Raw genomic sequence first — 46634 nt, 5'->3', positions numbered from 1 at the left:
ACAATTAACAAACGTGCAATTTCGACATCATAACGCATCTGGGCGCGCCTGCGAAGGGGCGCGCGCCGCGCCGCGCGCACGATTGCGCGCGGGCGCAGAAAACGCTATAGTGCGAACGCACGAGAAATTTCAAATCAGACAAGTATTCGCCGCGCCGGCTCCGGCCGCGGCGGCGCTCGCGCGCCCCCTTTCCCGTTAGTGAATCGAGAACCACAGGTATGGCTTTTCCCGCAGCGAAGCATCTGTCCTTCCTCAGCCGCCATCTGATCCGCCGCAACCCGTTCGCCCGGGCCCGGGCCCAGGCGTTGATCGCGCGCGAACGGCTGCCCGCGGCCGCACTGGAGGCGCGCCAGCACACGCTGCTGCACGCCACCATCGCCGCCGCGCGCGCCCGTTTGCCCGCCTACGCGGCGCTGCCGGCGCTGGCGCCCGATGGCGACGCGCGCCAGTGGTTGCGCCAGCATTGCCAGGTGATCAGCAAGACCGACTTGCTGGCCGGACGCCAGCGCTATTATCCGCACCAGGGCGTGCGCCGCCCATGGTGGCCGCCAGGCATGACCAGCGGCACCTCGGGCACCCCGCTGGAAGTGTTCCGCAGCCTGTCGTCCATCATCTGGGAAGAGGCGTTCCACCTGCAATACTGGCACTGGGCCGGCTACCGCCCCGGCCAGCCGCAGGCCGTGCTGCGCGGCGACCAGGTGACCGAGATCACGCGGCGCCAGCCGCCCTACTGGCTGTGGGACCGGTACGGCAAACAACTGTTCCTGTCGACGCGCCACCTGGCCGCCGAGACGGCGCCGGCCATGCTGGCCCAGCTGGCCGCCAGCGGGGCCGGCATGCTGCGCGCCTATCCGTCGGCCGCCTATGTGCTGGCGCGCCAGGCGCAGGCGCAAGGCCAGGCGCCGCGCCTGCAGGCCGTCGTGTGCGGCTCGGAGCCGGTGTTCCCGTTCCAGCGCGAGCAGATCGAGGCCAGCTTCGGCTGCCGGCTGTTCGATTTTTATGGCATGGCCGAACGGATCGCGTTCGCCGGCCAGTGCGAGCACGGCTTCTATCATCTGCACCCCGAGTATTCCTGGGTCGAGATCGTCGATGAACGGGACCAACCCACCACCGATTTCGGCTTCGTGGTCGGCACCACGCTGCACAACCACGTGATGCCGCTGCTGCGCTACCGCATCAACGACCGCGCCCGCTGGCTGCCCGGCGCCTGCCCGTGCGGGCGCCATTACCCGCGCATCGAACTGGCCTCGGGCAAGGTCGAGGACCAGTTGTACGACCGCGACGGCAATCCCGTGAGCGCCAGCATCATCACCTTCGCGCTCAAGTCGGCCGCCCATATCCGCCAGACCCAGGTGGCGCAGACGGGGCCCGGACGATGGCTGATACGGGTGGTGCCCGACGCCGGCTACACCGAGGCCCACTCGCGCGGCCTGTGCGACAATTTCCACCACTATGTCAGCACACGGGTCGACGTCAGCGTACAACTGGTCGATCACATCGCGCTGCAGGCCAGCGGCAAGTTCAAGTGGGTGAGCCAGGAATGGCCAGGCGCGGCGGCGCTGGGCGGCACGCCGGCGGAGCGCCCATGAACATCCTGTTCTGCGGCCCCATCGCGGGTCCGGCCGCGGCGCCCGCCGGCGGCTACGAGGCATGCAACCGGCGCACCATCGACGCGCTGCGCGCACAAGGCGCCCAGGTGCGGGAATTGCCTTACCCGCAACCGGACGGCGGCAAGCTGGCCAAGCTGCGCGGCTATGTGGGCGGCTTCCTGGCGCTGCGGCGCCAGATCGGCCGCGGCGCCGGCCAGGTGTTTCATTTGACGGGCCTGTACAAGCAATTCGTGCCGGCCGAGCTGCTGTTGCTGCTGCGCGCGCGCCGGCGCGGCTGGCGCACCGTCTACGACGTCCGCGCCGGCTCCATGCACCTGCACTACGCCCGGCTCGGCCCCGTGTACCGCCTGCTGTTCCGCCTGCTGCTGCGCAGCGCCGACCAGGTCATGATCGAGGGCATGGACTATGCGCCGTTCGTGCAACAGGTGACGGGACGCCCGGCCTTCTATCTGCCCAACCATATCAAGATGACGGACATCCCGGCGCGCACGGCGGCGGCCGACGGCGTGCTGCGCCTGATCTACGTGGGCCGGGTCAACCTGGAAAAAGGCGTGGCCACGGCGCTCGAGACGGCGCAACGGCTGCAAGAGCAAGGCCAGCGCTGCGAGCTGGTGGTGGCCGGCCCCGCCGAGCCGCGCTTGCTGGCCCGGCTGCAGGCCGATTATCCGCGCAGTCCGGTCCAATGGCTGGGCTCGCTCACCCCGGCCCAGGTGCTCGGCGAACTGGGCAAGGCCCATGTGTTCCTGTTCCCCACCCGCCACAGCGGCGAGGGGCACTCGAACGCGCTCACCGAAGCGATGGCCATGGGCTGCGTGCCGCTGGCCAGCGACAACGGCTTTAACCGCTCCGTGATCGGCGACACGGGACGCGTGCTGCCCATGCAGGCGACGCCGGCGCAATACGCCGAGGCCGCCATGGCGCTGTGGCGCAGTGACGCCTGGCCCGCCCTGTCGCAGGCCGCACGGGCGCGCGCGGCCACCCTGTTCTCGACCGAGCAGGCCGTCAGCCGCCTACAAGGGGCCTACCAGCAGTTACTGAAAGCACCAGCATGAACCTGTTATTTGCGGGCGACCTGGCATGGCCAGGCCCTGACAGCATCGATTTCGACGCGCTGCGCCAGCTGTGCGCGTCCGCGCGCCTGGTGGCCAATCTGGAAGGCGGCATCCTCGACGGCGAGGCCGGCGCGCTGGCCGTGCACAACGCCTATAAATTCAATTTGTATTGCCACGCGTCCGTGCGCACGCCGCTCGAACAATTGCGGGTGATCGCCTGCGGCCTGGCCAACAACCACATTTCCGATTATCCGGGCGCGCTCGACAGCAGCAAGGCCGCGCTGGCGGCGCAACAGATCGCCGTGTTCGGCACGCGCGCGCAGCCGTGGTGCCAGCTCACGCTGGGCGGGCGCGACTATGTGCTGTATGGCGCCTGTTCGCCGCTGCCGGAACCGCGGCGCGAAGCCGGCCACGACCACGCGCTGCCGTTCGCGCCGGCCGCCGCGCTGGCGGCGCTGGGCCAGCTGCGGCGCCAGTTTCCGCAGGCGACCCTGGTGGCGTATCTGCACTGGGGTTACGAACTGGCCAGCTATCCGCAGCCGGCCGACCGCGAGTGGGCGCGCCAGGCCATCGACGCCGGCGTCGACCTGGTGATCGGCCATCACCCGCACGTGGTACAGGGACTGGAAGTGCACGGCCGCGGACTGATCGCCTATTCGCTGGGCAATCTGCTGCTGCCGCAGACCCAATACCGTGGCCGCCGCCTCCATTACCACGCGGCGGCCGTGTGCGAACAACTGGTGCTCGAGGTGGGCGGCGACACGCCGCAGGCGCACTGGCTGCACTACGACGTGGCCGGCGCCCGCATCGTGCGCGGCGACAGCGGCGCGGCGGCCAGCGACGCGCGGCTGCGCGCGCGCACCCCGTTCGCCGGCATGGACGACGCCCAGTACCGCGCGTGGTTCGCCCGCATGGGCCAGGCTGGCAAGGGCGGCGGCCCCGTGTTGTGGAGCTACCGCGGCTGGCGGCGCGCCGACACGGCCGGCAAGTTCGCCTATCTGCGGGCCAGGGCGGCCGTGCGCAAGCTGGCCATCGCCAGCGGCCTGCACCGGCCTTACAACTGGTAACCGGAGGACGGCAGTGGCCGAAAAAAAACCCGGCGCCTCGCGGCCACCGGGTTTTTTTGCGTGCGGGCCAGCGGCCCGCCCATTATTTCGGCAGGTTGACGGGCACGCCACCGACGGTCAGCGTGCGCCCGCTCAGGGTGGAGCTCAGCGTGATGGTCGGATTCTTGCACCCCACATCGAGCACGATCAGGAACTCGCCGGTGGTGGCCCGCGGCAGCACGTAGGCGGCATGGTCTTCCACCGTGCCCGCCTTGGGCGCCGGCGCCGAGCGCTTGACATAGGTCAGCCCCTGGGTCACGGGCCGGATGCAGACGGAGCGGTCGACATTGAGCACCTTCACCACATTGCTGGCGTCGGCCGTCATCAGCACCGGCGTATGCATATTCCACTCGAAGGCATGGGCCACCGGCGCGGCCAGCTTGTCGAGCACCACCACGGCGTCCTGGCCGCGCAGATACCACAGCGAGCGGCGGGCCAGGCTCAGCACGCCATTGTAGGCGGCCGTCGCGTCACCCTCGACATAATCGAGCGCGGACGAGGTGCCGAACGCGGTGATCTTGCCGTTGCGGGTCAGCTGCACGTTGTAGGTGTCGACCGGCTGGCCCAGACCGCCATCGTAGGTGATGGCGTTGTGCGCCTTGGTCTGGCGGTACCAGTCGTGCCACAGGGGCGAGCCATACCAGTCATAGTAGCCGGACTCGATCAGCAACAGGCGGCCGCCACTGTTGAGCACCAGGCTGTTCTGGTCGGCGTGGCTGTGGTTGTACGAACCATACTGGCTGGACTTGAAGTAGATCGAGGTGCGCAGCGGATTGGTGATATCGCTGTGCAGCGCGGCCCAGCCGATGCTGCTGTACAGCGCGCTGTTGGGCGGCGGCGTGGCCGTCGTCACCGATGCCACCGGCAGCGGATAAGGCGCCTGCAGCACCGTCAGCGGATCCTCGGTGCCGGGCAGGCTGCGCACATACCAGGCCGCCTCGGGGGTGGCGAAGCGCGAAGCATAACCCTTCAGTTCGGTGTACACGGGGGCGGCCTCATGTTCGTCGCCGAACGTGTGGCGCAGCGAGCCGGGCGGCTGGAAATGCATGAACGACTTCATGAAACCGAGCGCCCACGGCTTTTTGAACATGTTGACGCCGGTGGCGGACATGATCGGCTGCCACAGCGACAAGGCCGCCAGCGCCGAATGCTGGCCATACGAGGTGCCGTTGGCGAAACCGCCCTCGGCGCCGCTCCACGGCGACGTCGAATTGACATAGGCGCGGAAGGTGAAATCGAACCAGGCGCTGGCCTCGGGAATCTCGCCCAGCGCCAGCGTGGCGATCACGGCCAGATAGCCCTGGGCCACGGCGCCGTGCGAATCGAAGGGGAATTCGTCCAGGCCACCGTCGGGCGTGTTGAAGGCATTGTAGATGTCCGTGGTGCGCGCCTTGACCGCGGCGAGCCAGACGGCCTTGGTGGCCGGCGCGAGCGCCGGGCCCAAGAGGTCGACGGCCTTCATCAGGGACAGGTCGATCATGCGGTCGTCCAGGTCATCCTCGACGTAGGCGGTGGGCGACAACTTGACGTGGGTCGGATCATACGTCGGATTGAGGGCGGCCAGCTCATTGCCGCGGCGCACGGCCTCGTTCAGGAACTGGCTATCCTTGGTCAGCACCCACAGCAGCGCGGACGCCTCGAGCTGCCGGGTCACGTCCAGCATGGCCCAGCGGATGGCGTTGAGCTGGGAAGCGCCGGCCGAGGTCAGCGGCTGGATCGAGGTGTCGATCGGCCAGTTGGCGTCGGTGTAGGTGGGCACCGAGGTCATGCGCTTTTGCACCCCGCCGATCAAGTCCAGCATGCCCTGGCCGCGGTCGTTGATCATGGGCGTGGTCCAGGCGCTGCGCGGCAGGAAGCCGTCGGGCAGCGAGCGCGGACGGGGGCGCGCGACGATGTAATTCTTGAGCGTGGTGTTATCGGGCACCACGAACGGTTGCGAGGTGGAATTGATGACGAAGGAACGCGACGCACTCCAGTCGACCACGGCCGCCGGACGCACGCGCCACGAATAGCTGCCCGGCGCCAGCGTGGACGCGGGCAGGAACCACAGGCGGTTGACGGTGAAGGTCTGCACCACCGGCGTGGTGCCGTTCAAGGTCAACTCGAGCACGTAGCTGGCCGTGTTGGTCAGGCCCGGATACATCGGCCACGTGAAGGCAGGTGGATTCTGAGCCTGGACCTGGCCACTGGTGGGCATGGCACGCACCACATAGGCCTGGGGCGAAACGGACCAATCCGCGCCGTAACTGGGCAGCGTGGCCGCGGCGCCCAGCACCAGCAGGCCACGCAGCAGGGAAACAGTTCCGAATTTCATGACTCACCTCTTAGAAAAGATGCAAATGGCACAGCCGATGCAGAAGGGGGGGGGGCGGTGCTGACGCGCACGGACGATGAACAGGCCTGGCCCGCGTGCGCCACCGCCCTCATCTTACGCTTGTTTTTCGATAACGCTATCGATCAGCAATACCCATATGTTGCAACCATATATTGTTAACCACGCGTGGCCACCACTGCCGTCACTGCCGGCGGCGCGCCTGCCTCGCACGCTTGCGCGTCCTGATCGCCACCGCGCCGGGCGCCAATGGCACATACGGGAATTTTATCGCAGCCCCAAAAAATGTCCAGTAAGAAATTAGTATTAATTGCGCTCAGCGAATAAAACAACGGAATAACTTTGAACGAACGACAATAATACCTGCCAAAAATTCACATTTTCATCCAGTAAATCAAATAATATTATCGTTTGAGAATTTTCCTTCATACAATATCCGGTCGGAAATGCGCTGCCCCGGGTCGCCGGGCGGACGCACAAAGCCGCGCACGGCGCCCACGGCAAACAGATGCCAGGCCAGTATCCCCAGCGCCCCCTCGCGCACGCTGCGCTTGCGCCGGGCCAGCACCAGGCCCACGGCCAGCCACAGCCCCAGCCAAGCGCCGGCCACGGCGGCCGGCCACGGCGCCCCGCCCGCCATGGCCAGCAGCGCCAGCAGCAAGGCCGCCGCGTGCACGGCCGGCGCGGCGAACACGAACCAGCACGCGCGCAGCGCCCGCCCCAGCCATGGGTGGCCGACGGCGGCCCGCAGGAAGGCACCGCTGGCGTCGATGCGGCCGTTGCGCCACAGGCGACGCAACATCTGGCCGCTCGTTTCGTTGTGGCCGCTATGGCCGACGGCCGGCTGCGGCAGGCGCACCAGCCGGTAGCCGGCCGCGCCCAGGCGCGCGCCCAGCTCGGCCTCCTCGAACGCGGGCAACCAGCGGTTCGACAGATAAGCGACGCGCTCGATCGCGTCGCGCCGGTACAGCCCGCCCCCGCCCAGCAACGCCACCTGCTGTTCGGCCCGCAGCTGGTCGTAATAGTCGGCGCGCAAGCGGTCAGCCAGCGTGCGCTGCTGGCGGTCGATCAGGCGTCCGCCCACGCCGGCCACGTCGGGATGCTGGCGCAGATAAGCGAGCGCCGCGCGCAGGAAGCCCGGCTCGAGCGTCATGTCGCCATCGAGCACATAGACGAACTGGCCGCGCGCGTGCTGGTAGCCCAGTTGCAGCGCGGCGCCGCAATTGCGGTCGGCCACGGCCGTAAATTGCACCACCTTCACGCCCAGCCCGGCGGCGATGGCGACCGTGTTGTCGGCCGACAGCGAGTCGACCAGGATCACTTCGCCGCCCAGCCCGTCCAGTGCGGCCAGCGCCGACGCCAGGCAGGCGCCGATGTGGCGCTCCTCGTTGAGCGCCTTGACGATGATGGTGATCAGAATGGTGCCCGCTCCCGGGGCGCTGTCGTGTATTGGCATGAACGCCTGTTCCTCATCGTGGCGCCGCGCGCCGGGCGCGCGGCCATAGGGCGTCGCGGCTGGCGCGCCACATGGCGCGCGCGCCCGTGCGCCGGCCCTTGAGCGTGGCCAGCAGGCAATCGCGCAGCGTGCGCAGATGGCACAGCAGCAGCAACGCCGGCATGAATTTGCGGTACAGCTTGAAGCGCGAACTGTACATGGTGTAGATGGCGAACTCGCTGTCCTGATGTTCGCCGGTGGCGCTGCCGGCCTTGTGGTAGACGCGCGCGTCGGCCGCCAGCGCGTTACGGAACAGGCCTTCGCCGCGCAGCGCCCAGTCGATCTCCTCGTAATAGAGGAAATAGCGTTCCTCCATCTCCCCCACCCGCTCGAGGAAGGCGCGCGACACCAGCATCGAGGCGCCGCTGATCCAGTCGAGCCGGCGTTCGGCCGCGCGCCGCACGGCCGCCGTCACCTCGTCGGTGTGCAGGCGGAACGCGTGCAGCCCGGACTTGACGCGGTGGCGCGCGAAATAGCCGCCGCCCAGCGCTTGCACGCGCTCGGGCTCGCCATAGAAGCAGTTGACCGAGCCGGTGATGCCGATGGCCGGATCGCTGGCCGCGCGCGCCACCATGTGCGCCAGGCAGGCGGGCGGCACCACGGTATCGTTGTTGAGCAACCAGACAAAACGGCAGCGCGGATCGGCCAGCGCGATCCGGATGCCGACGTTGTTGCCGCCGGCGAAACCGAGATTGCCGCCGGTACGCACCAGCAGCAGGGCCGGATCGTCGGGCGCGGGCACATAACCGGCCGCATCGTCGATGATGTGATACGGCAGCGGCTTGCGCAGCGGCGGCCAGGTCAGCGACGCCAGCGGGCCGTCGGGCCGCTGGTAGGGCCGGCTGCCATCGGCCCAGGCCGCGATGGCCTCGACCGAGCCGTCGGCGGAGGCGTTGTCGCACACGATCACGCGCAATTGCGGATAGTCGAGGCGATAGACGCTCTCCAGGCATTCGACGGCATCGCGCCAGCCATTCCAGTTCACCAGTACCACCCACACCAGCGGCGCCGGCGCGGCGGCCACGTTCAGCGCGCTCATGGACGCCGCTCCGCCGGCAGCCCGGCCGGTCCGGCCGGTCCGGCCGGGCGCGCCGGCGCCGCCAGCGGCGTCTCGCCCAGCACGACGATGGCGGCAATCAGCACGTAACCGAGCGTGAAGCCGGACGCGATCGACAGCACGGTCTTGCAGCCGAGCAGGATGACGATGGAGATGGCCATGAAGCCGGCCGTCAGGCCGGCCGTGTCGTCGCGCTGGCGGTAGTACTTCAGCCCCAGCAGCGCGGCCAGCGCGAACACGGCGGCGAACGCCGCCAGGCCGGGCAGGCCGGCGTCGAGCGCCACGCCCAGCCAGTAGTTGTCGATGTTAAAACGCACGCCGTCGAAGAAGCCCAGCTTGACGGCGCCCATGCCGTTGCCATAGCCGAAGAAGGGGCTGGAGCGGATCAACGGTATGCCGCGCTGCAGCATCAGCACGCGCGACATGGTGCTGCTGGCCTCGCCGGCGCTGCGCCCGGCGATCAGGTGCGACACTTCCTGCAGGGCGAAATAGCCGGCCACCAGCAGCACCGGCAACAGGAAGATGGAGACGGCCAGCGACAGGCTGGCGCCGCTGTGGCGGGCGCGCGCGCCGCGCGGCAGCAACAGCAGCGCGCCCGTCAGCAGCACGGCAGCGAGCAGCACGGCGATGCCGACCCGGCTGCGCGAACTGAGGATGACGGCAAAGGCGAACGGCAGGAAGGCCACGCACAGCCAGCGCCACAGCCCCGTTTTGCGGCTGAGGAAAGGAATGGCCGCCAGCGGCGCGATCATGGCCATGAACTCGGCCAGCACCATCGGGTGTTCAAACGTGCCTTGCGCGCGGTAGTGGCCATCGCGGAATTTCTCGCGCAACATGTCCAGCACGGCCGCCGAATCCTCGGAACCGACGCTCACGAAACGGTCGAACAGCGTGTGCTTGACCACCGATTCGGCCGAGGCCAGCAAGGCTTGCACGATGGCGGCCGCCATCAGCACGGCCAGCAGGCGCTGCACGTCGCGCTCGTCGCGCAGCACGGCCAGCGCCGCGAAGAACAGCACGTAGTAGGTGATGATCTCCGAGCCCAGCGACAGCACTTGCCCGATAGGCTGATCGCCGGCGGCCGCGCTGATCACGCGCCAGCCCATCAGGAACAGCACGCTGCCGATCAGCCACGGGTGCGCGCGGCAACGGCGCGCCAGGCGCGCCAGCGGTTCCTCGCACAACATGATGCTGGCGGCGGCCAGCAGCAAAAAGCCCAGCCAGGCCAGTTTGGTCGGGTTGACCGAGGGCAGGCCGCCGACCCGGTAGACGACATAACCGGGCCACAGGTTGATTAACACCACCAGCGACAGCAGCGCCAGCTGCAGCAAGCCGTCCGGCGCCGCGCGCCGCTTGGGCAACATCCACATCACCACCGCCAGCATGATGGCGCCGGGCAAGGCCAGCAAACGGGCCAGGGTGCCCACCGGCACCACCGCCGCCATCAGGCCCAGCAGCAGGCACAGCGTCAGCATGCCCAGTCCCAGCAAGCCGGCCATCACCCAATGGTTGCCCCGGGGGGTACGGTACTGATTATGCATCACATCACTCCTTGTTCAATTCGCGTGGCGCCGGCCAGCCGGCCGCGCCGGTTGCACCACCACCAAAACACCGCTTGCGCGCACGGCACCCACAGCGCGTACACGCCCAGGCGCACATAGATAGCCCCATCGACGCCATAGCGGGGAATGGCCAGCGCGCTGCAGGCGACCACCACGGCACTGCTGACGATGGTCAGCCAGGTATTGAGCTTGAGCAAGCCGCGGCTGATCCACTGCGGCGTCATCAGCAGCGCCAGGCTGATGCCCAGCACGGTGGGCAGCAGCATGCGGAACATGGCCGCGCTGGGGGCGAAGGCGGGGCCGGCCACCAGCGCGATCATGGTCGGCGCCAGCGCCCAGGCCAGCAACGACAACCCGGCCAGGCCCGCCAGCAGCCGCTTGGCCAGCTGGCGCTGGCGCGGCCAGAACTGGTCCGGTCCGCTGCTGGCCAGGCCGCCGTAGATGATCATCAGCGCGCTTTGCGGCACGATCAGCAGCAAGCCCACCATCTGCTGGGCCAGCTGGTAATAGCCGACATCCTGCTTGCCCAGATAATTGTTAATCAACAGCACGCTGACCTGGTCGAGCAGGAAGGCGCTCACGGTGGTCAGGTGGATCACCGTGCCAGCCCCCAGCAGCGGCCGCACTTCGCGCCGGGCCCAGCGCAGCGAGCGGCCGGCCAGCCCCCACAGCGACCAGGCCACCATGGCCGCCACCAGCAGCTGTCCGAACAGCTGCGACAGCAGCGCCCCCGCCACGCCCCAGCCCAGCGCCATGACCAGCAGGAAAAACAGCAGGAAACCGGCGCTGCGGCCCCAATACTGGGCCCGGTTGAGCAAGCCCGTCTGGGCCGACGCGGCCAGCACATTGGACGCGTATTGCTCCCAGATCAGCAGTGGCACCGATGCCATGGCGATCACCAGCAGCGACGGGCGCAAGCCTTTGAACAGCGCGCCATGCGTCAGCAGATACAGGACGGTGGCCGCCGCCAGCGCCAGCGCCGACAACATGGCCGCCAGGCCGCCCAGCGTGCCCAGTTGTTCGGCCAGCGTGGGCCGCACGGCGGCGCTCTGCAGGCGGTGCTGCAAGGCCTGGCCCAGGCTCAGGTTGCACAGGGTGGCGAACAGCGCGGCCCAGGCCATGGCGGCCGCGAATTCACCGCGCCCCACGGGACCGAGCAGGCGCGCCGACACGAACAAGGTGCCCAGCGACAGCAGCACGCCATAGCCGCGCGCCAGGCTCATGGCGGCGATGCGCCGCAACTCGCTCATCGCACGCCCTCGGCCCGCACGGCGGGCACCCGTTCGGCCCGCGGCATGGCCACGAAACGTTGTTCAACCAGATGCCAGCTCAACCACGCGCACGGCAGCGTGGCCAGCGATGCCAGCGCGCACAGCACGAGCGGATCGCGCTGGGGCAGCAAGGCCAGCAAGGTCTGCTGCCAGGGAAACGCGAACAGGTAGATGCCGTACGACAGATCGCCCACGCGCGCCGTGTCGAGCGGCACGACCCAGCGGGGATGCAGGGCCAGCCACAGCGTGCCGTAGCTGATGGCCAGGCAGGCCGCCACCGGGAACCAGGGGGCGTCGCGCCAGGCGCCCACGGCCCACACCAGCAGCAACAGCGCGGCCAGCGCGCCGCGCAGCGGCAACCAGCGCCGGGCCAGCCGATAGCCGGCCCCCAGCATGAAATAGGGTACCAGCAAGGCCGCCCCTGAGCGCGTGCCATGCAGCACCAGCGCCCAGCCGGCCACGCAGGCCAGGCCCAACGCCGCCAGCGGCAGCGCCAGGTCGCGCGCGCGCCCGATCAGGCGCAACGCCGCCACGCCGCAACCGATGGCCAGGTACAGCGCGAACTCGATGGGCAGCGTCCACAGCGAACCGTTGACCGCCGCCCCGTACGGGTTGGCCGCGAACACGCCGGGCAGCTCATACTGCAAACGCCACAGGGTGAGGTTGCGCGCCACATAGGTCAGCACGGCCGGCGCGGCGAAGTACTCGGCGCCGGCCAGCGTCGTCATGACCGGTCCCAGCACCAGCGCGCACAGCAGCACCACCAGCGCCAGCGCGGGAAAGATGCGCCGTACGCGCGCGGCCAGGAAAGGGCGCAGGCCGGGACGGGCGTAGGCGCTGGCCGTGATCAGGTAGCCGCTGATGACGAAGAACACGCCCACGGCCAGCGTGCCCAGCGTCATCTTGCCGCCGGTGAGCGCCATCAGCGGTTCGCGCCCGCCCTGCCCCACCAGGTGGTAGCTGTGCGAGAACAGCACCAGCCAGGCAGCGACCAGCCGGATCACGTTGAAGTTGTTCAACGGAGCCTGCGCGCCAGGCGTCATGCTGCGTCCGGCCCGGCGTCGGCCAGGCTGCGCAGGTAAGCCTGTTCCACGGCCAGCAGGTCGCGCCGCCGTTCCTTGACCTTGCGCGCGGGCGTGCCCACGTACACGCCGAAGCTGTCGCAATCGGCGCGCACCAGCGACAGCGCGCCCACCACGGCGCCCTGCCCCAGCGTGACGTCCGGCAGGATCACGGCGCCAGCCCCGATGATCACATGGCGCCCCACCATGACCGGCCCGCCCGTGATGTTGGTGTAGGCCGGCGGCACGGTAGGCCCCGTCATCACGGCGCCGCTGTAATCGTCGTTGCTCGAATAGATGGCCACGCGCGAAGAGATGTTGGCGAAATCGGCCAGCGTGATCTTGCCCTTGCCGATCAGGCTGCTATACACGGCCACATGCACGTTGCGGCCGATCTCGATGCCGCCGGCACCGGCCGACAGCACGCAGAAATCGTCGATCCGGCAATGGTCGCCGATGCGGATGGCGCCCGGATTGTACAGCGAGGCCCGGCGCGAGATCTGCACGCCGCGGCCCACGTGGGCCAGCCCCAGCGCCGCCAACTCGTCCGGGTTCAGATAAGACATGCGCGTGCTCCCTTCAGCGGTGCGACCAGCGGCGCACGATGGCGCAGATGCGCTCCACGTCCTGCAGCGCCAGGTCCGGATAGATGGGCAGGCACAGCACGCGGTCGGCCACCTTGCGCGCCACCGGCAGGTTGTCCAGGCGCGCCGACGGCAAGCCCCGGTACATGGGGAAGTCGCTGATGAGCGGATAGAAATAGCGGCGCGTCATGATGTCCTCGCCCTGCAGCGCCGTGTACAGCGCGTCGCGCGACATCGGATAGTCGGCCTCCACGAACACGGGGAAATAGGAATTGTTCTGCAGCTCGGGATGGGGCACGGTGGGCACCGTGATGCCGGTGATGCCGGCCAGTTGCTCGCGGTAGCAGGCGGCGATGCGCGCGCGGCGCGCCAGCGCGTCGTCCACATGGCGCAGCTGCAGCAGGCCGAACGCGGCCTGCACCTCGTTCATCTTGCCGTTGATGCCAGGCGCCACGACGGTGACCTCGTCGGCGATGCCGAAGTTCTTCAAGTGGTCGATCCGCTGCTTGGTCTTGGCGTCCGGACAGATGATGGCGCCGCCCTCGAAGGTGTTGAACACCTTGGTGGCATGGAAGCTGAGCACCGACAGGTCGCCGTAGTTGAGCACGCTGGTGCCGTTGTGGCGCACGCCGAACGCGTGGGCCGCGTCGTAGATCACCTTCAAGCCATAGATGTCGGCGATGCGCTCGATCTCCTCGACGTCGCACGGCGTGCCATACACGTGCACGGGGAAGATGGCCGTGGTCTGCGGCGTGATGGCGGCCTCGATCCGGCGCGGATCGAGATTGAAGGTGCGCGGATCGATGTCGACGAACACGGGCTTGATGCCGTTCCACAGCAGCGAATGGGCGGTGGCCACGAACGAATAGGGCGTCGTGATCACCTCGCCGGAAATGCGCAGCGCCTGCAGCGCCGTCACCAGCGCGATGGTGGCGTTGGTAAACAGGGCCAGGTGCTGGACGCCCAGGTAGTCGGCCAGCTCGCGCTCGAGCCGCTGGTGGAACTGGCCACCGTTGGTGAGCCACTTGCTGTCCCAGATCTGTTGCAGATAAGGCAGGAATTCGTCCAGCGGCGGCATGGCCGGTTCGGTCACAAAGATTTTTTTGCTCATGAGATCAATTCCAGGAGAGGTTGCGGGCCATCGTCAGCTCTGCTTCTGATTGCGTTCGCGATAGTGTTTGAGTAAGCGCTCCGGCGCGCGCACGGCACGCACGCCCAGGAAGCGGATCTTGCGGAAGCGGTTCCAGTCGCCCGGCTCGTCATAGCGCCACGCCTGCATGTCCCACGGAATGGACTTGAGCCAGTGGTGGTAAAACACCGACGAGGTCGAGACAAAGTTGACGGCGAACCGGGGCGCCTCGTTCACATGCCATTCATCGGGCACGCGCTCATAATCGAACGGGTGCCAGATGATGTCGGCGCGGCTGGCACGCATCAGGGCCAGCAGCTTGCTGACGCGGTCGGGCGCGTGCTCGTCGTCGTCGTCGAGGTGGGTGATGAACTCGCCGCGCGCCAGCGACAGCGCGTGGTTGATGGCGGCCGTGCCAGCCACCATCCAGCGCCGCCGCGGCTCGCTCGGGTAATCGCCCCGCTGCGCCAGGTTGACGAACTCGATCCGCGGGTCACCGAGGGCGGCCACCCGCTGCGCCGTGTCGTCGGTGCAGCAGTCGCCCACCACCACGATCTGCAGCTTGCGGTAATCCTGGGCCAGCAGCGATTTGAGGCAGCGCTCGGTCAGCAGGGCACCGCGGTTGTAGGTGGCCACGCACACGGTCACCAGCGGCTCGGCCTGGTCATAGGCGGCCTGGTAGGCATGCGAACGGCGCGCGGCGCGGAACCGGCGACGGGCCGACCAGCCCAGATCGGACAGCGAGCGCCACGGTTCGCGCACGCGCGCCCACCACTGCAGCGCCTTGCTCTTCATTTCTTGCAATTTCAACAATTTCTCCCATTCATCGATGGCGGTGGGGGGGGGGCGCGCGCCGGCGGCGCGGCGCGCGCGCCGTCAGCGTGCCAGGCCGGCCAGCCGGCGCCGGCTGTCGGCGGGCAAGGCCGCCAGCAACTGGTTGACGAATGCCGTGTGGTGCGTGAACGCACCGGCGGCGTCGGTGTCGATCGACGAGACCCGGAACAGCAGGCCGTCCGGGATCTGGCCGCGCAGGCGGTAACGCATCTCGGCCATCTTCTTGTCGATGTTGCCCATCGCCACCGTGTCGCCCACCGTGGTCCAGTAGGTGACCGGTTCGTAGCGCTCGCCCGACAAATTGGTCTCCAGCCGCTTGACGGGGATCGCGCCCCACGGCGTGGCCAGCGTGCCGCGCTGCTTGTCCGTCACCTCGAAACCCTGGGCCGGATAGCAGATCTCGGGATAGTGCACTTGCAAGCCATCGCTCTGGTTGGCGCCGTAGGCCACCGACAGCATGATGCGGTAGCCGGCCCGGTTGACATAGGTGCGCGCCAGCGTCTCGGTGTAGATCTCCTTGAGCGCCTGCTCCACGCCGGGGTTGATCACGGCCGCCGACAGCGCCTGTTCCTCGCGCCATTCGCCGAACACGGCCGGCACCACCCGTTCGAACTTGCCAGCCGGACGGCTGTCGGCCAGATAATGGGTGGGCAACAGCAGCTTGCCGGCCGCGGCCGTGGCCACCATGAGCAGGCCCAGCACGACGCTGCTCAGTATCGCCTTATCAATGCGCATGGTGGCCTCCGTGGAGCGCGGCCGACGCGCGCGGCGCCAGCCATTGCAGCAGCGTGTCTATGCTGATGATCAACACCAGCGCACTGAGGAACAGCACCATGCCGGCGAAACCGTGCAGGAAGCCCTGGCCGGCCGCGTCGCCCAGATAATAGGTGATCAGGGTCAGCGCGCACACCCGGATCACGTTGGCGGAAAACGAGATCGGGATGATCAACAGGGCCAGGCCGATGTTGCGGAAGGCCGAGGTATGGCGCACCACGTTGAGGTAGAACAGGCCCAGCGATTCGAGCGTGAGCAGGGTCTGCAGGCCGGCGCAGGCGTCGGCCACCAGCAACTGGTATTGGCCGATCTGCAGGATCACGCCGGTGCGGGCGATCGGGTAGCCGGCCAGGAACAGCAGGTGTTCCGTCACATACGACACGGCCGTCTTCATCGGCAAGGTCAGCGTGCTGACCACGGTACCGGGCAAGGGCACCATGAACAACATGAAAAAGAAGGGGAACCACAGCACGCGCGCGGCCGGCCAGCCGAATTTGAGCAGCACGATGGCCGCCAGCAGCACGATCAGCGCGCAGATCTCGAACGACACGATCTGCTGGGTTCGCCCGAGCACATGCAGCGCCATGGCCAGCGCGAACAACAGCCAGCCGCAGCCGGTGGCGCCGGCGCTGGTGCGCGCCGCGGCCAGCACTTGCGGCCAGCCGCGCACGGCCAGCCACACGGACAGGGCCAGGATGATGGGGCCATGGGCCTGTTCCTCGGTGCTCCAGATGCCGCGCAGCAGATCATAGAAGGTGGGGCCGAACAGCACCACGAAGCCGGCCAGCAGCGGCAGCCATTCGGGCAGCAAGGCCTTCCAGCGCGGCGCGCGCGCGCTGGCGACCGGCTTGGCCACACTGTTCATCAGAACTCCACCATCACCGAGCCAACGATCTCCACCCCGCTCTGGGCCAGGCGCTGCTGCATCTCGGCCAGGTCGGCCAGCCGCGTATGGTTGCGCCGGCTCACCAGCAGCACCCCGCCCGTGCGGGCCGCGATGGCCAGCGCGTCCGAGCCGCTGGCGAACGCGGGCGCGTCATACAGCACCACGTCATAGCGCGCCGTCAGCTGCCCGTTCAAGTCGCCGAACGAGGAGCGGCTCAACAGTTCCTGCGGGTTGGGCGGCAAGGTGCCGGCCGTCAGCACGGACAGGTCGATGAAGGCGTCGACCTTGTTGATGGCGCCCAGGTCGGCGCGCCCGGCCAGCACGTCCGACAAGCCCTGGCGCGTCTTCTGGTCGAAGATCTCGTGCTGGCTGGGCTGGCGCAAATTGCCATCGACCAGCAGCGTCTGCTCGCCCAGCTGCGAGAACACCACGGCCAGGTTGGCCGTAAACAGGCTGGCGCCATCCCCGGCGCTGGCGCCCAGGATCACCAGCGACTTCTTGCCGCGCGCAAACCAGCGCAGCATCAGCTGGCTACGCACGGCGCGCAGCGCCTCGACCTGGGGACTGAACGGTTGATAGGCCGCCAGCAGGCGCGGCGAATAATTGCCCTGCCCGACCTGCAGATACGGATAGTCGAACTGGCGCGCCAGCACTTGCTGGATATCGGCCTCGGTGATCAGGCCCAGGCGCAGGGCCGCCTCGCCGAAGCGCACCCCCAGTTCCTTTTGCATGCGCAACACGCGCTCGGCGTTCTCCGGCGTGATCTTGCCCGACGCCAGCAGCAGGCCGCCGATGCTCGAGTCGCTACCGCGGGTCAGGGGCTGCGCCGCGGCGCCGGCCAGTGCAGATTGGGTCATACTGGTATCCATGGCTTAGTTGATGCGCAAACGGCGCAGGGTGAGGGAGTTCATCAGGCCGATGCGCTTGGGCGCGGCCGGACCGGTCCAGTCGACGCTGCCCAGCACGGGGATATGCAGCACCTCGCTCAGGTCGCTTTCGGAACGCACGCGGCGGTTGAGCATCTCGGCCAGCACGCTAAAGCCCAGGCCCAGCATGGTGCCCAGGAACAAGGACAACACGACGTTGAGCACGATTTTCGGGCTCGACGGCTTGATCGGCGCCACGGCCGGATTCAGCACGGAGATGTCGGACTGGTCGGACTGGCCTTCGATATTGGTCTGCGAAAAACGCTGGGCCGCCGCGTCATAGGCGCGCTGGGCGCTCTCGACGTCCTTGCTCAGCACATTCATCTCGTCGCGCGCGCGGTTCAGGGACAGCACCTTCTCCTTTTGCGCCTGCAGCGCGGCGCGGATCGAGCCCTCGCGCTGCTGCAGGATGGAGGCGTTGTTGCCGACGCTGTTGGAGGTGACCTTGAGCTGCTCGGCCAGGTCGGCGCGCAGCTTCTCCACCTCGGCCTTGGCGCTCTGGTATTGCGGGTGGTTGGGGCGCAGCCGCTGCGACACTTCGGCGAATTTCGACTCCGCGTTGCCGAGGTTGATCTTCAAGTTCTGGATCAGCGGGCTGGAGGCCACATCGGGCGACTCGGACGAACCGGTCTCGGCCATATGGCGGCGCGAGCTGGCCTCGGCCAGCTGGCCCTGCGCGGCCACCAGCTGGGCCGACAGGTCGTTGAGACGGTTGGTCTCCACGTCGAGCCGGTTGTCGACGCTGACGATGCCGTTTTCCTGCTGGTATTTCGACAGGCGGCTCTGGGCCACTTCCACGTTATCGCGCAGCAGCTTGGTCTGCTCGTTGAAGTAGTGCGACGCCTTCTTCATCGGCTCGACCTTGAGCTGGATGCTGATCTTCTGGTACTCGTCGGCGAAGGCGTTGGCCACGGCGGCCGCGAACTCCGGGTCGCTGCCCTTGAAACTGACGTCGACGACGCTGCTCTCGCGGGCCGGCACGATGTCGAGCTTGGCCAACAACAGCTCGGCCAGCCAGTCGCGCACCGTGCCCTTGCCATCGGTAGCCTCCCGGAACTGGGCCACCACGGCCGGGCTGTCGGCCAGGTGCAGCCGGTCCACCACGCGCAAGGCCACGTTCTTGCTGGTGATGATGTCGACCTGGGTCGCCATATAGCCGGGCAGCAGCTGGCCGGGCATGGTCAGGCCGGTGACCGGATCGACGCCTTTATAGTTGAGCAGCAGCGAACTGGTGGCCTTGTACGTCTTGGGCAGCAGCAGACTGACCACCAGCGTGACCGACACGGTCAACACGATGGTGGTGAAGAAGATCCAGCGGCGCGCTCTGAGGAGCAGCAGAAATTGTGAAAAACTCATGACTCATCTTTCAATGCGGATGACAAAATGGAAGCGTTCAGCCGCGCGCCACCGCGCGGCCCGGCTCAGAACCAGCTCTCCGTGATGTAGACCACGTCGTCGGGGCGCAACAGGTCGTCGTGCTTGGCCTCGATGATCTGCAGCTTGCCGGCCGCGTCACGCCGCTTGATGCGGATGCCGCGCTCGGTGCCGCGCTGGGTCAGCCCGCCGCCCACGGCCAGCGCCTGCAGCACCGTCATCGAGCGTTCGAGACGGAACGTACCGGGCCGCTGCACTTCGCCATAGATGTAGAAGCGCGGCGCCCGTTCCACGTAGATCACGTCGTCGGCCATCAGGTCCAGGTCCTTGCTCAAGTCGCTGCTGCGCACCATCTCGACGATGTCGATGGCTTGCTTGGTGGCGTTGCCATTGCGCTTGCGGATCAGGCTGATCTCGTCGCCGCCGTCGGCGCTCATCCCGCCGGCCAGGGCCAGCATGTCGAGCAAGGTGCGCTTGCTCTCGAGCGGATAGCGGCCGGGACGGTTGACTTGCCCCAGCACCGACACCTGCTGGCTCTGCAAGGCGGTGACGATGATGTTGACCTGCGCCTTGCGCAGGAAGCCGCCGCTCTCGAGCAGGCCGCCCAGCTTCTTCTCGGCCGCCGAGACGGCCAGCCCCCCCACGGCCACATTGCCCAGCAGGGGGAAGGTGATGGTGCCGTCATCGGCCACCCGCGTCTCCAGTCCCAGATCGGGGCTGCCATAGACGGAGATCTTGATCACGTCGCCGCCCCCCAAGGTGACGTCGGCAGCGCCGGCGTACGCCATCGCCAGCCCCAGGAACAGCGCCACCAGCCAGTTTGCCAGTCGTTTCATATTCATCCTCATCAAAGTCATCTTTTCAGTTGCGCGCCCCACGGGCTCACTTCAAACCGGCCACGCCGCGCTCGTTGGCGGTGGTGGCCGAGGCGGCGGCCGGCGCCGAGGCGGCCGGCGCCGAAGCGGCGCCCGGGGCCGGCTTGTCGGCCGGCGTCAGGTAGGTGATCTTGGCCGCCGCCCGCAAGCGCGCCAGCTCGGCGTCGGCCGCGTCCTTGTTCTTCTTCTTGAACAGGAATTCCTCGATCTGCGGTCCGGCCACCTCCAGCGTGACGGGACTGTCCTTGATCTCGCTGATGGTGATCAACATGCTGCGCTCACCTTCCTTGATGACGAATAACTGCCCTTTGGGCATCGCCAGCAACTTGGCCACCAGTTCCGATGGCAGGTCCGAGCTGGCGCGCGTGAGCTGCGTGCGGCCATACTTGACGTTGTGGCCGTCGAGCCAGGTGGCCACCTCGTCGAGCGACTTGGCACTGTCCATGGTGCTCTTGAGCGCATCGTTCATGTCGGCGCTGGCCACCACCAGTTCACGCATTTCCAACAGCTTGCGGTGGCTGAAAAATTCCGGATGGGCGTTGAAATAAGCCTCCACCTCGGCCTTGCCGGGCCGGGCCGGATTGCCGACCCGCTTTTGCATATAGGCTTGCGCCACGATCAGCGCCTTGGCCCGCTCGATCGCCTGCACCACTTTGGGGTCGCGGTCCAGCTTATCCTCGGCCGCCGCGTTCTGCAGCAACTGGCGGTCGATCAGCGCGTCCAGCAATTGCTTGCGCGCCATCTCCTGCTGCGCCGCCGGCACGCCCGAACGCTGCAACTCCTCGTTCAACTGCAACACCGTGATCTCCTCGCCGTTCACGCTGACCAGCGCCTGCCCGGCCTTTTTTTCCTTGTTGCCGCAGCCGGCCAGACCGGCGGCAAGCGCCAGCGCCAGCGTGGCCGACAACAGGCGGCGCGGCGTGCTGTGCCCGCGCGCGGCGCCGAACTGGGGATTGAATTGATTCAAAGTATTTCCTTCGCAGAGAATTGATGGGCCGGCCACGTCCGTCCGGCCCTACCGCGGGCCCGGACAGTCACACACGCATACCGCGCTGACAAGGCGCGCCATGTCGGAGGGGTTTTCACTGGGGAAGTATGCAACCGGGCGTCGAAATGGTCAATATGATAAAAACCGAAGGCGGCAAGCGCGGTGGCAACGATGGGCGGAAGCGGGCCGATTCAATGGAATTGAAACCTTGCATAAAAGTTCATAAGCTGGATTTTATAGCAACGCGTCGAGTTCGTCACGCACAAATGCAATCGTGCGCGCCCTGCCCTGCCGCGCCGGCGCCGCGCGCCTCAATGGGCATTATCGCGGCTCAGCACCACCTTCACGGTGCGCACGATGATCCACAAGTCCAGCCACAGCGACCAGTTGCGCAGATAGTCGAGGTCGTACCGGATGCGCGCCTCCATCTTGTCCAGCGTCTCCGTCTCGCCGCGCAAGCCATTGACCTGGGCCCAGCCCGTGATCCCCGGCTTGGCCTTATGGCGCAGCATGTAGCCCTTGATCAGCTTGCGGTATTGCTCGTTATGGGCCACGGCGTGCGGACGCGGCCCCACGATGCTCATCCGGCCTTGCAGCACGTTAATAAACTGGGGTAACTCGTCGAGCGAACTGCGGCGCAGGAACGCGCCCACCCGCGTGACGCGCTGGTCGTTCTTGGTCGCCTGTACCACGTGGGCGCCATCCTCGGCCACCGTCATCGAGCGGAACTTGTAGACGATGATCTCCTCGCCATACAGGCCATAGCGGCGCTGGCGGAAGATTACCGGGCCCGGCGAGCTGCACTTGACGGCCAGCGCGATCAGCGCCATCACCGGCAACAGCAACAACTGGATCAGCGCCGCCAGCACGATGTCGCTGCTGCGCTTGACGAGGCTGTTGATGCCCGTGAAGGGCGATTCGCAGATGGCGATCACGGGCATGCCGCCCACGTTGTCGAAGCGCGCCTGCATCAGGTCGAACACGTAGATGTCGGGCAGGAAATACACCGAGGCCGTCGTGTCCTGCAACTCGTCGAGCAGCTTGCGGATGCGCGGCTGGGCCGAGATGGGCTGGCTGATGAAGATCATCTTGACGTGGTTGGCCCGCACATAGGCCGCGATATCGGCCATGCGGCCCAGCATCGGCTGGCGCATGTCGGCCGGCCAGCGGTCCGCGGTGCGGTCATCGAAAAAGCCCAGCACGCTCATGAACAAATTGGGATGGCGCCCGATGGCGCCGGCAAACTTCAGCCCCACGTCATTGGCACCGACGATGATCACGGAACGCACTTCGCTGGCCTTGGCCGGATCGGACCCGATCACGCGCGCGGCCAGGTGACTGGCCAGCAACACGAACGGGGTGGCGATGAACCACGACAGCACCACCGTCTCATCGTAGTGATAGGCCAGCCCGCTGACGGAACCGAGAAACACCAGGATCAGCGCCGTCACCAGCCAGCCCACCACGATGTCGCGCGAGTAGGCCAGCATGTGGCCGCTGCGCCAGGTGCGGTAGGGATCGACGTGCTGGTACACCGACGAAGACACGAAGAACCCCAGCACCATCAGCACCAGCGAATAACCGGTGAACGGTTCGGCATAAAGCATGGAGACCAGGTACAGCGTCCCCATGATGATCAATGGGTCGAGTATGCGCTGAAAGAAAGAGATCAGGGGTATATCGTTGACGGTCATGGTTATGCTTTAGAACTGCCCCGTCGCGCTGATCGTCGCGCCTTTCGCAGTATAGGTGCCGGTGCCCACATACGCGCTGCCGGTGCGCGTCTCGCGGAACAGGCTCAAATTGAACTGGAGGCTCGACAGCGGCGTGTAGGTCAGGCCGGCCGTAGCGTAGTTGCCCGAATCGGTCGCCGGACCGGGCAGCACGATGGAATTGATCGTATTGAAATCGCGCCGCTCGTGGCGCACGGAAGCGTCGGCCCGCAGCTTGGCGCCCAGGTCGTAGCTGGCGGCCAGGCTGGTGCCCTTGTTCAGGCTGCTGCTGACGAGCGTGCTCTCGACGGCGGCGAACTCGCGCCAGCCGGCCAGCGTGAACTTGACCCGGCCCAGCGGTTGCCAGAACACGGTCACCCGGCCATTGGCGCCGCTGGCGTCGTGGTTGGTGAAGAAATTGTGCTCCCGCTTGGCCCAGCCGGCCAGCACCTGCACCTGGGTCACGCCGTTGGCGCGCCAGTACACATTGGCCTTGACTTCGTTCTGGCTGAAGCCGTTATCGATGAGCAGCGAGCCGAACGGTTGCTTGTTCGGATAATCGCCCCTGGTGTGGCGCGCCAGCATGCCGAACCGGCTGCCACTGGCGGCCAGGAAATCGAAGCCCACATCCTCGGCATCCTCGTCGCGGTCGAGGAAACGCTGGCTGGCCAGGTCATAGCTGAAATGGGTGTGCGAGACGCCGCCATGCACCTGCCAGCTGGGATGCAAGCGCCAGTTGCCATCGGCGTACACGCGCCGCGTGGTGCGCAGATTGCGTTCACTGCTGTGGTAATCCGTAAACGGCGTCAGCACTTCGGCATAGCTGGCGCCCAGGTGGCCGGAAAAATTGCGCAACACATACCACTGCCATTCGGCCGAGAAGTCCTTGCCATTGTAATTGAGCTGGTCGTAGTGACGGAACGCGACGCGCGACACCTTGGCCTGCGCCGTCAACAGCTGGCGCCCGATGGGCCGCTCGAACAGCAGCCCGGCCTGCACCTGGGTCAGGCTGTCGGAGCGGCTGCCGTCCGGCCCGGGCACGCCGTCGGGCAGGCGCAGCAGGTTGTCCTCGTAGCTGTAGGCCACCGAGACGAAGGGGTGGATGGTGTCGCTGATGGCGGCCTGCGCCGGCGCGCACAGGGCGGCGCCGATCAGGGTGGCCAGGCTCAGCGGGGCTGGGCGCGCACGGAAAAGGGAGGGCATGGTCAGGGAGCTCAACATGGGATGGCGTCTTCTTTTAAGATGTCAATCAGCTATTTTTCTATATTACCAGTAAGTCCAGTTACCAGTGGAAATTATCCATACGCCCAACAGGCCGTTCGTCACACTGTGGGCCAGGATGGGCGACCACAGGTCGCGGCTGCGCATGTAGAGCCAGCCGTAAATGGCGCCGGCCACGATGCCGGCGAGCCATAGTTCGTGCTCGAAGCCGAACAATACCACAGTGACAACAAAAGCGCGCGCACTGAGGCGCGCCGGATTCACGTTTTGAAAATCGCTCGATATCAGCCAGCGCGACAGGAAGGAACGCCAGAACAACTCCTCCATCACGGGCACCACCAGGGCCGCGCCCGCCAGGCGCAGCGCCGCCAGCAGCCAATCGACGCGGCCATCGCGCCGCGGGTCGAAGCCGGCCGACTGGCCGACCCGCATCCAGCCAGCGTCCAGGTGCAGCCACAGCCACAGCGTGAGCACGCCGGCCAGCGCCGACAGCGCCAGCGCCGCCAGCCCCGGCCAGCGCCGCGGCAGCTCCGTGTAATGGCGCCGGAACGTCCACAGCAGCGCGCCCACCACCGCGATCTTGACCGGATACAGCCAGCGCAATGTGGCGCCGTCCACCCCCGCCCGCTCCAGCACGTCGGCCACGGCGATGAAGGCCATGTAGGCAGCGAATGGCAGCACCCACGGCCACTGGCGCCGCTCAAACATGGCCAGCTCCGGCCGGCGCGGCGCGCGCGCGCGGCGCCGGGATCAAACGGGACGGTTCGGCGGTCATGAGCATGCGCTATCCGGTGTGGGGTGAAACAACAACACGGGTGGCCGCGACGGCGGCCCCAAGCATGCACATATTACAATACTTTGCGCCGCACAAGAAGCACCGCGCGCACCGTCAGCGACGCCTTAGCCGGCCGCGCCGGACTCGATCGCCTCCCAGCGCTCCAGTGCGGCCAGCAACTGGGCCTCGATCGCGTCCATGCGCGCGCTGACGCGGCGCGCCTCGGCCGCGTTCTTCTTGTAGAAGTCGGGGTCCGACAGCTGCTGCGCCAGCGCCGCCTGCTCATCTTCCAGGCTGGCGATCAGCTGGGGCAGTTCATCGAGCTCGCGCTGCTCCTTGAAGCTGAGCTTGCGGGGCTTGGCGGCGAGCGCCGCCAGCGGCGCCGGCGCAGCCGGCGCGGCCTTCGCTTCGGCCTTGGGCGCGCCCTTGGCCGGGGCCGGGGCCACGGCCCGCACCCGTTCCCAGTCCGTGTAGCCGCCCACGAATTCGCGCCAGCGGCCCGCCCCTTCGGCCACCACGACCTGGGTCACCACGTTGTCGAGGAAGGTACGGTCGTGGCTGACGAGGAACACGGTGCCCGTGTATTCCTCCAGCAATTCCTCGAGCAGCTCCAGGGTGTCGATGTCGAGGTCGTTGGTCGGTTCGTCCAGCACCAGGCAGTTGGCCGGCTTGGCGAACAGGCGCGCCAGCAGCAGGCGGTTGCGTTCGCCGCCGGACAGCGACTTGACGGGCGAACGGGCCCGTTCCGGCGCGAACAGGAAGTCGCCCAGATAGCTCATCACGTGCTTGCGCTGGCCGTTGATCTCGACCCAGTCACTGCCGGGGGCGATGGTTTCCATCAAGCTCGCTTCCTCGTTGAGCTGGGCCCGCATCTGGTCGAAGTAGGCCACCTGCAGCTTGGTGCCCAGGCGCACGGTGCCGGCGTCGGCCGTCTCCTCGCCCAGGATGATCTTGAGCAGCGTGGTCTTGCCGGCGCCGTTGGCGCCGATCAGGCCCACCTTGTCGCCGCGCAGGATGGTGGCGCTGAAGTCCTCGATGATGACCTTCTCGCCATAGGTCTTGGAAATATTTTCCAGTTCGGCCACGATCTTGCCCGACCGTTCGCCGGACGACACGTCGAGCTTGACCTGGCCCTGCTGTTCACGGCGCACGGCGCGCTGTTGGCGCAGCGCCTCCAGGCGGCGCACCCGGCCCTCGTCGCGCACCCGGCGCGCCTTGACACCCTTGCGTATCCACACTTCTTCCTGGGCCAGGAACTTGTCGAACTTGGCGTTCTCCACTTCCTCGATTTCCAGCTGCTCGGCCTTGCGTACCTGGTAGGCGCTGAAGTTGCCCGGATAGGACAGCAGGCGACCCCGGTCCAGCTCAATGATGCGGGTGGCCACGTTGTCGAGGAAGGAACGGTCGTGGGTGATGAACAGCACGCTGCCCTTGTAGTCGCGCAGCAAGCCTTCCAGCCACAGGATGGAGGTGAAGTCGAGGTGGTTGGTCGGTTCGTCGAGCAGCAGCACGTCCGGCGCCGACACCAGCGCGCGCGCCAGCGCCACCCGCTTTTGCATGCCGCCCGAGAGCGTCTTCATCAGCATGTCGGCCGGCAGGTTGAGCCGGCCCAGCGTCGTCTCCACCTTGTTGGGCAGGCTCCACGCGTCGGCCGCGTCGAGCTTGACCTGGATGTCATGCATGCGCTCCATCAGGGCCTCGTCATCGCCCTGGCCGAACTGGCCCGTCAGGGCGTCGTATTCCTTGAGCAAGTCCTGCAAATCGCCCATGCCGGAGGCGACGGCATCGAACACGGTCATGTCCGGGTCGAACACGGGTTCCTGTTCCACGTAGGCGATTTTCAAGCCCTGCTGCATCACCAGCAGGCCGTCGTCGAGCTTGAAGCGGCCCGAAATGATTTTCAACAAGGACGATTTGCCGGTGCCGTTGCGCCCGATCAAACCGACCCGCTCGCCCGTTTCCAGGGAAAATTCCGCATGGTCGAGAAGCGCGACGTGACCGAACGCCAATTGCGCCGAGGATAAGGAGATGACTGCCATTGTGAGTGTCGGGGTGCGCGCAAGGGCACCCGCCTAAGATGAATGAAACCAGCATTGTACCGGCTGCGGCGCCGGCTGCGGCAATCGCCGGCCGGAGGCGGCCGCGCCAGCGCTGGTATCGCCAACAGGAATCGAACCTGTATCTGATTCTTAGGAGGAACCTGTTCTATCCGTTGAACTATGGCGACACGCGGCAGGCAGCGGTATTGTACAGGCTATTAGCGGCGCGCGACAGGGTCGCGCCGCAACTTGGCGTGGCGCCCCGTGTCAGCCAGCCCGGCTCCGGCGGCGCGCCAGGCCGGCCAGCAGGCCTGCGCCGGCCAGCCACATCAGCATGGCCGTGGGCTCGGGCACCGCCGAGATGGTATACACCTGCATGGCGCCGTACGTGATGTTGGGGTGGGTGTACGGCGAACCATCGAGCACGCTGGCGTTGACGTTCGAGAGGCTGGGGTCGGCGTACGAATAGAGCACGGAATAGCCGCCATGGGTCAGGTCGCGCGGCACATACAGATCATTGCCCAGGCCAAAGGTCGGGCCGAAATTGGCGGCATTATAGGTCTGGTAGGAACCGATGGTATCGAGCGAGTAGGACTTGAGGATTTGCCGGTGGATGGCGCTGGTGGTCAGGTTGAACACGAAGCCGGTGCGCTGGGCGTCGTCCGGCGTCATATGGAAGCCGTCGCTGGAGGACCAGCTTTGCGGGTTGTAGCCGCCCACCAGCCAGGTCTGCCCCAGCTCATTGGTCGCCTCCATCACGGCGATCGTGCGTCCCTTGCCATCGGCAGCCTGGTGAAAGTTAAGCGAGGTGTCGCCGGACGCTTTGGTGTAAATGCTGGTGAACTTGACCGGTCCCTCGCCCAGCCAGGCCGCCAGCTGCCCTTCTTGCGCCGGGCTCAGCGAGACTGTGCCGGCATGGGCCGCGGCCGCGCCCGTGGCCAGTAAAGCAAACAAGCAGTTGGCCCGTACTTTCATCATGGTATCCATAAATCCCTCAACACAAGTTACTTACACTGATAAACCGATTCTCCCGATTATTAAATATAACATATTGTTGGTGAGATTACTTTCAAAATTGCCAATGCCTAACATTCGTTACATTTCGTCGACAACGGCCGTCACTTCGATCTCCAGCCGCGCGGCCGGCTCCATCAAGCCAGCCACCTGCACCGCCGTCATGGCCGGGTAGTGGGCGCCGATCAGCTCCCGGTACGCCTGGCCGATCTCCTTGAGCGCGGCCAGGTACTCGTGCTTGTCGAGCACGTACCACGTCATGCGCACGATATGCTCGGGCCGGGCGCCCGCCTCGGCCAGCACTTCAACGATATTCTGCAGCGCCTGCCGGGTCTGGCCGGCGAAATCGTCCGTGTGGAACACGCCCTGGCTGTCCCACCCTATCATGCCGCTCACGCACACGGTGGTGCCGCGCGCGGCCACCCCGTTGGCATAGCCGCGCGGGCGGACCCAGCCCGGCGGTTGCAGGATTTTTATGTGCTCGCTCATTTTTCCTCTTTTCCTTCATGATGGGCCGCGGCCGGCACGGCCCGCAGCAATTCGCGCGCGATGATCAATTGCTGCACTTCCGTCGCCCCCTCGTAGATGCGCAGGGCGCGGATTTCCCGGTACAGCCGTTCGACCGGCTGCTCGCTGACCACGCCCAGGCCGCCGAACAGCTGCAGCGCGCCGTCGATCACCTGCTGCGCCGTCTCGGTGGCCGTCAGCTTGGCCATGGCCGCCTCCTTCGTCACGTTGCGGCCCTGGTCGCGCTGCCAGGCGGCGCGGTAGGTCAACAGCGCGGCGGCGTCGATGCCGGTGGCCATCTGGGCCAGCCGGGCCTGGGTCAGCTGGAAGTCGGCCAGCTGCTGGCCGAACATGCGGCGCCCCGTGGCGCGCGCCAGCGCTTCGTCCAGCGCGCGGCGGGCAAAGCCCAGCGCGGCCGCCGCCACCGACGTGCGGAACACGTCCAGCGTGGCCATGGCCACCTTGAAGCCCTGCCCCGCCGCGCCGATGCGCTGCGATACGGGCACGCGGCAGCGGGCAAAGCGCAGCCGGGCCAGCGGATGGGGCGCGATCACGTTGATCCGTTCGGCGATTTCCAGGCCGGCCGTCGCGGCATCGACGATGAAGGCGCTGATGCCGCGCGCGCCCGGCTGCTCGCCGGTGCGCGCGAACACGATATAAAAGTCGGCGATGCCGCCGTTCGAGATCCACGTCTTCTCGCCGTCCAGCACGTAATGGTCGCCGTCGCGCACGGCCGCGCACTGCATGGCCGCCACGTCGGAGCCGGCCTGCGGCTCGGACAGGGCGAAGGCGGCGATGGCCGCGCCGCTGGCCACGCGCGGCAGGTAGGCTTCGCGCTGGGCCGCGCTGCCGAACAGGCTGATGGCGCCGGAGCCGAGGCCCTGCATGGCGAAGGCGAAATCGGCCAGGCCGCTGTGGCGCGCCAGCGTCTCGCGGATCAGGCACAGGGCGCGCGTGTCGATGGCCTCGTCATGCCCGCCCCAGGCCTTGCCGCCCACGGCGTGGCGCAGCCAGCCGGCCGCGCCCAGCTGCATGACGAGGCGGCGGCAGGCCGTGTCGACGTCGCCGTGGTGGCCGTCCGTGATGTTGGCGGTGGCCCAGGCATCCAGCGCCCGTTCCAGTGCGGCGTGGTGCGGCGCCAGGAAGGGCCAGTCCAGGTAGCTCTTGTCGGCCATGGCTCAGTCTCCCTCGAACAGCGGTTTTTGTTTGGCCACGAAGGCGTGGTAGGCGCGGTGGAAGTCGTTGGTGGCCATGCAGATGGCCTGGGCCTGGGCTTCCGCCTCGATCGCCTCGTCCACCCCCATGTTCCATTCCTGCTGCAGCATCTTCTTGGTCATGCCGTGGGCGAAGGTGGGACCGTCGGCCAGGCCCTGGGCCAACGCTTGCGCGGCGCCGGCCAGCGCGTCCGGTTCATGCAGGCTGTTGAAAAAGCCCCAGCGCTCCCCTTCCGCGCCCGACATGGAGCGGCCCGTGTACAGCAATTCGGCGGCGCGGCCCTGGCCGATCACGCGCGGCAGCAGCGCGCAGGCGCCCATGTCGCAGCCGGCCAGGCCGACCCGGGTGAACAGGAAGGCCGTCTTGCTGCGCGCCGTGGCCAGCCGGAGGTCCGAGGCCAGGGCCAGGATGGCGCCGGCGCCGGCGCAGATGCCGTCCACCGCCGCCACCACCGGCTGCGGGCAGGCCCGCATCGCCTTCACCAGGTCGCCCGTCATGCGGGTGAAGGCCAGCAGGCCGGGCATGTCCAGCTTGGTCAGCGGGCCGATGATGTCGTGCACGTCGCCGCCCGAGCAGAAGTTCTCGCCCGCGCCCGTGACGACGATGGCTTTCACGTCCTGCGCATAGGCCAGCGCGCGGAACAGGTCGCGCAGCTCGGCGTAGGACGCGAAGGTGAGCGGGTTCTTGCGCTCGGGCCGGTTCAGCGTGACGGTGGCCACGCCGCCGGCCACGGCGAACAGGAAGTGGCTGGCCTGGTGGCCGGCCAGGGTGGCGCGGTTGCCGGGCAGCTGCTGCGCCTGGCCGGGAAGGTATCGCATGGTTATCCTTGTTTGTCGTCGGAGGCGTTCAGGTGGTGCTTCATCTGCGACAGCAGCTCGATCAGCCGGCCCTTGTCGGTGCCGGAGATGTCCTGCAGCAGTTCGGCGATCCATTGTTCGTGCACGGCCGCCATGGTGGCGAAGGTGCGGCGGCCGGCGGCCGTCAGCTTGACGCTGTAGGCCCGGCCATCCTTGGGGTCGGGCACGCGCAGCACCAGCTTTTCCTGCTCCAGCTGGTCGGTGATGCCGGTGATGTTGCCGCCCGTGACCATCATGCGCTTGGACAGCTCGCCCATGCGCAAGCCCTGCGGATAGCGCTCCAGCTGCGCCATCAGGTCGAAGCGCGGCAGCGTGATGCCGAAGGTGGCGCGCAGCCGGCTGCGGATCTCGTTCTCGATGCGCACCGTGCACGAGAGCATGCGCAGCCACAGCTTGAGCGACTGGTGATGGTCGTCCGTGAGACGGCTGGCCAGGTCCAGCACGGGCGGGCTGTCCTCGCCCTCCTGCTGGTCCGGGATGGCGGGATGGGCGTTGTTCTCTGAGCGTGACATGGTGTTCCGTTTCTATCCGTTGTTACATGACTGCGTTACATGACTTCGCCGCCGGCGACGGCGATGGCCTGGCCCGTCATGGCGCCCGATTCGGGCAGGCATAGCCAGGCCACGGCGTTGGCCACTTGCTCCGGCTGCACCAGGCGCTGCTGGGGATTGCCGGCCGCCAGCCCGGCGCGCGCCTGCTGCTCGCTGCGCCCCGTCTTGGCCATGATGTTGGCGACCGCTTCCCGTACCAGGTCGGTCTCCGTGTAGCCGGGGCAGACGGCGTTGACGGTCACGCCGCGCGCGGCCACCTCCAGCGCCAGCGCGCGCGTCAGGCCCACCACGCCGTGCTTGGCCGCCACGTAGGCCGCCACGTAGCGGTAGCCCACCAGCCCCGCCGTCGAGGCCACGTTGACGATGCGCCCCCAGCCCGCCTCCAGCATGGCCGGCAGCGCGGCCTGGGTGCAGTGGAAGGTGCCCGTCAGGTTCACGTCCAGCATGCGCTGCCACAGGGCCGCGCCGGTCTTGCCGAACGGCGCCGACGCGGCCTGGCCGGCGTTGTTGACCAGGATGTCGATGCGCCCGGCGCAGCGGGCCGCCCGCGCGAAGCCGGCCAGCACGCTGGCCTCGTCGGTGACGTCGATGATCTCCGTCTCGACCCGCCCCAGCGTGTCGAGCTGTTCGGCCGCGTGGGCCAGCGCGGCGCCGTCGCGCCCGGCCAGGGTAACGCTGGCGCCGCGCAGCACCAGTTCGCGGGCGCAGGCGGCGCCAATGCCGCGCGCGCCGCCCGTGACCAGCGCGTGCCGTCCTTCCAGCGAGGATGCGATGGGATTCACGGTTCAGCCCTCCAGCAGGCGCGCGGCCAGTTGTTGCGGCGTGAGGCCGGCGCCGGCGGCGGCCAGCTGGCGCTCGCGCTCCAGGTTGCGCTCCAGCTGCTGCTTGCCGGCCAGGTACTGCCTAGGCCAGGGAGCGCCAGCGTAGCCTATCCTGGCCGCTTCCGCCAGCGTCCAGGCGGGATTGGCCAGGTGCGGCCGGCCCACGGCGCACAGGTCGGCGCGGCCGGCGGCGACGATGCCGTTGGCGTGGTCGGCCTCGAAGATGGAACCGACGGCGATGGCGCCGATGCCGGCCTCGTTGCGTACCCGGTCGGCGAACGGGGTCTGGAACATGCGCCCGTATTGCGGCTGTTCCAGCTTGCTGACCTGGCCCGACGAACAGTCGATCATGTCGGCGCCGGCCGCCTTGAACAGGCGCGCGATTTGCACCGCGTCGTCGGGCGTGATGCCGCCTTCGACCCAGTCGTGGGCCGAGATGCGCACGCTCATCGGCTTATGCTGCGGCCACACGGCCCGCACGGCGGCGAACACGCGCAGCGGGAAGCGGCAGCGGTTCTCCAGGCTGCCGCCGTATTCGTCGCCGCGCTCGTTGGTGAGCGGCGAGATGAACGACGACAGCAGATAGCCATGCGCGCAGTGCAGCTCCAGCCAGTCGAAGCCGGCCTCCCCGGCTGCCAGCGCGGCGCGCACGAAGTCGGCCTCGATGCGCGCCATGTCTTCTGTCGTGACGGCGCGCGCCGTCTGCGACACGCCGGCCAGGTACTGCTGGCGCGACGCCGACACCAGCGGCCAGTTGTCCCGCTCCAGCGGCAGGTCGATGCCGTCCCACATGGCGCGGGTGGAACCCTTGGCGCCCGCATGGCCGAGCTGCAGCGCGATCTTCACGTCGCTGTTGGCGTGGACGAAATCGACGATGCGCTGCCACGCCTGGGTGTGCTCGGGCGCGTACATGCCGGGGCAGAACGGGGTGATGCGGGCATCGGCCGACACGCACGTCATTTCCGCGCACACCAGCGCCGCGCCGCCCAGGGCGCGCGCGCCCAGGTGGGCCAGGTGGTAGTCGCCGACGGTGCCGTCGACGGCGCTGTACTGCGCCATCGGCGAGACGACGATGCGATTTTTAAGCGTGAGCCCGCGCACTTTCAGCGGCGTGAACATGGGCGGAATGGCCAGGCTGGGCGGGGCCGGCAATTGCGCCTGGGCGAAGGCACGCTGCGCAAACCAGGCCTCGAAGCCGGCCACGTAGCCGGCGTCGCGCAGGCGCAGGTTCTCGTGCGACAGGCGCTGGCTGCGCGTGAGCATGGAATAGGCGAACTGCGGCGCCTCCATGGCGCTGTAGCGCTCCACGTTCTCGAACCATTCCATCGAGTTGCGGGCCGCGCTCTGGATCTTCAGCACTTCCACCGCACGCACCTGCTGGTAGGCGGCCAACGCCGCCGCCGTGTCCCCGTGCTCGCCAAAGCAGCGCGCCAGCTCGATCGCGTCTTCCAGCGCCAGCTTGGTGCCGGAGCCGATCGAATAGTGGGCCGAGTGGGCCGCGTCGCCCATCAGCACCACCGGCACGCGGCCGGCCGGCGTGTCGTTCCAGTGCACCCACTGGGCGCACACGATGCGGGGGAACTTGATCCACACGCTCGAGCCGCGCAGGTGGGCCGCGTTCGACATCAGGGCGTGGCCGTCCAGCTGGTCGGCGAACAGCTGTTCGCACCAGGCGATGCTCTGCTCCTGGCTCATTTCCTCCAGCCCGGCGGCGCGCCACACCGTTTCCGGCGCCTCGACGATGAAGGTCGACGTGTCGCCGTCGTACTGGTAGATGTGGGCCTGGAACCAGCCGTGCGGCGTCTGCTTGAAGGCGAAGGTGAAGGCGTCGAACTTCTTCTTCGTGCCCAGCCACACGAAGCGGCACTGGCGCGCTTCGATCTGCGGCGCGAAGGTGGCGGCGTAGCGGGCGCGGATACGGGAATTGAGACCGTCGGCGGCGATCACCAGGTCGGCGCCGTAGCGGGCGGCGATTTCCTGGTCGTCCGCCACGTCGGTCTCGAACACCAGCCGCACGCCCAGTTCCTCGCAGCGCCGCTGCAGGATGTTGAGCAGGTGCTTGCGGCCGATGCCGCAGAAGCCGTGGCCGCCGGAACGCACCTTCTGGCCCTTGAAGTGGATGTCGATATCGTCCCAGTGGTTGAACGACTGCAGGACGGCGCGCGCCGTCGGTTCATCGGCCGCCGCCAGGTTGCCCAGCGTCTGGTCGGAAAACACCACGCCCCAGCCGAAGGTGTCGTACGGCCGGTTGCGTTCGACGACGGTGATGGTGTGGGCCGGGTCCTGCTTTTTCATCAGCAGGCCGAAATACAGCCCGGCCGGGCCGCCGCCTATGCATACGATATTCATGGAGTGCTTTCGATTCAGATGCTGGTCAGTTGTTGCCGTCGGCGCGCAGCTTGAAGCGCTGCAGCTTGCCCGTCTCCGTGCGCGGCAGCGACTGCCGGAAGCACACCGCGCGCGGATATTTGTACGGCGCGATCTGCCGCTTGACGAATTCCTGCAGTTCGGCCACCAGGGCGTCACCGGGCGCGTGACCGGGCTTGAGCACCACATGGGCCTCGACGATCTGGCCCCGCTCGGCGTCGGGGCGGCCCACCACGCCGCATTCGGCCACGGCCGGGTGGCGCAGCAGCGCGTCCTCCACTTCCGGCCCGGCGATGTTGTAGCCGGCCGAGATGATCATGTCGTCGGTGCGCGAACGGTAGTGGAAATAGCCGTCCGCGTCCATCTCGTAGGCGTCGCCCGTCAGGTTCCAGCCGTCCACCACGTAGTCGCGCTGGCGCTCGTCGTCCAGGTAGCGGCAGCCGGTCGGTCCCTGCACGGCCAGCCGGCCGATCACGCCCGGCCCCGCGGGCTTGCCGTCCTGGTCCAGGATGCAGGCCCGGTAGCCCGGCACCGGCTTGCCGGTGGCGCCGGGCCGCACCTGGGCGCCGGCGGCGGAAATGAAGATGTGCAGCAGCTCCGTCGCGCCTATGCCGTCTATCATTTCCAGCCCGGAGGCGGCGCGCCAGGCGTCGCGCGTGGCCAGCGGCAGCGCCTCGCCGGCCGACACGCTCTGGCGCAGGCTGGCAAGGTCGTATTGCGCGGCCAGCGGCGCCATCTGGCGGTAGAAGGTGGGCGCCGTGAAACAGATGGTGGCGCGGTACTGCCCGATCGCGCGCAGCAGCGTCTCCGGCGTCAGCTTTTCCAGCAGCACGGCGCTGGCGCCCACCCGCAGCGGGAACAGCAGCAGCCCGCCCAGGCCGAAGGTGAAGGCCAGCGGCGGCGTGCCGATGAACACGTCGTCCGGCCGCGAACCGAGCACGGAGCGGGGGAAGCAGTCGCAGATGGCCAGGATGTCGCGCTGGAAGTGCATGGTCCCTTTCGGCACGCCCGTGGTGCCGGACGTGAAGCTGATCAGGCAGACGTCGTCGGCCGCCGTATCGACCGGCGCATAGCTGGCCGGCTGGCGCGCCATGTGCGCTTCCAGCCCGTCGGGTCCGGCACCGTCGCCGAAGTACAGCACGCGCTGCGGCAGGTTGGGCGCGCCATCCATTTCCCCGCGCAGGCCGGCCGCGCACAGCACGGCGTTGACGCGGGCCTTGGCCAGGATCACGCCCAGCTCGCGCGCGCGCAGCAGCGGCATGGTGGGCACGGCCACCAGGCCGGCCTTGAACACGGCCAGCACGGCGGCGGCCATCATGGGATGGTTGGCGCCGCGCAGCAGCACGCGGTTGCCGGCCTCCAGCCCCAGCGGGCCGCGCAGCACGTGGGCGATGCGGTCGACCTGCTCCAGCAGCTGGGCGTAAGTCCACTGCCCGCTGTCGCTGCGGATGGCGATGCGCTCGCCGGCGCCGGCCGCCACGGCCCGGTCCAGCAGCTCGGCCACGCAATTGAGGCGCGCCGGATACTGCAGCTCCGGCAGCTCGAAGCGCAGCACCGGCCACTGCTCCGGCGGCGGCAGGTGGTCGCGCGTGAAATGGTCGGTATGGGCGCTGGCGCCCTTGCTGTCCTGGCTAGCGCCGGCACTGCTGGCAGTCGGTCTGGTCATGGTCGCCCTGAAGTTGGTCGTCGTATCGTCACAGCCTGCAGTAGATACTTTAAACCTAAAATATATTAACTTCAAGCGTGTATTGTCGGGGAACGGCGGTTTGCGTACCGGCGGCCGTGCAGCGGCGGCCGGGCGACGACGGCGGACAAATGCGGGGCCGTGCCGTAATGCCGCAAAGTTAGCGGCCTTCTCAATCGACGCTCCCAAAAAAGGGGTACGTCCCCATTTCCAAGAAAAGGGGTACGTCCCCATTTTTGCGTCCCCATTTTTGATCGCGGAGGCTCAGGCTCGCCGTGTGCGATTCACCCCAGCGCCTGGCGCGTCAGGCCGGCCTGGCGGATCACGGCGCGCACCACGCCCGACAGCGCGCCCTGCACTGCCGCCTGGGTCAGCTGTCCCGGCACCAGCGCCTGCAGCCCGGCGGCGGCCCCGTGCAGTCCCAGCGTGACGCAGCCCGCATGCAGGCGCTCGATCCGCAGCTGCGCCTCCTGCTGGCTGCCGCCTTCCAGCAACTGGTTCAATTCGTCGCTGGCCGCCGTCAGCTGGTTCTGGAAGCCGGCCAGGTAGACCAGCAGGCGCTCGGCGTTGATGCCCAGCCGCAACTGGGTGGCGGCCGGCGTCTCGGCCAGGTGATCGGGCTCGCTGGCGGCCAGTTCGAGGAACTGGGCCAGGTGCACCCTGACCTGCTCGGCCTGGAACGGCTTGACCACGTAGCCGGCCGCGCCGGACTGGGTGGCCAGTTGCACCGTGTCGCCGTCCGTGGCCGAGGTGACCAGCACGAACGGCATGGAATGCAAGGCGTCGTGGCTCTTGACCCGCTGCAGCAGCTCGATGCCCGACAGGCGCGGCATGCGCAGATCGCAAAAACAGATGGCCGGCCGCAGTCCCGCCTCCAGCTGCTGCCACGCGTCGGCGCCGTCTTCCGCCTCCACGATGTCGAATGTGCCGCAGCTGTCGATCAGGTGCATCAGCACCATGCGCGACACGACATCATCATCCACCACCAATACTTTCATTTTGCTCTCCAGTGCCTGTGCGCGCGCAAGCGGCAACGATGGCGTCCGCGCTTGGCACTGCCATCCATCTTACCCGATCAGGGGCGGTTTCAAAAAGGGCGCGGCGGGGAAAAACTCACAGCGCGGCGGCGGCGGTCTGCTCGAGCAGCTGGCGCAGCCGCGGCAGGCCGGCCTCGATCTGCGCCCAGTAGCCATGGTCGGCCGCCAGTTCCAGTTCGCCGCACAGGGCCTGCAGCTCCTGCTCCTCCAGGTAGCCGGCGCTGCCCTTGATGCCGTGCAGCAGGCGCCCGGCCGCCTCGCCGTCGCGCTCGGCCAGGGCCCGCTCCAGCTCCGCCAGGCGGCCCGGCACGTCCTGCAGGAAGGCGCCGCGCAGGCGCGCGCGCAGGTCGCCGTTGCCGCTGTGCTGGGCCGCGCGGGCCGACTCGGGGCCGGCCGGGGCCACGCCGAACATGGCGTCCAGCTCCGCCGTGGCGACCGGCGCGCTCCGCCGCGGCTCCATGCGCGCCAGCGCCACGCCGCGCTGCAGCTGGCGCTCGATGGCGCGGCTGAGCTGGAAGTGCAGCGCCGCCTCGTCGATCGGCTTGGTCAGGAAGTCGTCCATGCCCGAAGCGAGGTAGCGGCTGCGGTCTTCCTCGCTGGCGTTGGCCGTCAGCGCGATGATCATCAGTTCCTGGTCGCGCACGGGCGCCTCCTCGGTACCGCCGGAGCGGATCACGCGGGTGGCGCTGGCGCCGTCCATTTCCGGCATGCGCCCGTCCATCAGGATCAGGTCGTAGCGCGTCATGGTGCAGGCCTTGACGGCCAGCAGGCCGTTGGCGGCGATATCGACCTTGTGGCCCAGGTCCTCCAGCATCATGCGGATGATGATCTGGTTGGTCGGGAAGTCTTCCGCGCACAGCACCTTGAGCTGGTGGCTGTGCGGCTCGCGCGGCACGTGCGGCACCAGCGGCGGCGCCACGCCGTTGGCCAGCGGCAGCTCGAACGAGAAGGTGCTGCCCACGCCCGGCGTGCTGGCCACGCGGATCTCGCCGCCCATCAGCTCGACCAGCTGGCGGCAGATGGCCAGCCCCAGCCCCGTGCCGCCGTAGCGGCGGGTGGTGGTGGAGTCGGCCTGCTCGAATTTCTGGAACAGGCGCGGCATGGCGTCGGCCGGAATACCGATGCCCGAGTCGGCCACCGTGAAGCGGATCAGGTTCACGCCCGGCGGCGCGTCCGCCCCGCCCTGCGACTGGCCCGGCGCCACCGGCTCGACCCGCATCCGCACGGCGCCGCGCTGGGTGAACTTGAAGGCGTTGCCCACCAAGTTGACCAGCACCTGGCGCAGGCGGGTCGGGTCGCCCACCACGAACTGCGGCAGGCCGTCGCCGAACTCCAGGCTGAAGCCCACGCTGTGGGCGGCGGCCTGCTCCTCGAACAGGCTGACCACGTTCTCCACCGCCGCCGCCAGCGCGTAATCGATGTTCTCGATGGTCAGCTTGCCGGCCTCGATCTTGGAAAAGTCCAGCAGGTCGTTGATGATCGACAGCAGCGACTGGGCGTTGGCCTGGCCGCGCAGGATCTGTTCGCGCGTGCTGTCCTGCAGCTGGCCGTCGCGCAGGGCGAAGCCCAGCATGCCGATCACGCCGGCCAGCGGGGTGCGCATCTCGTGGCTCATGTTGGCCAAAAATTCCGACTTCTGGCGGGTGGCGTCTTCCGCCTTCTGCTTGGCCAGGCGCAGCCGCTCGTCGTTCTCCTGCAGCGCGCGGTTGGCCAGCGCCAGCTCGTCGGTATGCAAGCGCACCTGGCGCTCCTGCAGCAGCAGCTGTTCCTGGGTCAGGCGCAGCGCCTGCAGCGCCTCTTCCAGCTGCTGGTAGGCGCGCGCGTTCTCCAGCCCGACGGCCGCGTGGGCGGCCAGCGTCTGCAGCATGTCCAGGTGCACCTGCTGGTAGGCGTGGCGGCCCTCGCTTTGCACGCACAGCAGGCCCACCACCTTGTCGTTGACGATCAGCGGGGTGTAGATCATCGACTGCGCCAGCGCCGGCGGCACGCCGTCCTCGCGCATGCATGGCACCAGCTGCTGGCGGCCCACGTCGTCCATGTAGCGGTGGTATTCGGCGTCGAAGTCGTTGATGAACACTTCGCGCCGGTAGGTCACGCACCACACGGCCAGCTGGTTGGGGTTGTCGAGCCGGCGCGTGTACGGCAGGGTGCGCACCCCGCTCTCGATGGCGAACGGGAATTCGATGATGCCCTGTTCCTCCTGCACGAAACCGATGCCGAACATCTGCGCATCCATCAGGTGGTGCACGTGGCGGTACAGCGTGCGCATGGCCGTTTCCATGTCCAGCGTGGCGCTCATCTCGCGTCCCAGCTCGCTCAGCACCGAGATGTTGCGGTGGGCCTGCTCCACGTTCTCCTTCTGCCGCTCCACTTCCTGCTTCTGGCGCTCGGTGTCGATGCGGCGCTGCTCGGCCTCGGCGCGCTGGTTTTCGGCCTCCAGCCGGCGCTGCTCCAGTTCCTGCGTCTGCAGCTGCAGCAGCTGGTTCTTCTGCTCCACCTCGGCCGTGCGCAGGCCGACCTGCTGCTCCAGCATCGCCTTCTGGCGCCGCAGGCCGCGCATGCGGGCCTGGTAGGCGGCGTAGCCGGCCGTCACCAGCAACAGCGCGGCCAGCGAGCGGAACCACCACGTCTTCCAGAACGGCGGCAGGATGGTGATGACCAGGGTGGCGGCATTGTCGTTCCAGATGCCGTCCTTGTTGGCGGCCTTGACGCGGAAGGTGTAGCGGCCCGGATCGAGGTTGGTGTAGGTGGCGAAGCGCTTGGTCGAATCGGTCACCACCCAGTCCTGGTCGAAGCCCTGCAGCTGGTAGGCGAAGCGGTTGCGCTGCGGCGCCGCGTAGTGCAGCGCGGCGAATTCGAGCGAGAACACGGAGTCGTTCTGGCCCAGCGTGAGCGCGCTGGTGTGCTCGATGGCGCCGCTCAGCACATTGCCGTATTCGCCCTGCCCGGCCCGCAGCGACTTGTTGAAGACCTGGAAGTCGGTGATGGCCACCGTGGGCGCCACGCTGTTCTCGCGCACTTCGGCCGGCGAGAACGCCGTGATGCCGTTGAAGCCGCCGAAGTACAGCGTGCCGTCCGGCGTGCGCAGGGCCGCGCCGTCGAAGTAGGCGCCCTCGATGGTGCCGTCGGCGCCCGAGTAGTTGCGCACCAGACCGGTCCTCACATTCAGCCGCGACAGGCCGGTATTGGTGCTCAGCCAGAGGTGGCCGGCGTCGTCGGGCAGGATGGAGGCGATGGCGTCGTCGCCGATGCCGTCGCGGCGCAGGTAGCGGCGGAATTTCACGCTGCCGTCGGCGCCCTGCTCCATGCGGTTCAGGCCGGCCGCCGTGCCGACCCAGATCGTGCCCTGGCCGTCCTCGTACAGGTAGTGCACCTCGTCGTGACTGAGGCTGGACGGGTCGGCCGGATCGCGCCGGAAGTGGCGGAAACGCCCGCTCTTGCGGTCCAACAGATCGAGGCCGTTGAAGGTGCCCACCCACAGGTTGCCGCGGCGGTCTTCCAGGATGGGGCGCACCACGTTGTCGGCCAGGCTGGTGCTGTCGGCCGGATCGTGGCGGTAGGTGTGGCTGGTGCCGGTGCGCGGGTCGAAGCGGTGCAGGCCGCCGCGCGAGGCCACCCACAGCAGGCCTTCGCGGTCGCCCACGATGTTGCGGATGGTGTCGCCGGCCGGGTCGCCATGCGAGAACGACCAGGCGCGCAGGGCGCCCGTGGCCGCGTCCATGCGGTTGATGCCGGCCCGCCCGCCTATCCACAGGTTGCCGTCGGCGTCGCGCCACAGGGCCGTCACCAGGTCGTCGCTCAGGCCGCCGGGCGCGTGGTGCCAGGTGCGCGCGTGGCCGTTGGCCGGGTCGTACAGATTGAGGCCAGCGCTGGTGCCCAGCCACAGCTGGCCATGGCCGTCGGCCACGATGGCGCGCACCTTGTTGTCCGACAGGGCCTGCGCCTGGTCGGCCTGGCGCACCAGGCGCGCGAAGCCGCCGCTGCCCATGTCGACCCGGCTTACGCCGTCGTTCCAGGTGCCGACCCAGAAGGTGCCCACGCGGTCGCGGAACAGGGCCGAGATCTGGTCGTCGGCCACGCTGTGGCTGTCGCCGAGCTGGTGGCGGTACTGGGCCAGGTGCTGGTCGTGCGGCAGCCAGCGGTACAGGCCGTCGGCGCCGCTGCCTATCCACAGGTTATGTTCGCCGTCCAGGTAGATGGCCGTGATGTTGCCGCCCTTGAGGCCTTCGGCCGCGCCCAGCCGGTGGCGCCGCGGCGCGCCCTCGCCCAGCTGCCACCGTTCCAGCCCGGCCAGCGTGCCCACCCACAGCGCGCCATCCTGGTCCAGCTGCAGCGCGGCCACGAAGTTGGCCTTGGCGTCGGGCGCCGTATCCATCTGGAAGTGCTGGAAGCGGGTCGCGCCCGGTGCCAGCATATCGAGTCCGGTGGCCGTGCCCACCCACAGCCGGCCGGCCGCGTCGCGCGCCAGCGCGTTGACCTGGTCGTCGGCCAGGCTGGCCGCGTCGGTGTCGTCGTGGTGCCAGCTGGTGAAGCGGGCGCTGGCCGGATCGAAATGGTGCAGGCCGTCGCCGGTGGCCAGCCACAGGCCGCCCAGGCCGTCGTCGACGATGGCGCGCACGTGGCGGTTGCCGTTGCCGCGCTTGGCCGATTCGTGCGGCAGGAAATGGTCGAAGCCGCGGCTGCGGGGGTCGTAGCGGTCCAGGCCACCGTCCGTGCCCACCCACAGCTGGCCGGCGCTGTCCAGGTGCAGCACCCGCACCCAGTTGTCGCCCAGGCTGCGCGGGTCCGACACCACGCTCTTGTAGGTGACGGTGCGGTAGCCGTCGAAGCGGGTCAGGCCGGCCTGGGTGCCGAGCCAGATGAAACCCTGCTTGTCCTGGGCGATGGCCAGCACCGATTCCTGCGCCAGGCCATGCTCCACCGTCAGCTGCTCGAAACGCAGCGTGCGCGGCGGCGCGCCGGCCCAGGCCGCGGCCAGGCCGGCGGCCCACAGCAGGGCGGCCGGTATCAGCAAGAGAGTACAGAGGCGTCGTATCAGCAACAGCACACGGGTTCCATCCCAGGGTCAGCGGGGGTCAGCTGCCGAAAAAGGCCAGCACGTCGTCCTTGCGCAGCTGCGTGTCGCGCTGTCCAAGACGAATCAACTCGCCAGTATACGTCGATTCGAACAACAGGTAGGACGCGAGTGCGGCGCCGCGCGTTTCCGTGGCCCCGATTCCGCCCAGCATGGTGCGGATCGGCGCCGGCAGGCTGGCGATGTGGCGGCTGGCGATGTCGTCGAGCCGCTCGGACGGCGCGATCACCAGCAGCTTGACCGGCTTGAGCGGGGTCTTGCTCAGGTGTTCCTCGGGCAGCAGCGACAGCGTCTTGTTGACCCGCTCCAGGCGCTCGATGTCCACCGCCAGGCTGTCGAGGAAGATGGACGACATGGCGTGGCCGGCGATCTGCGCCAGGCTGGGGTAGCGCGCGGCGCCGTCCGAGGCGCTGCGCGGCGGCTCCGTCAGGCGGCCGGCGCCCACCACCAGCACCTTGCTGGCGCCCAGGTGGATGGCCGGCGAGATGGGCGCGATCTGGCGCATGGTGCCGTCGCCGCAGTATTCGCGGTGGCCGCCCAGGTACAGCGGAGTGGCCGGGAAGATGAAGGGAATGGCCGACGAGGCCAGCAGGTGCTCGATGCCGATCTGGTCCTGCAGCGCCACCCGCTGCATGCGCACCCAGGGCGCGATCTCGGCCGCCGTCTGGTAGAAGGTGATGTGCTGGCCGCCGCTGTAGGACGAGGCGGTGACGGCCAGCGCGTGCAGCAAGCCTTCGGACAGCACCGTGTCGAGCCGCGGCAGGTCCAGCATGCGGTGCAGCAGCGACACCAGCGGCGTGTTGTCGAGCAGGGACTGGGGCGGCGCGGCGCGCCACTTGCGCAGCAGCCAGCCGAACGAGAGCAGCGACAGCCAGCGCGCACCGGAGCGGATCACGCCCAGCGAGTCGGCCCGGTACACCTGCTCCACCTTGATGTGCTGCCACACGTCGAGCAGGCGCTGCACCCCTTCGCTGAAGTTGTCGGCGCGGCAGGCCAGCGCCGTGGCGTTGATGGCGCCGGCCGAGGTGCCGCAGATGATGTCGAAGGGATTGCGCGCCGGCGGCCAGCCCGCTTCCCACAGTATCTCCGAGATGGCCTGCAGCACGCCCACCTGGTAGGCGGCGCGGGCGCCGCCTCCGGTCAGGATCAAGCCTGTTTTCTTTTGATTGCCCATGCGCCCAAGATTAGCAGGGTATGGCGCCGTTAGGGAAGCCATGGGGACGCTTTCGCGTCACGATCGCCTCCGTAAGCCACATTCAGTCGCCCAGCGCCACACCCTCGCGGCGCGGGTCGGCGCCGCCGAACCACACCGGCTGGCCGTCCAGCGTGCGCCGCTGTATGCCCTGCAGGCCGGAGTTCTGCTCGAACTCGCGCACCTCGTGGCCGCGCGCCTTGAGCCGGGCCACCATCTCCGGCGCCACCCGCCCCGCCTCGAGCTCCGTGGGCCCGTTGCGGCTGCCGAAGTTGGGCAGGTTGATGGCCTGCTGCACGTCCAGGCCCCAGTCCAGCGTCCCCACCAGCACCTTGGCCACGTAATTGATGATGGCCGAGCCGCCCGGCGAGCCGGTGGCCAGCACCAGCCGGTGGCTGGCGCGCTCGAACACCAGCGTGGGCGACATGGCGCTGCGCGGGCGCTTGCCGCCCTGCACCCGGTTGGCCACGGGACCGTCGGCGTCGACGGCGTCGAACGAGAAGTCGGTCAGCTGGTTGTTGAGCAGGAAGCCATCCACCATCTGGCGCGAGCCGAAGGCGTCCTCCACCGAGGTGGTCATGGACAGGCCGTTGCCGGCGCCGTCCACCGCCACCAGGTGCGAGGTCGATGGCCGGTCGAGCGCCGTGTCGCTGCCCCACGCCACCTGCATGCCGTCCGGCGTGCCGAACGGCGCGCTGCCCATGGAGTCGGGGCCGATCAGGGCGGCGCGCCGGGCCAGGTAAGCCTTGTCGAGCATGGCCGCCACGCCGCGCCCCGGCAGCGGCACGAAGTCGGTGTCGGCCAGGTAGTGGTTGCGGTCGGCGTAGGCCAGCCGGCCCGCCTCGCTGAACAGGTGGATGGCGTCCGCGTTCAGCATGCCGCCCACCGGCTGGTAGGAACTGATGTCGCGGTTCTCCAGGATGCCCAGCATCTGGGCGATGGCGATGCCGCCCGACGACGGCGGCGGCGCGCCGCACACGGTCCAGGCCTTGTAGTCGCTGCACACGGGCGAGCGCTCTTTGGCGCGGTAGGCGGCGATGTCGGCCACCGTCAGCTTGCCCGGGTTGACGGGATGCGCCGCCACCTTGGCCGCGATGTCGCGCGCGATGCGGCCGTTGTAGAAGGCGTCGGCGCCGCCGGCGGCGATCTCGCGCAGGCTGCGCGCCAGTGCCGGATTTTTCAGCACGTGGCCGACCGGCCAGGGCTGGCCCTTGGCGTCGTAGAAGTAGGCGGCCGCCACCGGATCCTGCGCCAGGTAGCGGTCCCAGGCCAGCAGCGCGTGCAGGCGGGGGCTGACGGCAAAGCCGTTCTCCGCCAGCGCAATGGCCGGCGCGAACAGGCTGGCCCACGCCAGCTTGCCGTGTTCCTTGTGCGCCAGTTCCAGCATGCGCAGCACGCCGGGCGCGCCCACGGAGCGGCCGCCGATGATGGCCGCCGCACGCGACAGCGGCTTGCCTTGCGCATCCTGGAACAGGTGCTCGTCGGCCGCCGCCGGCGCCGTCTCGCGGCCGTCGTACGATTGCACGCGCTTGCCGTCGTAGTACATGAGGAAGGCGCCGCCGCCGATGCCCGACGATTGCGGCTCGACCAGGTTGAGCACCATCTGGCTGGCGATGGCCGCGTCGATCGCGCTGCCGCCCTGGCGCAGCATGCGGTAGCCGGCCTCGGTGGCCAGCGGATTGGCCGCCGCCATCATGTACTTGCGGGCGACGACGCCCTGCTTGGCCGTGTAGCCGGTGGCGATTTCGGGCGCGGCGCGGGTGGCGTCCTGCGCCAGGGCCGGCAAGAGTGGAATGGACAGCAGGCCGCACAGCGCCAGCGCCGGCGTCACGGATTTCAGACGTATCATGCAGGCTCCAATGAAAAAGGCGCGCGACCAGGGCCGCGCGCCCGATGACACAGGCATCCTACACGAAAACGTTTTGCCGCGTTCTTACTTGGGCTGCATGCGGATCGCGCCGTCCAGGCGGATGGTTTCGCCGTTCAGCATGACGTTCTCGATGATGGCCTTGGCCAGCTGGGCATACTCGTCCGGCTTGCCCAGGCGCGGCGGGAACGGCACCATGGCGCCCAGCGCCTGCTGCACTTCGGCCGGCATGCCCAGCAACATCGGCGTTTCGAAGATGCCGGGGGCGATGGTCATCACGCGGATGCCGCTGCGCGACAGGTCGCGCGCCATCGGCAGCGTCATGCCGGCCACGGCCGCCTTGGACGAAGCGTAGGCCGCCTGGCCGATCTGGCCGTCGAAGGCCGCCACCGACGCCGTGTTGATGATGATGCCGCGCTCGCCCTGTTCGGTGGCCGCCGTCTTGCCCATGGCGTCAGCCGCCAGGCGGGCCATGTTGAAGGTGCCTACCAGGTTGATGTTGATGGTGCGCTGGAACACGTCCAGCGGATGTGGGCCATCCTTGCCCACGGTCTTGACGGCCGGCGCTACGCCGGCGCAGTTGACCAGGCCGCGCAGCGTGCCCATGGCCACGGCGGCGGCGACGACGGCCTGGCCGTCCGCTTCCGACGTCACGTCGCACTTGACGAAGCTGCCCTTCAGTTCGGCGGCCAGCGCCTGGCCCGCTTCCACCTGCACGTCGGCCAGCACCACCTTGCCGCCGGCCGCCACGATCATGCGGGCCGTGGCCGCGCCCAGGCCCGATGCGCCGCCCGTGATGATGAATACATTGTCTTGAATTTGCATGTCCGTCCTCTGTCAGTTGGGAAAATAGTCCGTGCGGCCTCTGTCGGGCCATTAACGTTTACGTAAACGTCAAATCGCGTCAAATTGTAGCGAATTTTTCGGGCCGCGCGCGAAAAACCGTGCGATTTTGTTGCAGCGCCACAAAAACCATTACTGGCATTGCAGCCATACGCCGTTGCGCAGGCACAGCTGGCCGGACGGGGAAATGGTGGTGTTGCCGCCGGCGCCGGTATGGCGCACGCCGGACGCATCGAAACAGCCGCCCGCGTCGCAGGCCGTCACGGGCACGGGCCGCGGGGCCTGTCGCAAGGGCGGCGACGGTGGCAGCGGCGGCGCCATGGCCGCGCGGGGCACGGGCCGGGCCGGCATGGTGGGGATGATGGCCGTGACGGCGCGGCGCGCCTTGGGTTGGCGGGTGGGCGCCGTGCGGCACGGCTCGACCGCCAGGTGGCGGCCGTCCGCGCTCAGGCTGCAGACGGGCAGGCGCGCGTATTGCTCCAGCGGCAGCGTGTCGGCCGCCGGCGCGCGGGCGCCCTGGCGCGCCGTGCCATCCGTCTGGCCGGCGTTGGCGCCAGTCGCCGGGACGCCCACAGCCAAGCCTGCCGGTGCGTTGATCGGCGCGTTTGCCGAGACGTCCACCCATATGCCCGCCCCCAGCAGCAAAGCGCAGCGGACGACACAGCGCAGGGAGAAACGGGCCGGCATGGTGGACCTCAGCGCGGCGGCGGCGTGTTGGGCGGCGGGTAGCTGCCGGCCGGCTGGGACTCGGTCATCATGCGGCCGGCCACAGGCACCCGGTGGCCCTGGGCATACATGCACTGCTGGTAGGCATAGTCGTAGCGCCGCTGCAGATTGTTGCCCGCATAGTTGCCCGCCTCGGCACCGGACATGGTGCCCATGGCCAGGCCCACGCCGGCCCCGGTGCCGGCACCGCGCCCGCCATCGACGGCCGCCCCCAGC

At 68.2% G+C, this 46634-nt stretch carries 36 protein-coding genes, 1 tRNA gene and 1 pseudogene; 3 read left to right on the top strand and 35 right to left on the bottom strand.

Annotation, left to right across the window (positions count from 1 at the left end):
- The first annotated feature begins 218 nt into the window (after positions 1-218).
- From AC3WOS_RS23395 to AC3WOS_RS23385, 3 genes are read left to right on the top strand one after another with little or no spacing between them, the layout of a single operon-like run.
- Entirely contained in the window at positions 219-1589 is a 1371-nt protein-coding gene (locus AC3WOS_RS23395) for a phenylacetate--CoA ligase family protein (protein ID WP_492719023.1), read from the top strand.
- Entirely contained in the window at positions 1586-2662 is a 1077-nt protein-coding gene (locus AC3WOS_RS23390; protein ID WP_492719022.1) for a glycosyltransferase family 4 protein, read from the top strand. Before AC3WOS_RS23395 ends, AC3WOS_RS23390 begins: the two co-directional genes overlap by 4 nt.
- Positions 2659-3729 carry a CapA family protein gene (locus AC3WOS_RS23385; RefSeq protein ID WP_492719020.1) on the top strand — a complete coding sequence of 357 codons (1071 nt, stop codon included), beginning with the start codon at positions 2659-2661 and terminating at the stop codon, positions 3727-3729. The genes AC3WOS_RS23390 and AC3WOS_RS23385 overlap by 4 nt, the downstream gene beginning before the upstream one ends.
- A gap of 82 nt (positions 3730-3811) precedes the next feature.
- On the opposite strand, the gene AC3WOS_RS23380 is transcribed toward AC3WOS_RS23385, so the two are convergent.
- From AC3WOS_RS23380 to AC3WOS_RS23210, 35 genes and pseudogenes are all read right to left on the bottom strand, one after another.
- The gene (locus tag AC3WOS_RS23380) at positions 3812-6082 is read right to left on the bottom strand and encodes a heparinase II/III domain-containing protein (RefSeq protein ID WP_492719019.1); all 2271 of its coding nucleotides are present in this window, start codon (positions 6080-6082) and stop codon (positions 3812-3814) included.
- 412 nt (positions 6083-6494) lie between these two features.
- Positions 6495-7556, bottom strand: coding sequence for a glycosyltransferase family 2 protein (locus tag AC3WOS_RS23375; protein ID WP_492719017.1), 1062 nt, complete (start codon positions 7554-7556; stop codon positions 6495-6497).
- Between the two features lie 13 nt (positions 7557-7569).
- The gene (locus tag AC3WOS_RS23370) at positions 7570-8634 is read right to left on the bottom strand and encodes a glycosyltransferase family 2 protein (protein WP_492719015.1); all 1065 of its coding nucleotides are present in this window, start codon (positions 8632-8634) and stop codon (positions 7570-7572) included.
- Positions 8631-10193, bottom strand: coding sequence for an O-antigen ligase family protein (locus AC3WOS_RS23365; RefSeq protein WP_492719014.1), 1563 nt, complete (start codon positions 10191-10193; stop codon positions 8631-8633). Before AC3WOS_RS23365 ends, AC3WOS_RS23370 begins: the two co-directional genes overlap by 4 nt.
- Positions 10193-11464 (bottom strand): lipopolysaccharide biosynthesis protein, encoded by a 1272-nt coding sequence (locus tag AC3WOS_RS23360; protein ID WP_492719012.1) that lies wholly within the window; start codon positions 11462-11464, stop codon positions 10193-10195. Before AC3WOS_RS23360 ends, AC3WOS_RS23365 begins: the two co-directional genes overlap by 1 nt.
- Positions 11461-12528 (bottom strand): acyltransferase family protein, encoded by a 1068-nt coding sequence (locus AC3WOS_RS23355; RefSeq protein WP_492719010.1) that lies wholly within the window; start codon positions 12526-12528, stop codon positions 11461-11463. Before AC3WOS_RS23355 ends, AC3WOS_RS23360 begins: the two co-directional genes overlap by 4 nt.
- Positions 12525-13112 carry an acyltransferase gene (locus AC3WOS_RS23350; RefSeq protein WP_492719008.1) on the bottom strand — a complete coding sequence of 196 codons (588 nt, stop codon included), beginning with the start codon at positions 13110-13112 and terminating at the stop codon, positions 12525-12527. The genes AC3WOS_RS23355 and AC3WOS_RS23350 overlap by 4 nt, the downstream gene beginning before the upstream one ends.
- Before the next feature lie 13 nt (positions 13113-13125).
- Positions 13126-14241 (bottom strand): DegT/DnrJ/EryC1/StrS family aminotransferase, encoded by a 1116-nt coding sequence (locus AC3WOS_RS23345; RefSeq protein WP_492719006.1) that lies wholly within the window; start codon positions 14239-14241, stop codon positions 13126-13128.
- A 33-nt stretch (positions 14242-14274) separates the two neighbouring features.
- On the bottom strand, positions 14275-15069 hold the full coding sequence (locus tag AC3WOS_RS23340) for a glycosyltransferase family 2 protein (protein WP_492719005.1): 795 nt from the start codon (positions 15067-15069) through the stop codon (positions 14275-14277).
- Positions 15070-15135: 66 nt separating this feature from the next.
- The gene (gene epsI, locus AC3WOS_RS23335; RefSeq protein WP_492719003.1) at positions 15136-15828 is read right to left on the bottom strand and encodes an exosortase-associated protein EpsI, B-type; all 693 of its coding nucleotides are present in this window, start codon (positions 15826-15828) and stop codon (positions 15136-15138) included.
- On the bottom strand, positions 15818-16732 hold the full coding sequence (xrtB, locus tag AC3WOS_RS23330) for an exosortase B (RefSeq protein ID WP_492719001.1): 915 nt from the start codon (positions 16730-16732) through the stop codon (positions 15818-15820). Before xrtB ends, epsI begins: the two co-directional genes overlap by 11 nt.
- Entirely contained in the window at positions 16732-17610 is an 879-nt protein-coding gene (gene epsG, locus AC3WOS_RS23325) for a chain length determinant protein tyrosine kinase EpsG (RefSeq protein ID WP_492718998.1), read from the bottom strand. The genes xrtB and epsG overlap by 1 nt, the downstream gene beginning before the upstream one ends.
- Before the next feature lie 15 nt (positions 17611-17625).
- Positions 17626-19035: a chain length determinant protein EpsF gene (gene epsF, locus AC3WOS_RS23320; protein WP_492718996.1), complete on the bottom strand. Its 1410-nt coding sequence runs from the start codon at positions 19033-19035 to the stop codon at positions 17626-17628.
- 65 nt (positions 19036-19100) lie between these two features.
- Complete coding sequence (gene epsE, locus AC3WOS_RS23315; protein ID WP_492718994.1) at positions 19101-19889, bottom strand: polysaccharide export protein EpsE; 789 nt, start codon at positions 19887-19889, stop codon at positions 19101-19103.
- 46 nt (positions 19890-19935) lie between these two features.
- Positions 19936-20895: an EpsD family peptidyl-prolyl cis-trans isomerase gene (locus tag AC3WOS_RS23310; RefSeq protein ID WP_492718992.1), complete on the bottom strand. Its 960-nt coding sequence runs from the start codon at positions 20893-20895 to the stop codon at positions 19936-19938.
- A 332-nt stretch (positions 20896-21227) separates the two neighbouring features.
- Positions 21228-22610 carry an undecaprenyl-phosphate glucose phosphotransferase gene (locus tag AC3WOS_RS23305; RefSeq protein ID WP_492718990.1) on the bottom strand — a complete coding sequence of 461 codons (1383 nt, stop codon included), beginning with the start codon at positions 22608-22610 and terminating at the stop codon, positions 21228-21230.
- Between the two features lie 9 nt (positions 22611-22619).
- Entirely contained in the window at positions 22620-23849 is a 1230-nt protein-coding gene (epsL, locus tag AC3WOS_RS23300) for an XrtB/PEP-CTERM-associated polysaccharide biosynthesis outer membrane protein EpsL (RefSeq protein WP_492718988.1), read from the bottom strand.
- Positions 23850-23894: 45 nt separating this feature from the next.
- Positions 23895-24557 carry a CAAX prenyl protease-related protein gene (locus AC3WOS_RS23295; RefSeq protein WP_492718986.1) on the bottom strand — a complete coding sequence of 221 codons (663 nt, stop codon included), beginning with the start codon at positions 24555-24557 and terminating at the stop codon, positions 23895-23897.
- A gap of 192 nt (positions 24558-24749) precedes the next feature.
- The gene (locus AC3WOS_RS23290) at positions 24750-26663 is read right to left on the bottom strand and encodes an ATP-binding cassette domain-containing protein (RefSeq protein ID WP_492718984.1); all 1914 of its coding nucleotides are present in this window, start codon (positions 26661-26663) and stop codon (positions 24750-24752) included.
- A 113-nt stretch (positions 26664-26776) separates the two neighbouring features.
- A tRNA-Arg gene (locus AC3WOS_RS23285) sits at positions 26777-26851 on the bottom strand.
- 79 nt (positions 26852-26930) lie between these two features.
- Complete coding sequence (locus AC3WOS_RS23280) at positions 26931-27650, bottom strand: PEP_CTERM-anchored TLD domain-containing protein (protein ID WP_492718982.1); 720 nt, start codon at positions 27648-27650, stop codon at positions 26931-26933.
- A gap of 108 nt (positions 27651-27758) precedes the next feature.
- A complete protein-coding gene (locus tag AC3WOS_RS23275) occupies positions 27759-28154 on the bottom strand; it encodes a RidA family protein (RefSeq protein ID WP_492719025.1) in 396 nt (131 codons plus the stop codon).
- Between the two features lie 8 nt (positions 28155-28162).
- Complete coding sequence (locus tag AC3WOS_RS23270) at positions 28163-29359, bottom strand: acyl-CoA dehydrogenase family protein (protein ID WP_492718980.1); 1197 nt, start codon at positions 29357-29359, stop codon at positions 28163-28165.
- A 3-nt stretch (positions 29360-29362) separates the two neighbouring features.
- Positions 29363-30217 carry an enoyl-CoA hydratase family protein gene (locus tag AC3WOS_RS23265; protein WP_492718978.1) on the bottom strand — a complete coding sequence of 285 codons (855 nt, stop codon included), beginning with the start codon at positions 30215-30217 and terminating at the stop codon, positions 29363-29365.
- A gap of 2 nt (positions 30218-30219) precedes the next feature.
- A complete protein-coding gene (locus AC3WOS_RS23260; protein WP_492718976.1) occupies positions 30220-30768 on the bottom strand; it encodes a MarR family winged helix-turn-helix transcriptional regulator in 549 nt (182 codons plus the stop codon).
- 35 nt (positions 30769-30803) lie between these two features.
- Entirely contained in the window at positions 30804-31589 is a 786-nt protein-coding gene (locus AC3WOS_RS23255) for an SDR family NAD(P)-dependent oxidoreductase (RefSeq protein WP_492718974.1), read from the bottom strand.
- Positions 31590-31592: 3 nt separating this feature from the next.
- Positions 31593-33977 carry a bifunctional salicylyl-CoA 5-hydroxylase/oxidoreductase gene (locus AC3WOS_RS23250; protein WP_492718972.1) on the bottom strand — a complete coding sequence of 795 codons (2385 nt, stop codon included), beginning with the start codon at positions 33975-33977 and terminating at the stop codon, positions 31593-31595.
- Positions 33978-34002: 25 nt separating this feature from the next.
- A complete protein-coding gene (locus AC3WOS_RS23245) occupies positions 34003-35661 on the bottom strand; it encodes an AMP-binding protein (protein WP_492718970.1) in 1659 nt (552 codons plus the stop codon).
- A gap of 302 nt (positions 35662-35963) precedes the next feature.
- On the bottom strand, positions 35964-36677 hold the full coding sequence (locus AC3WOS_RS23240) for a response regulator (RefSeq protein ID WP_492718968.1): 714 nt from the start codon (positions 36675-36677) through the stop codon (positions 35964-35966).
- Between the two features lie 115 nt (positions 36678-36792).
- Entirely contained in the window at positions 36793-41763 is a 4971-nt protein-coding gene (locus tag AC3WOS_RS23235) for a two-component regulator propeller domain-containing protein (RefSeq protein ID WP_492718967.1), read from the bottom strand.
- A gap of 28 nt (positions 41764-41791) precedes the next feature.
- Positions 41792-42964, bottom strand: coding sequence for a patatin-like phospholipase family protein (locus tag AC3WOS_RS23230; RefSeq protein WP_492718965.1), 1173 nt, complete (start codon positions 42962-42964; stop codon positions 41792-41794).
- Positions 42965-43046: 82 nt separating this feature from the next.
- Positions 43047-44831 carry a gamma-glutamyltransferase gene (ggt, locus tag AC3WOS_RS23225; protein WP_492718963.1) on the bottom strand — a complete coding sequence of 595 codons (1785 nt, stop codon included), beginning with the start codon at positions 44829-44831 and terminating at the stop codon, positions 43047-43049.
- An 84-nt stretch (positions 44832-44915) separates the two neighbouring features.
- Positions 44916-45674 carry a 3-hydroxyacyl-CoA dehydrogenase gene (locus AC3WOS_RS23220; protein WP_492718961.1) on the bottom strand — a complete coding sequence of 253 codons (759 nt, stop codon included), beginning with the start codon at positions 45672-45674 and terminating at the stop codon, positions 44916-44918.
- 150 nt (positions 45675-45824) lie between these two features.
- Positions 45825-46313 carry a hypothetical protein gene (locus AC3WOS_RS23215; protein ID WP_492718960.1) on the bottom strand — a complete coding sequence of 163 codons (489 nt, stop codon included), beginning with the start codon at positions 46311-46313 and terminating at the stop codon, positions 45825-45827.
- 74 nt (positions 46314-46387) lie between these two features.
- Positions 46388-46634, bottom strand: a pseudogene (locus AC3WOS_RS23210) (hypothetical protein); the annotation flags it as partial.

The sequence above is a fragment of the Rugamonas sp. FW305-51 genome (assembly GCF_058786935.1).
This window is presented reverse-complemented; position numbering and strand designations above follow the sequence as displayed.

Coding starts and splice junctions, on each gene's coding strand:
- AC3WOS_RS23395 (WP_492719023.1), top strand. CDS start 219: ATGGCTTTTCCCGCAGCGAAGCATCTGTCCTTCCTCAGCCGCCATCTG.
- AC3WOS_RS23390 (WP_492719022.1), top strand. CDS start 1,586: ATGAACATCCTGTTCTGCGGCCCCATCGCGGGTCCGGCCGCGGCGCCC.
- AC3WOS_RS23385 (WP_492719020.1), top strand. CDS start 2,659: ATGAACCTGTTATTTGCGGGCGACCTGGCATGGCCAGGCCCTGACAGC.
- AC3WOS_RS23380 (WP_492719019.1), bottom strand. CDS start 6,082: ATGAAATTCGGAACTGTTTCCCTGCTGCGTGGCCTGCTGGTGCTGGGC.
- AC3WOS_RS23375 (WP_492719017.1), bottom strand. CDS start 7,556: ATGCCAATACACGACAGCGCCCCGGGAGCGGGCACCATTCTGATCACC.
- AC3WOS_RS23370 (WP_492719015.1), bottom strand. CDS start 8,634: ATGAGCGCGCTGAACGTGGCCGCCGCGCCGGCGCCGCTGGTGTGGGTG.
- AC3WOS_RS23365 (WP_492719014.1), bottom strand. CDS start 10,193: ATGCATAATCAGTACCGTACCCCCCGGGGCAACCATTGGGTGATGGCC.
- AC3WOS_RS23360 (WP_492719012.1), bottom strand. CDS start 11,464: ATGAGCGAGTTGCGGCGCATCGCCGCCATGAGCCTGGCGCGCGGCTAT.
- AC3WOS_RS23355 (WP_492719010.1), bottom strand. CDS start 12,528: ATGACGCCTGGCGCGCAGGCTCCGTTGAACAACTTCAACGTGATCCGG.
- AC3WOS_RS23350 (WP_492719008.1), bottom strand. CDS start 13,112: ATGTCTTATCTGAACCCGGACGAGTTGGCGGCGCTGGGGCTGGCCCAC.
- AC3WOS_RS23345 (WP_492719006.1), bottom strand. CDS start 14,241: ATGAGCAAAAAAATCTTTGTGACCGAACCGGCCATGCCGCCGCTGGAC.
- epsI (WP_492719003.1), bottom strand. CDS start 15,828: ATGCGCATTGATAAGGCGATACTGAGCAGCGTCGTGCTGGGCCTGCTC.
- xrtB (WP_492719001.1), bottom strand. CDS start 16,732: ATGAACAGTGTGGCCAAGCCGGTCGCCAGCGCGCGCGCGCCGCGCTGG.
- epsG (WP_492718998.1), bottom strand. CDS start 17,610: ATGACCCAATCTGCACTGGCCGGCGCCGCGGCGCAGCCCCTGACCCGC.
- epsF (WP_492718996.1), bottom strand. CDS start 19,035: ATGAGTTTTTCACAATTTCTGCTGCTCCTCAGAGCGCGCCGCTGGATC.
- epsE (WP_492718994.1), bottom strand. CDS start 19,889: ATGAAACGACTGGCAAACTGGCTGGTGGCGCTGTTCCTGGGGCTGGCG.
- AC3WOS_RS23305 (WP_492718990.1), bottom strand. CDS start 22,610: ATGACCGTCAACGATATACCCCTGATCTCTTTCTTTCAGCGCATACTC.
- epsL (WP_492718988.1), bottom strand. CDS start 23,849: ATGTTGAGCTCCCTGACCATGCCCTCCCTTTTCCGTGCGCGCCCAGCC.
- AC3WOS_RS23295 (WP_492718986.1), bottom strand. CDS start 24,557: ATGTTTGAGCGGCGCCAGTGGCCGTGGGTGCTGCCATTCGCTGCCTAC.
- AC3WOS_RS23290 (WP_492718984.1), bottom strand. CDS start 26,663: ATGGCAGTCATCTCCTTATCCTCGGCGCAATTGGCGTTCGGTCACGTC.
- AC3WOS_RS23280 (WP_492718982.1), bottom strand. CDS start 27,650: ATGGATACCATGATGAAAGTACGGGCCAACTGCTTGTTTGCTTTACTG.
- AC3WOS_RS23270 (WP_492718980.1), bottom strand. CDS start 29,359: ATGGCCGACAAGAGCTACCTGGACTGGCCCTTCCTGGCGCCGCACCAC.
- AC3WOS_RS23265 (WP_492718978.1), bottom strand. CDS start 30,217: ATGCGATACCTTCCCGGCCAGGCGCAGCAGCTGCCCGGCAACCGCGCC.
- AC3WOS_RS23260 (WP_492718976.1), bottom strand. CDS start 30,768: ATGTCACGCTCAGAGAACAACGCCCATCCCGCCATCCCGGACCAGCAG.
- AC3WOS_RS23250 (WP_492718972.1), bottom strand. CDS start 33,977: ATGAATATCGTATGCATAGGCGGCGGCCCGGCCGGGCTGTATTTCGGC.
- AC3WOS_RS23245 (WP_492718970.1), bottom strand. CDS start 35,661: ATGACCAGACCGACTGCCAGCAGTGCCGGCGCTAGCCAGGACAGCAAG.
- AC3WOS_RS23240 (WP_492718968.1), bottom strand. CDS start 36,677: ATGAAAGTATTGGTGGTGGATGATGATGTCGTGTCGCGCATGGTGCTG.
- AC3WOS_RS23230 (WP_492718965.1), bottom strand. CDS start 42,964: ATGGGCAATCAAAAGAAAACAGGCTTGATCCTGACCGGAGGCGGCGCC.
- ggt (WP_492718963.1), bottom strand. CDS start 44,831: ATGATACGTCTGAAATCCGTGACGCCGGCGCTGGCGCTGTGCGGCCTG.
- AC3WOS_RS23220 (WP_492718961.1), bottom strand. CDS start 45,674: ATGCAAATTCAAGACAATGTATTCATCATCACGGGCGGCGCATCGGGC.